Origin of the sequence: Desulfopila inferna (genome assembly GCF_016919005.1) — a bacterium.
Classification (GTDB): domain Bacteria; phylum Desulfobacterota; class Desulfobulbia; order Desulfobulbales; family Desulfocapsaceae; genus Desulfopila_A; species Desulfopila_A inferna.
Genome location: NZ_JAFFQE010000004.1, coordinates 115,343 through 173,013, shown reverse-complemented (window position 1 = coordinate 173,013; position 57,671 = coordinate 115,343). Strand labels below are relative to the sequence as shown.

Sequence of the window (57,671 nt, the reverse complement as noted above, 5' to 3'; positions counted from 1 at the left end):
GGCGCGGTGATGGGGGATAAGAACCTCAAGGGAATTATCATTCATGGCGACAGCGATTTCAACCAACCGGAGGACAGCAGGTATGCCAAGTTATATCAGGAGCTCTACGACCGCCTGACCGCAACCGATATGATGCATAAATACTTCGACCTCGGTACACCCGCCAATCTTGAACCGCTCAACGAACTGCAGTCGCTACCCTGGAAAAATTTACAGAAAACCTCCGACCCCGCTATCTCCAAAATAAGCGGAGAATCTTTTGCCGATGATGCACTGCTGCGCAATGGTGCCTGTTCAGGCTGCCCGGTAGGCTGCATCCATATCGGCTATTTTCGCGAAAAAAGCCTGCAGGCCAACAGATACCATTTTCACCAGGTGGCCTATGATTATGAACCCATTTTCGCGGCAGGCTCAATGCTGGGGGTTACCGAGAGCTTTGATATCCTGCGCATTCTCGACACCCTGGAGAAGGTCAGCCTGGATGCCATGTCCGGCGGTGTCGCCCTGGCCTGGGCAACTGAGGCAAGCGAGCGCGGTTTGATCTCCGAGAATGAAACCCTTGTTCCCCTGCGCTTCGGTGGCACTGAAAACTATATCAAGGCGGCCGCTTTCCTCGGCAAGGGCATCAATGATTTCTACAGAACTCTGGGCCAGGGGACACTTAAGGCTGCGCAACACTACGGCGGCACGGAGTTTGCCTGTGTCCTCGGTCAGGAAATGGCGGGTTACGCCACGGGAGAACTCTTTTTTGCCTCCCAGGCTCTGGGCTTCAGGCATTCCCACCTCGACACCGGCGCCTACTCCTGGGACCAGAAGCACACTGAAAAAGATGTTGATAAAGCCGTCTCTTTTCTGCTGGACGACGAGCCCGGCCGCGTCCTCCTCACCTCCATGGTGGCCTGTCTTTTCGCCCGTTCGGTGTACACCGGTGAAATTCTTGCCGATTGTCTTACGACTGCAGGGTACGGGGATCTGGCCTCCTCCCTGGAGCAAACTGCGGAAAATATCCGCAAACTCCGCTGGCAGGTCCGTTTCGCCACCGGTTTTCAGCCAGAGGAGATCACCATTCCTAAACGTTTCTATTCGGTAACCACCTGGAAAGGCAAGATTGACCGGGAATTTCTCGATGAGCTTAAAAGCGAATATGGCCGACGACTTCTGGAATTCGCCGAGCCTCTGAAAATTGATTAATCCCCCAACATCAAGGAAAAAAACATGAAGTCGCTGACACTTCAGCCCATCTCCCGAATAGAGGGGGTAATCGATCTTCCCGGCTCGAAATCCGTTTCCAACCGGGCTCTGCTGCTGGCCGCACTGGCCGAAGGAACAACCACCCTCACCAATCTTCTCGATGCCGATGATATTCGCCATATGCTGAACAGTCTCCGCGCCCTGGGGGTGGACTTCAGGCTGCAGGACAACGGCACCACCTGCATCGTCAGCGGTGAGGGGAAGCCATTTGCCCCTCAGAATCTGGAACTTTTTTTAGGCAATGCCGGTACAGCCATGCGGCCTTTGTGCGCCGCCCTCTGCCTGGGCCGGGGTACCTATACACTCCGCGGCGAACCGCGCATGGAAGAGCGTCCGATCGGCGATCTGGTCGATGCTTTGCGACAGGCCGGTGCGGATATCACTTATCTGCACAATGACGGTTACCCTCCACTGCGTATACAAGGTTCGGGACTACAGGGCGGCAACATATCGATCGACGGTTCCGTCTCCAGCCAGTTTCTCACAGCTTTTCTCATGGCCGCGCCTATGGCTCTGCACGATTCAGTCGTTAGTATAGCCGGAGAGCTGGTTTCCAAACCGTATATAGATATTACCCTGCTAATGATGCGGCGCTTCGGGATCGATGTGGAAAACCATGATTACCATAAATTCGTCATCGGCGGCGGTCGCAGATATCATAGTCCCGGAACCTTCCTTGTAGAAGGCGATGCCTCATCGGCTTCCTATTTTCTTGCCGCTGCGGCTGTGAAAGGAGGAAAAGTAAGAGTGAACGGAGTAGGTCGGGCCTCGATGCAGGGGGATATTCTCTTTGCCGAAGTGCTGGAAAAAATGGGAGCCGCCATTACCTGGGGCGATGATTTTATCGAGGCGGAAAAGGGCAGGCTCAGAGGTGTCGATCTTGACATGAACCATATTCCCGATGCTGCCATGACCATTGCTGTCACCGCCCTCTTTGCCGTAGGGCCGACAGTCATCCGTAATGTTTATAACTGGCGGGTCAAGGAAACGGACAGACTGGCCGCTATGGCCTGCGAGTTGAGAAAGGTGGGCGCGGAAGTGGAAGAGGGAGAGGATTTTATCCGGATTACGCCACCACGGAAGCTTCATCATGCGGCAATAGACACCTACAACGATCATCGCATGGCCATGTGTTTCTCTCTGGTCGCTCTGGGCGACACTCCGGTCACCATCAACGATCCGGGCTGTACCTCAAAGACATTTCCGGATTATTTTGAGCAGCTCGAAAAACTTGCTCAAAGATGAATATTGGAGATACCACATATTATTTTTATATACGATCAAGCACCACTTAAAAAAAAGGCATCGTGCCAACTTCGCATATCAAGCCCTGAGTGACGACGGAGGGAAATCAGCCGTTTTCACTGAGGCAATTGAAAAGGAAGTACGACGGTATGCGACTGGCCACTGTCAGGTTCAACCAGCTGCAGTCTCAGTTGCTTGGCCGACTGAGCCTCTCCCGGGAAAAAGATAATGCCGTGAGCCAGATTGCCCGGGCCGATGGCTTTATTTTCAAGTGATTTATCGCGCAAATCCCGGACGATGGCAGATCGGGCTTCACCGCCGGCACCTCCCTTAGCGCCTCCAAGTGCCGCACCGGCCGCGCCGCCTACCGCCGCTCCCTTGCCGATAGCGGTGCCGACATTATCTCCACTGACTATACCGATGGCAGCACCGATCAGAGAACCGGCCGCTGCTCCCAGAAATCCGCCGTAAGCGCCCTCCTTGAAAATCTGTTCGGTCTGGGCGTATTTGGTGGCGCGCTCATAAGCAAAACGATCGGACAGAATAGGCCACAGATTATCCTCATTGTCGACCAGATAGGTTTGCGAAGGATTGATTTCCAGCGTTTGGTTGCCCTGATTATCAAAAACCAGCTGCACCGGCAACATGCCGGCGCCACGAATATCAAAACCAAAGGCATTCTTTGCCTGCTCCGAATCGGCAAAGGCCTGGCCACCGATCCAGGTTTTACCGACCTGGACTGTGTTGTGATACGCCTCCGGGGTTTTAAAAGGCAGGGGTTTTGCCTTATAGGCGGTTGAACAGCCGGCAAAGGTAACGACCACAGCCATAGACAAGGATAAAAGCATCCGGTTCAACATGGCAACTTCCTCTTTTTGAAGGGATCTCGGAGCATTTGATACCGGGATTGATTGTCCCGGAGACACCATCAAGGATAATTTCGTAAAAAGCCATTGAAGTTGCCGAGATGGACACTGCGATAAGCACCCGTACAGGCATAAACTCCGACTTCAATAAAGCTCGATACACCAGGAGGAGTATTTGCTTTATCACGGAGTCCTCGATAAATTATACTATGCTTCAATTTGATATACAAGCAACCCAAAATTCCTGCAGTTCAGGTTTGTTTAAATCCGTCCTGTAAAAATGGACTTCAACCATTTCTGCTTAATGCAGTTCAAATTGACCTGACTTGGACCTTGCTATCACAATTCGTTTGCTCTAAAAAAAAGATGTAACGACGCTGAAATACACGCTTTGGCTTCTGCTTTGTCGACAGATCCGGAAAGGTGGTATGATCCTTGCTAATTACTCAGTAAGTTCAAAACATATTTACACACGAATAAGAGGAAAACCATTATGACTGAGATATCCGTAGCAGGAAAAAAAATTACTTTGGACGAGGAAGGTTTTCTGATCAACAAGGAAGATTGGAATCGTGATGTTGCCCATCAGATAGCCAAAAACGAGGGAATCGAAGAACTCGACGATGAGCAAATGGAAATCATCGAATTCATGAGATATTATTGGGGAAAATTCCATGCATTTCCAATACTGAATTATGTCTGCAAAAATATCGGCCATGAAAAAGAATGTGTTCAGCATGAATTTGTCAATCCCATGAAGGCCTGGAAAATCGCCGGTCTGCCGAAGCTTGATGATGTTCATTTTATCTCTTTTGATGGCAAGCACTTTCAAAAGGAAGATCCCCCCGGCTGATCCAGACACCGCAAAAAAGGAGGCGGATCAACAAGACGGGCCAACCTTCAGCAGGCAGGTTTTTGGTTTATTTCATTGCTTCTGTCAAGGTGCACGGTCCTCAATGAACCGCAGCGCCCGTCTCATCGCTTTCCATGAAACCAAAATACTTATATGCCCGTGGTTGAAGCGCTCGATCGGCGGCCGCTCCCAGATCTCCCAGAGTTCCTCGACCCGTGCCTGTGGTGCGAACACATCATGGCGGCCTTCCAGCAGCAGCAGATTACCTCGATCAGTTAAGGGTCGATGATCAACAAGGTTCAATCCATGGAATGGGATCTCACGCCCGGCCAGGCTGCGCCGGATCGGTACACAGAATTCGAGTTCCTCGATTGCCCGATCCATACGCACTATGGGAGACATCACGACCGCAAATTTTAGTCGCTCATCATTGCAGACCAGCAATCCGGCAAGCCAGGCGCCCAGAGAAATTCCCCAGACTCCGATGGGGCCGCAGCCTTCCTGCTTCAACCAGCCCAGCAGAGCGCGTGTATCGGCGATGGCCTGTCTGGTCGATTTGACCATGGCGGAAAGATCGGCCGAGATAAAATCACTGCCGGCTCCAGACGGTGCCCGGCGCCTGCCATGGCAGGGAAGTTCGAACATCAGCAGGTTGATTCCATGTCGGCAGCAATAACGGGCCAGCAAGGGAAATAATAATCGGTAGCAGTTCTCTCCGTTCCAGCCATGCAGCATAATCACCACCGGCCTCTTGCGCCAATTGTCACCGCATCGATAGAATTTGCCGTAAACTTGACTGCTTTGCGGGGCCACCCCCGCAACCGGTGAGTTGCAGGAAAAGTCGAACGATCCGAAAAATTTCATCTCATCGACCGGCTCGACTTGGTTACCGAAAAAGTCTTGTTCTTCAAGGAGTGCTTTGGCTTCCGCCAGGTGGCTGTTGCCATATACCCGTTTTTCCAGGTGAAGCCGAGCCATTCTGATGACGGCGCGGTCAATGAGCTTGACAAGCGGAGCAGCCATGTGTGGCACGATCTACTCTCCCTTGTCCGGGTTTTGCAGGAAGTTGATCACCTCCTTCCACCAGGATGCCTCCGGGTCGTAGTTAAGGGAATTATGCCCTCGACCCTCCTGGATCCAGATGGCTTTTGGGCCGGAATAGGCATCATATAATCTGCGGCCAAGAGAGACCGGGATAATCTCATCTGCGCCGGCAATGAGAACAGCTACCGGTCCACTGTAATCTTTCAGAGCCGTGAGATTATCGTAGCGCTCCCGCAGCAACGTTTCGATGGGCAGGATGGGGTAGTGCTTTTTGCCTACATCAGCCAGGCTGGTAAACGGGGTAATCAGCAGAAGACCATCGATGCGTTCGGGAAACCGTTGCGCCAGATGGCTGGCCACCCCGGTGCCGATAGATTCTCCCACCAGATACAGTCGGTCTTTATCACTGAAAAGATCCGTTACAGCTTCTTCAGCGGCTGCCTTGAAATTCTTCTCTGATGGTCGCCCCGGTCTGGCACCATACCCCGGATATTCAAAGATATAAACGATCCATGGAGCCGATCCCTTCACAGCGGAAAATCCTTCGACGAAATAGTCACGGTGCAAGGCGTAACCGGCATTTCCATGAAAAACCACGATTGAGTTGATATCGTCTTTGCTTTGGGGCAACGGGGATTTCCAGCCGATCAGATCGCCGTTCCCGTTGCGCCATGGTTCCATCCCTTTGGCCTGTGCCTCTTCAAGGAGGCGCTTTTCAGAACCATGACTCGGGAAATAGATCATCTTCCATTGACAGCCGGCCGCCATCAGGACAAGAACTCCATAGACCAGCAACAGGATGCCGAAGGTTTTGAGCAAGATCATAACGAATCCACGACATATTTAACTTTGCGGCTACCCGAATCACGCGTTCCAAAATCAAACAGCCACAGGTAACCGTGATATTGGAGATTTCACGTTACCCTCTTTTGATTATCACACGAATCTTCTTCCGAAACAAGCCAGCCGGCGGCAGAAAAAAACAACTGCATGAATTAACTGCAACAGGATAACTTTTGTTGCTGACGACGGTCCGATGCCATTGGTTAAAACGGTGATGAAGGCACGCCGCTCAGTTCAACAGACAGAGAAGAAGACAGTCATCGTCGTCCCCTTGCAATAGTTCCCCCATATTTCTTTTTAAAAAAGCATAGAAGTTGTGCTGAAGGTAAAATAGAGGATCTAGTATATGTCTAACAAAAAAAAATTCCCTCTCGAAAGCCTACTACTCCCAATCATTTGAATTAATGTAAAATATAGCTAATTCCTATCGTGAATAAGGTTCCTTCATATTCAGGAATACCTGATCAATTTTCGATGAGTTAGATTTTTTTATTGACACGGAAAAATAATAAAGTAAGTTTTTCGATAATCAAAGTGTCGACATTCGACATTTTTTGGGAACCAGATCTGGGCATATATAGCCATCAATTTTTTTAGGTGAACAACATGCAGCAAGAAAAGAAAGCTATCGAAACTAGTGACGCACCAAGTGCAATAGGCCCATATTCACAGGCAATTATGATTGGTGATTTGGTTTTTACATCCGGACAGTTACCTATTAATCCAGCAACGGGAAAAATTACAGAAGGATCAATTACAGGTCAAACACATCAAGCCTTGAAAAATCTCCGTGCAGTGGTTTCAGGCGCAGGTGGCACTTTAGATGATGTGGTTAAAACCACAGTCTATCTGCAGAATATCTCAGATTTTCAGGAAGTAAACTCTATATACGCTGAGTATTTCAAAAGTCCTTTTCCTGCTCGAAGTGCTTTCCAGGTTGCCGCACTTCCTTTAGGAGCGGGTATCGAGATCGAAGCGATCATATCCATACATAAATCTTAACAATAGAGGTATAAAAATGGATCTCACAAAATTTCCAAGAAGACACTACGTTCAAGAACCAACGCCTATTGAATCCTTACCTGCTTTTTCTAAAGCTCTCGGAAATAAAGTAAATATCTACATCAAGCGAGATGACTTACTTCCAGGCTGTGCTGGGGGAAACAAAACAAGAAAACTCGATTTTTGTATTGCAGATGCACTTGAGAAAGGTGCTGATACGATCATTACCTGTGGTGCTGTGCAATCTAACCATTGTCGCCTTACCCTTTCCTGGGCAGTTAAGGAAGGGATGGATTGCCATTTGGTTCTCGAAGAACGGGTGAAAGGAAGCTATAAAGCGGATGGTTCTGGTAATAACTTCTTGTTCAATATCATGGGAGTTACAAGCACTAGGGTTGTTCCGGGTGGCTCAGATATGATGGGCGAGATGGAGAAAGTTGCTGCAGGCTTAAAAGCTGAAGGGAAAAAGCCGTATATAATTCCGGGAGGAGCTTCAAACGCTATAGGAGCAATGGGCTATGTAGCCTGTGCGCAAGAGATAGTACAGCAACTTTTCAATTCCGGCCTGCATATAGACCATATGGTCGTTCCAAGTGGTAGTGCAGGAACACACGCGGGTACTGTTGTCGGTATGTGTGGAACAAACGCCGGTATCCCGGTATCAGGGGTCAATGTTAGTCGCCCTAAGGATGTACAAGAAGGTATTGTCTATAAATTAGCAGAGGAAACAGCTTCACTAGTGGATATGCGTGGTGAGCTTCCAAAAGAAGAAATCACATGTTTCGACCAATATGTTGGACCCGGTTATTCAATACCAACGGATTCTATGATCGAAGCGGTAAAACTTCTTGCCCAGACGGAGTCCATTCTACTTGACCCTGTCTATTCAGGAAAAGCAATGGCTGGCCTTATTGATCTTGTAAGAAATGATCATTTTCCACCAGGCGCCAATGTCCTTTTTCTCCATACTGGAGGCTCACCGGCTCTCTATGCGTATCTTGATACGTTTCAATAATTAATTCCATGGCACCGTTACCCTTGTTTCGGTGCCTTTTTTATATAATCTTGTTTAAGAAGGTTATGACTCCTGTCAAACCTACATCATTTTAATGGAGGGAAATTACGATGAAACTGTATCATAAAATTCTGATTGGCTTAGTTCTTGGAATAATAGCCGGTCTGATTCTTGGAGAAAAAGCTGAGTACTTAAAGCCTATCGGTGATATCTTTATTCGTTGTCTCCGTTTAATAGTTGTTCCCCTGATTCTTGCAACTCTCATTACTGGTGTTGTCAGTACTGGCAATATTAAAAATTTGGGTAAAACAGGAATCAGCACCCTAATTTATTTCATGGCGACAACCACCTTGGCTGTTTGCATAGGATTACTCATTGCAAATATCTTTCAACCTGGAACAGGACTTTCCCTTGGTGAAATTAAAACTTTCACAGCTCCCGATTCTGTTGGACCAGCACAGATGATAGTCAGCATGTTTCCAATGAACCCTATGGAAGCTCTTGCAGAAGGCAATGTTCTGCAGATCATAATCTTCTCATTGCTTTTTGGCGCAGGACTCTCCATGACCGGCGATAAGGGTAAACCCATTGCTGATTTTTTCAAGAGTCTCGCGGAAGTAATGTTCAAAGTTTCTGATATCGTCATTAGCTTTGCTCCTTATGGTGTCTTCGCTCTTATTGCGTGGACAACCGGAAAATTTGGGCTAGATATACTGATGCCAATGGGGGAACTCATTCTGGTTGCCCTCGTTGCCAGCCTTGCACATATTTTTGTCTCTTATTCTATCCTTGTAGCAACTGTCGCTCGCATTTCTCCTTTTGCTTTCCTGAAAAAGACGATGGAACCAGCGTTGGTAGGTTTGTCTACCTGTAGTGCTGCCGCCGCTTTTCCGTTTTCTATGCGAGCACAAAAACAATTGGGTGTCTCACCAAAAGTCTCAGGGTTTACACTGCCCATGGCGCTTACCATAAATATGGATGGAACAGCTCTGTATCAAGCTGTTGCAGCTATGTTTGTTGCCAACGCTTATGGAATTGATCTGTCATTCACCCAGCAGGGAACAATTGTAGCAACGGCAGTGCTAGCCTCGGTTGGAACTGCGAGCATTCCTGGAGGTGGATTAATAATGCTGACCATGGTACTCCAATCGGTTGGCCTGCCTCTTGAAGGGATTGCAATTGTAGCCGGTGTTGATCGTATTTTGGATATGTTCCGCACAACAACCAATATCTTCGGTGATAACTCCGCTGGTGTCGTAGTTGCCTCTTTAGTCGGTGAACTAGATCGTGAGGTAGCAACCACACCTCTCGATAAAATGGAACAAGCGGATGGCGTTCACATAGACAAAGACGGGCGTATTATTGACGAATTGGGATAAATTCACCACCTTTTCTCTCATGGAAAAGTTCTTAATCTAGCATCCTGCAAAGCCTCCTAATTTAGGAGGCTTTGCTTTTTGTTTTAGATTGCAATTAACAACACTTGCAAAGCAGCTAGAAAGTTATATAAGAAATAAACTGGAAAACATGTCCTGATCAAAAATCGTTGTAAATCCTTTGGCGTTCGGTGCCATGTATCGAGGAGTATTATCTTGGATTTCGAAAAGCACACTTACACTGATCGTGTTGTAACCTATGTCAAAGAGTGTATTTTAAACGGCACATATAAACCTGGTGACAAAGTAAAAGAGCTGACCATAGCAAATAAGCTGACAATCAGTCGCGCTCCTGTTCGGGAAGCGCTCCAGATTCTCATCCAGGAAGGGTTGATTGTCTGGAAACCTCAAAAAGGCAAATTCATAACTGAATTAAATTCAGAACAGATACAAAACAGTTATTTTTCAGGTGGAGTCTTAGAAGGTGCTGCCGTTGCTCAAGCCATTCATCTTTATACAGATCGGGATTGTCGGCGTTTAGAAGCAATCGTCGAACAAATGCGGAATATAGCTGAAAACAATAAACCCCTCGATACCATCGCAACCCTAGATGATCAGTTTCATGTGATCCTTTTTTCACGTATTGACAACGAATTACTTAAAGAATTTTGTCGAAGAGCATGCCAGGGACTTTCGAAATTTCTGCTTTTCAAATATTGGATCCAGCTTTTCACTCCAACTGAGGTCTATCTGCGGCATAAACAGATAGTTGAAGCCCTGAAAAAAGGAGACGCAGAGAGACTGGAAAAAGTTGTGCGTAAGCATTATTTCGATGCCGGTGAGAGAATGTCTATTGTGAAACAAGAAACTGAAACACATCGCCATACTGCAGATACCGAAACCGGTAAATGAACTTATCTACGATTATGCACCGGATTCAGCCGAACGAATGAGATTGGAGATCGGATTTTTTACGACGCAATCATATTTGATATCGGACTCTTACGCTTACCAAAAAAATTATAAATCCACTGTCCAAATATCCGCGCCCTCCCGAAAAAGCTGGAAAAAGCCATCCGAAAACGATAGGTTTGGTGCTGGAAACTTCGTGGCAGCTTTTACTGAATTATTATGATTTAATTACTCAAGCAGGAGCGTTGAGTTGATTTTTTTTCTCAGAAGGGTTTTTAAGGTAGCGCTGAAAAGGCAGGGGACTTCGCTTGCTATCATTTACGTACTCCTTTTACTGACTTCCAGTCTTCTGGTAATGCTGGCTGAACCGGCAGAATCGGCACTTACTTCCTTCACCGATGCTGTGTGGTGGGCCGTTGTGACCAGTACAACCGTGGGGTATGGAGATTTATATCCGATATCTACAGCAGGAAGAGTGGTTGCCGTTATCCTCCCTATTTTCTTGGGTGTCGGCGTAAGCGCCGCTTTTATTACCTATCTTGCTTCTATTATTTTTGAACGGAAAGGGAGAAAAATGACAGGTCAAATAGAATATACCGGCAGCGGTCATATCACGATAGTGGGCGCAACGGCGGAAACCTCTTTTCTTATCGAGCAGATTAAGCAAGACGATACCTTTAAAGATATTGATATCGTACTGGCCGCAGATCTTGACCGGCATCCAATGCCCGACACAGACAATGTGATTTTCATAAAGGGCAAACCGGACACTAAACCTACACTTCAGCGCGCCAGTATTGACAAGGCTCAAAGAGTCGTTATTCATACAGGCAGAGACGAAGAAAGTCTTTTCGCTTTAGTCAATGTTATGAAGCTGAAGAGTGAAGATTGTGAGGTAACGGTGCGATGTATTTCAAGCGACGCAGTTGAAACCTTTTCAAGTGTCCCCGGAAAGTTCGAGATTATTGTACAGATGACTGCGGAAATGCTGGTTCAGGCCATTCAGGATAAAACCCACATTCCACTGCAGACCTTACTGACCAATGATAAGGATGAAGAAATATATTATATAGTGGTGCCGCAACTGGATCGGGAATGGCTTTATTGGGATTTACACAACTACCTTAAGGAGAAGTATGATTTCTTGACCTTTGCCCTGCAAACCGATAGAGAAGAATTGGCCATAAATCCTGCCAGGGACATGCCGGTTAAAGAAAATTTCGGCATCTGGCTGATTGCCAGATCCCGTCCGTTGGGAATGGACTGGAAAGGGTGAAGGGAAGAACGCTCGCTGGAGCAGGACCCAGGCGAAGGCTTATTTTATGAAAAGTCATTGACGTCCGAACCCACTCCCACTACAACAAGGACTTGCCGGTCAATACACCGCGACGACGGAACCGAAATGAAAAACCTACGGCTATCATTCCGATCCACCATGATTGACCAATCCGCGGTGCTGGCTCTACAATTGTGTAAAGAGGCTTATGATACTTTCTGGGGTGTTCAGGCCGGTTTTTTTTAGGATCTCGATAAAGATCTACTTTGAAATCATTTGGAATCCTCATCTGATTTCTGAAGAATAAGATATACCGGATCATGCAACCGGCGTATCTTATGCTCCCCCTTGTTTCGTCTGAATAGGAGAAAAAGAATGGACGCATGTCTGGTTATGATCGACCTTCAGAATGACTATTTTCCTGGTGGCAGTATGGAGCTTGTCAATATTCAGCAGGCTGCGGAAAATGCCCAGCAGATATTGAGGAAGTTTCGAAGCAGGAATTGGCCGATAATCCATATCCAACATATATCAACTCGTCCGGGTGCTGTTTTCTTTCTGCCGGATACAACCGGCGCGGAGATAAATGAAACAGTATCTCCTGTAAAAGATGAAAAGATAGTGAAGAAAAACTACCCGAACAGCTTTCGCGAAACAGGACTTTTAGAACAGTTGAGAAAAACGGGGAAAGATACCGTTGTCATTTGCGGAGCTATGAGTCACATGTGTGTTGACGCCACTAGTCGCGCCGCCTTTGATTATGGTTTTAATTGCATTGTCGTTGAAGATGCCTGTGCAACGAGGGATTTAATATTCAAAAATAGAACCATAAAAGCAGCTGATGTCCACGCAGCATTTATGGCTGCTTTATCTGCGGTTTACGCACAAGTTCTTACTGCCGGCAAAACATTAAAAAACATGGCATGAACAAAGCTGCGGAGTGAGCACATGATGTGATTGCTTCGGCTCTGACAGGTTCTATTGGCATTGAACGGAACCGCGACGCCGTTCCTGATGCAGGTGTCATATTTAAGCTACCTGTTCTTATATTCCTTCATCAGCTTATAATTTATGCTGTCGACCATAGCCTGCCAGCTGGCTTCGATGATATTGATGGAAACTCCCACAGTCCCCCAGCTCGACTGTTTATCGGTACTTTCTATGAGAACCCGCACCTTGGCTTCCGTGCCCTTCTCGCCGGTGAGCACCCTCACCTTATAGTCGGAAAGCTCCATCTCTTCCAGGCAGGGATAGACGGGAATAAGAGCTTTTCTGATGGCTTGATCGAGAGCGTTGACCGGACCCTCACCCATGGCGGCGGTATGAACCTCATCGCCCCCTACGGATAAGCGGATGGTAGCTTCGGTCAGCGGCGGTTTGTCCATGCGGTATTTATTGCTCATCACCCGAAAGCCCTTGAATTCGTAGTATTTTCGCTGCACTCCCAGGTACTTGTGCATCAGCAATTCAAAACTTGCCTCGGCGCCCTCATATTGGTAACCAAGATTCTCAAGCTCCTTTAACTCCTCGATAATCGAGCTGAGGACAGGATCGTTGGCATCAATTTTCAGCCCCCACTTTTCCGCCTTATGGAGAATATTAGAACGGCCCGACTGGTCAGAGATCAGTATCCTCCTGATATTACCAACCTTATTTGGTTCAATGTGCTCATAAGTCAGTGGATTTCGCTCAACCGCACTAACATGGATCCCTCCCTTATGGGCGAATGCCGATTCACCGACGTAAGCCTGGAAGCGGTTGTGCTGCAGATTGGCCAGTTCATCAACCAGACGGGATACAGCATAGAGACTGTCGATATTTTTGCGGACCTCGCACTCCAACCCCATCTTGAAGGTCACGGCGGGAATGATGGAGGTCAGATTGGCATTACCGCAGCGCTCGCCATAGCCATTGATGGTGCCCTGAACATGATCCACGCCAAGAGTAAGCGCCAGCAAAGCATTGGCCACAGCCGTCTCGGAATCGTTGTGCGAGTGGATGCCGAGCTTCACCTTGGAGTCGATTGATCCGAGAAAATTCCTGACTTCCTCGATTATCGGCTGCAGCTCATGCGGCAGGGTTCCGCCATTGGTATCGCAGAGCACCAGTGTGTCAGCCCCTCCCTTCACCGCACTGGCCAGAGTGGCCAGGGCATATTCCCGGTTATTCTTGAATCCGTCGAAAAAATGCTCGGCATCATAGAAGAGATGCCTGACCCGACTCCTTAGATACGAGAGGGTATCTTCGATAATGAGGAGGTTATCCTCCAACCCGATGTTGAGAGCATCATGAACATGTATATCCCAGCTTTTTCCAAAAATGGTTACCACCGGAGTGCCGGCAGCAAGCAGGGCCTGAACATTGGCATCCTCCTCCACCTTCTTACGGAAATGCCTGGTTGAGCCAAAGGCTGCCAGCTGTGCATACTTCAGGGAAATGTCCTTCATTTTATTGAAGTAATCCACCGAAACCGGGTTCGAACCCGGCCAGCCTCCCTCGACGAAATCAATTCCCAGATCATCCAGGGCCAGTGTTATCCTCACCTTGTCATCCACCGACAGGTTGAAATCCTCAGACTGGGTGCCATCCCTCAGCGTTGTATCGTATATTTCAATTGACCTTCCCATCTATTCCTCTATATGTTCTGACTGTATAACTTTTTGTCATGATCAAGACTAAAACCCACTGAAAACAGTAATTACCCTAAAATCAGTACAACTTATTCACCACACTATATTTTTTAAATAATCTCTGAGAATGATATCTTATCTTTTTAGAAGGTTATCCGGGCACACCCCTGACTTTTTCCGACAGGAGTAGTCAGCACTCACCCTTTCTTCACTAAAACGTCGCTCTATTCCCTTGGTAATGGCATCCATCCGACTCAATAATAAAATTGACGGAGAAGAAGGTGATATGCAATCCAAATCGATTCCTTCACCTGCCGGCATATAGTAATCTAAATGGCGGCAGATAGCCATTTTTAGCTTAATCTTTTCTGTTTTTCGCACTTGGAGAATTTTTTTGAAAGACAGGCCAGAAAAAAGCGGAGATCAGCTCTTGAGTGATTTTTTGAGGATCTCGTAGGTCCGGAGAAGCTGGATAAACTTTTCCGCTTCTCCGCCTCTGTCCGGATGATGTTTCTTCGCCTTTGCCCTGAACAGTTTTGCCAACTCCATCTTGTTCATCTTTTTAAGGTCATCAATTCCACGGCCGAATACAGCCGTCGTTTCCTCTTCGGACAGAGTTTTCTCCCGCTGGGGCCATCTGAAGCTGCGGTGCGAAGCCCGAAAGCTTTCATAAAAGTCACGAGCGAAAGACGGACGTTCGAAATCATAATCAAAAAAGCGGATGAGATAATCCTCAAGATGGGGGTGCAGAAAACGGCGATCGCCATCTTCCTGCCAGAAACTAGAGTCTTCATTGAGTCGGCACAATTCCGCCACAAACGCTTCCTCCATCCTTTCAGAGTCAAGTGCTTCCGGCATGAAGACCGAATAATTCTCAGAAAATTCCTGTTGCAGGTTGAAGATCACGAAGATGTATTTTTTCAAATCCCTCGAAGGCAGAGACAGCTCCATCTGCTTAAAATAGTATTCCTTTTCATCCCTGCATTTAAAGAGCAACGGTCGATAAATCTTTTCATTGAGACGATAGACCCTGCTCTGGTCCACCGCTCCGTATCGAATGAAGAAAAGCCGCCTCCGATCAAAAATATGAATATACCGTTGCACCTCCTCCTGTTCGGCCGAACTCAACGGCGACAGCCTGCCCTCTGACTTCCTGCCAAATTCCCTGACAAGCCGACGTGCCTCAGCAGACAGAAAATTCCAGAGCAACTCCTCGAGTACAACGGTTGGATCGCCCTCATACACCTGCGCCACCGCACTCTCGAGCGATTCATCAAAATAGTGAATTCTGTCAGTGACATAGTGGATGAATACAGCGGGATCATCGCCTAGATCAAACACCAGACGATAGAGATAGCGGTTGCGGCTCTGATCGTAATAGGATTGTCTGAGCTCATATCTTAGATGGCCTTTGTCCCGTAATCCGGCAAGATACATATTTCATCCTCTTTTCACTTTACCGGAGTATGATGATGAACGTATACAGGCTCCGGCTCTTTAGCATCACGCCATGAAATGCTACTCAACCTCCTATTTTTAGGGTAAGAACGAAATAGGCAATCAACAATGGAAGCCAGTGAAAGAGGATCGGCTAAAAAGCCCAATCTACATCGATGTAGATCTGTATGTCGATTTTTTCCCAGGGTTCGCCCCGGTAACTTCGATGACTTTTAAAAAATTGACAAAGTGAGGAAATTGGAATGAAGCAAAAAAAAGGGCGCCTGAAATTCCAGACGCCCTCGTTCATCCAATCCCCCTGTAAGCAGAATACGATTTAATCCGCTTCCCAGAACTCCTCTTTAGCGGCGCCGCATTTTGGACAGACCCAGTCTTCCGGCACCTTTTCCCACGGTGTACCCGGCTCTACCCCATTTTCATGATCGCCTTCCTCCGGATCATAAATATAGCCGCAAGGACATTCCCATTTCTGCATCGCTACCTCCTTGATGTGGTTAAAATTATTCACCACCGTCCCTGAAAGATTAACCAGCATTCGGAACCTGATTCTGAATACAGTACTCCAACAACGTTGGCGATAATAGAGATGATCTCATAATTTAATCCGCGGAGTCAAGTACACCTCCGATCTAAATCTGAGTTGAAATTTAATAGGAATGATTTTTATTGTCAATAAACTTTATTGTTCTACCTGATTTGATTATCCCTAATCCTCAGCTCAAGGTCGGTGCTGCTGTTTTCACGGGTCTCTGCAGCCTGGACGGCTGCAGCGAAGCCCCCATGGACGGGTTTATGGCGTCCCGATGAAAAGAGCAGTCCCGGCCTGGGCCAGAAAATGCTGAGTTTCAGGGGTAACCAGATTGTTCTATTCATGAAACATGAGCGGCTCCACCGGAATTTTCAGACCGACCATTTGATCTACATGAACAGGACACTGTAAATATTCATCAAGGCTCTGCAGCACCTCAAGGCTGACACCGCAATCGACGGTAATCATGATATCATTATTCACTCTGGCGCTTTTGGTAACCCTGCCCTGCCAGATATTGGCAAGGTCTAAATCGTGATTATCAGTCAGCAGAGAGATTTTCCTTGGATCAATATTGACCATACACGACTTCTCGGGAAAGCCGACTGCACCATCTGCATAGAGTTTGTTTGCACCTCCGATCAAATACCTCCTCACCTTCCCGGACCTTTCGACAAACTCAGCGCGAAATACATTCTCCCGATTCATTGCCGACAGCCTGCCGTTCTGTAAAATGATCGTATGGTCGGCCAGACGACCCGCCTGGGAAAGATAATGGGTGGCAAAGATGAGAGAGACCTTCTTTTCCCGATTGCATCTCTCCAGGATGCTGAGGATTATCTCCTGATTTTCGCTGTCGACATTGGCAGTTGGTTCATCACAGAGCATTACCTCAGGCTCTATAGCCAGAGCACGAGCCAAAGCGACACGTTTGGTTTCGCCACCCGAGAGTTTGTGGGCATCGGCGTCAATAAAGGCCGACATCCCCACCATTTCCAGGACCTCCTTGACCATAACGGCCCGCTTTTTTGCTGGAATCTTGCGGATTTTCAGGCCGAACTCAATATTATTACGGACCGTACCGGTGAAAAGAATAGGATATTGATCCATCAGAGACACCTTTTGCCGGAGTTGGTGCAGTTTTCGCTCGTTGAACTGCACTGCCGCATCTCTGAAGGTGATTTTCCCCTCTGTCGGGTTCTCCAAAAAGGCGAGGATATTCAGCAGGGTGGTTTTCCCGGCGCCGTTTGGACCAATAAGTGTATATACCTTGCCGGCCGCGATATCCAGGGCATCGATATCGAGAATGATGGAATTTCCGTGAATCTTCCTGAGACTGCGGATCTTATAAAGCATCGTTTGCCGTCCTGCCCTGGAAAAAATGGAACAGCATATTTATGATAAAGGCAAAGGTCATCAGGATAATACCGAGGGCAACGGCCAGGACAAATTCTCCCTTATCGTATTCAAGCGCCATCGCCGTGGTCATCGTTCGGGTAAATCCCTTGGCGTTACCACCCAGCATCATCGAGATTCCGACTTCGGCAATGACCCTTCCGAAAGCGGCAATCAGTGCGGCGATGATGCCATAGCGCGCCTCTTTAAAAATTACCCGGGCCATCTGCAATTCATTCGCTCCAAGGGTCAGAGCCGTGGTCCTGTAGCGTCTGTCGATTCGGCTGATTGCCGCAATGGTCAGGGTCGCAATCACCGGAGTGATGAGAATCACCTGACCTATAATAATGGCTTTTTGGGTGTAGAGCAATTCCAGGGGCCCCAGGATGCCTCGCCTGGAAATAATCGAATAGACAACAAGTCCGATCACGACGGTGGGAAGAGCGAGAAGGGTGTTGAGGATGGTAATAACCAGGCGCTTTCCCGGAAACGTCTTAAAAGCCACCAAGAAACCGCAGGGCAAACCCAGAAGAGAGGAAAACAGCGTTGCAAAAAAACTGACGGTAAGTGAAACTCCCACTATCTCCAGAAGTTCACTGTCCAGCGAGATCATCAGCAGGAAAGCCGAATGCAGACTGTCTAACAGCATATGCTCTCCATGATACCCCGGTATGGCTGACATCGTTGTTTTGCTGCAGAAGCACCAGGCATTCTGCAGCAAAGCATCGCACTACTGCAATTCTTCCGAACTGATTGCATCAGGATAAAACAACTGTTTACCGACAAGACGATATTCATTGATAAGCTTTTGGCCCTTTGGCGATATTAGCCAGTTCGCGAACTTTTGGGCCTCATCAAATTTCACATGAGGGTGTTTCTCGGGATTGACGGGAATAACACCATACGGATTAGCCAGCGCCTCCTGCCCTTCAACGATAACCACAAGATCAATCGGCGGAGTTTTGCCATATTTATACTTTATGAATGTTCCCCTGTCTGTCAGAGTATATGCCTGTTTCTCGTCGGCAAATGTTAAGGTTTTACCCATTCCCTGACCGACGGAAATATACCATTTATCAGCCTCTGCCGGAACAATAAATGAAATTTCTTTCTTTTGACCATTTTTGACGAGAATCTGAGTCTTCTCGATAAGCTGCAAATCAGTCAACTTCCAGAGACTTTGTTCCTTTGTATGGGTCCCGCTGTCATCACCACGCGATATGAACAGGGCATTGGCCGTTGCTATTTTTTCCAGGGCCTCGGAGATATTCTCCATTCCCTTTAAGGCGGCGGGATCGGCAGGCGGTCCGATGACTACGAAATCATTGTGCATCACCGCATACCTTTTAGTACCATACCCCTCTTCGACAAATTTCTCTTCCCGGGCTTTGGCATGAACAAAGATAACATCGACATTGCCATCCATACCATCCCGGATTGCCGCGCCGGTTCCTTTGGCGATGACCTTTACCTCTATCCCAGTGTCTTTTTTAAAGGCGGGAAGCAGGATATCCAGCAATCCGGAAGATTGAGTACTTGTTGTGGTCGACATTGTCAGCACCTTCTCTTCTGCCGAAGCGCTACCGATAAGCAGCACCGAAACAGCAATATACAGCAAAATCATTTTTTTCATGGTTCATTCCTTTTGAGATTGTCGGGAAAGATCATCTTTCCGCTCTGTGATATATCGTATCCTAGATATCCACCGGCCAATTCCATAAATCTCTTCTCCTGGAGAATCCCTAAGAAATTCTGGATCCCCCGTTCAAAAAAGCGCTCGCGACTGACCAGCAGGTCAAAACGCTCCCAGCGCAAAGAGATAAAATCAAGATCAAGCATACCGGCCACGGCGCGAATAGCGGGGGCGGCATCGCAACGACCACTGAGAACTTCCAGGCCCGCATCGATGTGGCGGGAAACCTCTCTGGTATATCCCTTAATCTGTGCGGCGCTGATATCGGATCCGGCAATTTCATAATCGAGAAGAAGTCGGGTACCCGTACCCAGGGGGCGATTGACCATGATTATGTCATTCCGGCCAAGATCAGCAACATTCTGAATGTTTTTTGGATTGCCGCGCTGCACCAGCAGGCCCTGCTCCCGCCTGCTGAAATTGATAAATACCGGTGTTCTCTCCAGTTCCTGCTCGGCGAAGTCAAAGTTATATTCCTGATTATCGTCCTGAAGAAGATGACATACCCCGATATGACAGAGCCCTCGTCGTAAACTCTTCAGACCGCCCATACTGCCGACATTGGCGAAAAACGCCACCGTCTCGGAAAATTTTCTATGAAACAGAGTGAGGGTCTGCTGAAAAAGTGGATCATCACTCCCGGCCAGCAACAGGCGTCCCGTCTCGGACGACATCACGGCTGCCTGCACCGGCCCGTTAATCATATTAAGCTCAAGCCACTCCTCGACAAGTCTTCTGGGAAAAAGCCACTTGCCGGTAATCTTAGTTGCCGGCAGTCCCTTATCACTGACCAGGGCATAAACCATCTTTTCATTAACTTTCAGGAGATCGGCCACCTCTTTGGTGGTGATGAACTTATATTGCGGCAATGCTTCCATTTTCCCTCCGTGCAGCCAGTCGGCAATGTATATTATGGTTTCTTTATGTCAACAAACTTACAAAAAATTACCATAAAAGACCATAAATGACGGCAAAAAAATATTCCCGTAAGAGTTGCGCTTTCTCAAATAACTTCGTACTATCCTGACAGCAACAGGAGTTATGTCAATATATTATTAATCCCGGCCGGCTTCCTTCCGGCGGAGCAATACCATGCAATTAAGTGCGAGCCTTGAAGATTACATCGAGACCATCTACCATATAGTTGAAGAAAAACAGGTGGCTCGGGCAAAAAATATTGCCGAAGAGCTGTCCGTCAGTCGCGCCTCAGTAACCGAGGCCCTGAGGGCCTTATCAAGCAAAGGGTTGATCAACTACGCTCCCTATGAGGTCATTACCATGACTCCACTGGGCAAGGAGGTTGCCGAGGATGTGATTTTTCGTCACAACACCCTGAAAAATTTCTTTACCAGAATTTTGACAATCGAGCAGGATATAGCCGAAGACGGCGCCTGTAAGATAGAGCATTCCGCTCCACCCCAGGTGATCGACAGAATGATTGATTTTATGAAATTTGTAGATTCATGCCCGCAGGTGGAAAAGGGGCTGATAAATAAATTTAGGGATTTTATTCAATCAAAGGACAGTATGTAGCTGGTATAGCAGGCCTCTACTACAAGCCATTATGGGAAAAAATCTTTCAGCCTTTCTGCAGGCATATCACCGGCCATGGCAATAATCCTTTCTGAATAATACCCATCCTCGATCAGATTGTTTGTGACCAGACGGCATCGCCCCTCATCAATAATCGCCGCACCATATAGAATCCTTGGCAGAAGCAGACTGTTGGCAAAGGGAATATTCCCGGCCTTGCAATAGTTTGCCGCCTTTCTGTCATCAAGCAGCATAAAGTCGCCATAGCCCTCGTTGTAGAGATGGATGGAACAACTCTCGCCGGCACCCATTCCGGCCAACCTGTGTTTCGCTAATGGGTTTTTCACCACATCGTGGAGGAGGCCGACCAACTCTCCTGCTCCTTTTTTTTGCGGAACGTTCAGTTCTTCATAAACGGATCCGGCGATAATGACGGAATAACTTCTCAAAAAGGTATGAAAAAGCAGGGATTTCTGCAGCAGAATCAACGATGATGAATCAGCCACCACTCTTCTTTGACTTTTCAGCACCAGCCTGGCTCCTTAGAAATTTATGCTTTGTGTTGTATGAAGAGCCTTGTCTGCACATATTTTCCCAAGACCCGAACTGCCTGATCCGCCGACCGGAATACCGCCAAGCCGCTCTCTTCCAGACCATTGGCGATATGATCATATAGAGGACCGCTGTCGACAACCATAACCAACGGCTTGACGGTTTGAGCGTTGAGAGCGGCTATTCCGGCAACAAGACCTTTGCCGTGTGATGCCCCGTCATCGGCAATATGCTCATCCGGCAGCGTATGTAATATCGGCGTGAGAGGAACAATGGCGATTACCACAAGATCGATATTGGCATCATCGAGCAGGCTCTTGATAATTCCTGTATAGACATCCTCGGTGGCCATGGGTGTCACATCCATCGGATTGGCAATGGTGACCAGCTGCTGCAGTCCGGCATTATTAATCAGCATATCCATTTTTTTTACGGTATTCTCCTGGAACTGCACCATTTCCAGAGAGTAATCTTCTCCGAGAATATTATCGGCAATACCTACCGCCTCATAACCGGCATTGCTGACCGCCGCGAGCCTGTTTCCGTTTATCTCCCTGCCATGCAGCGCCCGCGACAGTCGCAGCAACCCCTCGAAATCGGAAAAGGTTTCGGCAACAAAGGCACCCGCCTGGCTGATGCATGACTCGCATACCATATAGTCCCCGGCAATGGAGGCAGTATGTCCGGTCATCGCTGTTTTCCCCTCGGCGGTACGCCCGGCCTTGTAAAAAATGATTTCCTTGCCGGCTGCAATAGATTCCCTTACCGCCTGAGAAAAGGCAAGGCCATCCAGATCAGCAAAACCTTCAACATAAAAGGCTATGGTTTCAAGTTCTTCTTTTTTATTGAAAAATCTGAGAAAGTCAGCAGCCGTCAAATCGATCTGATTACCGATGGAAACCGCATAGGCCGGATCAAGAAAGGAGAGCTTACTCATGCGGGTTATCATATAGGCGCCGCTCTGGCTGACCAATGCGCTTTTTCGCAGGTATCTTCCTCTGCTTTTCGGCAGCTTTGACTCGGGAATAAAAATACCGTCATATCCGCCGGGATGAGAAAGGATTCCCAGGCTGTTGCCTCCCAGAATTACCGGACCGCCGCTTTTTTCCCGGCGCATCTGCTCAATTCGCGCCAGCAGCTCATCCCTTTTATCATTGGCGGACGCATCATCTTCACCGAAGCCACCGGGAACCAGCACCACGCTGTGAGCACGGCCATGCTCCACCACCTGTTCCAGCAGTTCTGGAATTGCCGAACTGTTCACGGCAAGAATCAGGAGGTCGACTTTCTTCGGAATTGATAACAGTTCCGTCACCGTCCTTACACCGTCCAAATGCTGGAATGAAGGATGAACAAGGAAAAGATCTTCTCTGGGAAACCCCATTTTCAGTATATTTTCCAGTATTATTCTGCCGATATTCATTCCTTTTGCGGAAGCCCCGACAATGGCTATCGAGCCGGGATGAAGCAATTTATCAATATTGGCCGAGGGACGCCCGGCATGTTTCCCTTTGGGCGGCCTTGAGAAGCGACACAATCCATCGAGTGGAAGCATCAGGTAATTTGAAAAGGCAAAGGGATTGATTTCGAGCTCATCAATGACATATGGCGCTCCCGGATTCAGTGGGGAAAAGAAGCAGCCCAACTCGATTAACGCGGCGAAGCATTCCAGCAGCTGTTCGTCGGTGACGATACGTTTTCCGCCCCGGGTCAAGCCAGCTAGTTTCCTGTAGGAAATTGTACTCCGAAAAAGGTTGAAGAAATCTTCTCCGCTCACCATTTCGGTGGAGGCGGCAACTACCGCCTGTCCTTTCCTGAATCTTTTGGCATACAGCTCGGTATCCGTCCCTCCAAGACCGGCACTGAGAATCATGCCGAACTCTCGGGTACGCCGCAGACTGACCAGTAGCTCGTTACCAAACTCCCGCGAGTCCGGAACCATATACTGACAGATGATAACTCCCTCGATGGAGTCTGAGATGTGCCGCTTAAGCTCTTCTCCCGTGTTTTCCTGCAGCCCTTCGGCAAGATCGAGTTTTCCCAGACGCACCATCTCCGCAAAAGTCCCAGGTATGTCGGAGTACATACGTCGAAGAGCCGAGAGAATGTCCTCCAACGTCTTGTTGACGATCTGCACTCCGCCAACATCGCTCTTATGCAGAATCAAGGGGGAGACAATTTTAACGACTGCCTTTTCCCCGGGGACCGAGTCGAGATCCTCTTTCTTCAACCGCTCGTTTTTCGGCAAAAATCTATAGGCCGGAGGGGTTTCCGAGCCGGCGTTTTGAATCAGATCATAGACTTCATATTCAAAAAGAAAGCTTCTGCCGGCTCTTTCGGCTTTTTCAAACAGAGTGTTTATAAACGAAAAACTCACATGTGTTTCCATGTACCATCACGACAGTAATTTTTTTATTTATACAAGGTATATAGAGCCTGCGTCCCCATATTTTCGCCGCCTTCCTGAGCCAGTTTCTCATAAAGAGACCTGGCCAGAGTCAATCCGTGCGCGGTCAGTCCTATATTCTCAGCAGACTCCAGCGCTATCCCCATATCCTTGATAAAATGTTTGACAAAAAAACCGGGCTCAAAGTCTCCTGAAATCATGCGGGGGGCCAGATTAGAGAGAGACCAACTGCCGGCGGCGCCCGCTTCTATGGACTGCAGAACCGTCTGCGGATCAAGCCCGGCCTTTTCGGCATATCGTATAGATTCGCAAACACCCATCATGGTGGAGGCTATGGCGATCTGGTTGGCCATTTTACAGTGCTGACCGCTGCCGGCCTTGCCCTGATAGACTATGTTCTTCCCCATAACTTGAAAGAGAGGCAGCACATCGTCAAAAACCTTTTTCTCACCACCAACCATTATTGAAAGCGTTGCCTGCCGGGCACCGATATCGCCGCCGGATACCGGAGCGTCCAGGGCATCGATCCCAAGCTCCCCAGCCTCGGCGTAGATACGGACGGCAAGTTTGGGGCTGCTGGTCGTCATATCGATGAGGACGCTTCCTTTTTTACAGTTTTTTATCAGCCCGCTTTCCCCAAAATATACCTCCTCCACATCGTGTGGATAGCCGACCATGGTTACAATGATATCTGATTTTGCGGCTAGCTGAGCACATTCACACCAGACGGCTCCCTGCTGTAGCAGATCTTCGGCTTTTTCCCTGGTTCTGGTATAGATATTAACGGCATATCCGCTGTTCAGCAAATGCGAGACCATGCTTTTCCCCATCACCCCTGTACCGATAAAGCCGATTACCTTTGCTGTCATTGTCGTCATTCCTTTCTCCTTTGGTTCATATAGAATTGCGCGAATGCACACCGATCCCCTCTTAATTCTCTTATTCTACCTTAGATGCCTGCAGATTTCGAGTACTTGATAAATTGCTCCATTCCACGAAACCGTTGTGCGGTATTTTTTCGATATCAGCTGGTCTCTTTGCCGGGTATCCACAACCGAGCCTGACCATTTTTTACCGGCGTCTCACTAATCCCACCAAGTTTGGCTGGAAAGATAAATCCGGAAACCGCACAACACCACTGTGTAGTATTGTGCGTATTGTGCTTATAGCTGGACGCACAATTTGAGAAAATATTTTTCCTCTAGCCGGGCAGCAAATAAACATATACAAACAACAAGAATTTCCTCGAAGCTCCTTAGGCTATTTCTTTATTTTTATATTATCTTATTCCATAGTTAATGCATATTAGTTCAGCTTATACCGCTAAACAGCTCTTCTTATAGTATGTATTGAATTAATTTTCTCCGATAAGTGTCATCATATTTTCCTATTTGACAAAGATCCTGTTTTAAATATAGATGCCCAACATGAATAGTTTGAACAATTACATGTTGATTGAATATTTAGGTAGTCATTTGATAATGGGTATTCCTTGAAATGCCCGAAAGAGAACGGAGGAGAACATGGCAAAAGTTGGAGTGTATGTCTGTCATTGCGGCTCGAATATCGGTGGTGTCATCGATGTCGAAGCTGTCCGCAAGCATGCGGAAACTCTGCCCGATGTGACCGTATCCAGAGAAAACCTGTTTATGTGTTCAGATCCGGGTCAGGAAATTATACGCCGGGATATTCGAGACGGTTTGGTCGACAAGGTAGTTGTTGCCGCCTGCACACCCCGCACACATGAGCCCATTTTTCGTAAAGTTCTGGAGGGAGAGGGACTGAATAAGTTTTTCTTTGAAATGGCTAACATCCGGGATCAGGACAGCTGGGTACATGCCCACGACAAGGAAGGCGCCACGGCAAAAGCCAGGAAAATTGTGGACAGCGCCATTGCCAAGGCCAGGAATCTCATGCCGCTGGAAGATAAATACGTCGATGTTACCAAGGCTGCGCTGGTGATCGGCGGAGGAGTTGCAGGAATATTTGCAGCTCTCGATCTCGCCAACATGGGCAATAAAGTGTATCTGGTTGAAAAAGATCCATCTATCGGCGGCGTCATGGCCCAACTTGACAAAACCTTCCCAACCAACGACTGCTCTGCCTGTATCCTCACTCCGGTTATGGTCGATGCGGGAACACATCCGAATATTGAACTCCTTACCTATTCCGAGATAGATTCAGTTGAAGGATATATCGGTAATTTCGATGTTAAAATCAGAAGGAAGCAGGCCTATGTCGACTGGGCCAAATGCACCGGTTGCGGCGACTGCGCCGATGCCTGCCCGGTTCGTACTCCAAATGAATACAATGCCGGCCTCGACAACAGAAGTGCAGCATATATTCATTTTCCCCAGGCCGTACCGAAAAAGGCGGTGGTCGACATGAACGCCTGCATCAACTGCGGTGGCCGGAAGATCGGCAGCGAGACCAGGATCAGTAAAAAGACCGGCAAGCCTATCCTCGCACCCTGCGAGAGGGCCTGTCCCGCTGGAGCTATAGACAGAAGCAGGCCAGCCGATCCCAACGGAGAAATCCTTGATGTCAAAGTAGGCGCCATTGTAGTGGCCACCGGCTATAAGGTTATGGAAAAGGAAAATTTCCACAACCTCGCTCCCGACTCCCCCAACGTGCTCACCGCTCTGCAGCTGGAAAGACTGATCTCCGCAACCGGCCCGACCGGTGGCAAGTTTCTCAGACCCAGCGACCACGAGAAGCCCAAAACCATATCCTTCCTCTCCTGCATCGGTTCGCGTGATCACAACCATCACACCTACTGCTCCAGAGTATGCTGCATGTATATGATCAAACAGGCCAAACTGCTCAAGGAAAAATACCCGGATCTTAACATCTACATGCACTTCATGGATGTGCGTACACCGGGTAAGGATTTCGATGAATATTACACCTCTGCTGTCGACATGGGTATCCGTATAATCCGCGGCAGGGTCGGCGGTATCGACATGCTGCCTGGAGACAAGCTCAAAGTGATGGGCTATGACGGTGATCTCGCTCAAAACATTGAAATAGAAGCCGACATGGTGGTTATGGCGACAGCCATAGAATTGCAGGATGACATCAAACCGCTGGCTCAGAAAATGAGCCTCACCCTGGATGGTTCAGGATTTTTCAAGGAGCTCCATCCCAAGCTGAAACCGGTGGAAACCGCGGTTGAGGGTATTTTTCTTGCCGGCTGCTGCCAGGGACCAAAGGATATTCCGGATACCGTGGCTCAGGCCAAAGGTGCTGCCGCGGCTGCCGCCGTTCCGCTGGCCCAGGGCAGAGTCAAGATAGACCCGACAATATCTGAAATTGACCGTGTGAAGTGCAGCGGCTGCGGTATTTGCGAACCGCTCTGCCCCTACGGTGCCATCAGCATGGTAGCCGAAAACGGCAGCCACCCGCGTGCGCGCATAGAGATGACCCAGTGTAAAGGTTGCGGTGTATGTACCACCGCCTGTCCTTCGACTGCCATTGTACTCCATGGATATTCTGAAAATCAGATCATGGCGCAGATAGCGGCATTAACAGCATAGGAGGTAACCATGGCAGCTTTAAATCTAAGTAAAATGAATCAGGAAGAAGTTATTCAGGCGGTCATCGACAATGGTGGCGCAGGTATAACCAAATGTATCCAGTGCAATGCCTGTGCATCCGTATGTCCGGTTGCCAAAGCAGGATTTCCATTGTACGGACGGCTTCTCTTCAGGAAACTGCAGACAGGCCACTACGAGGAAATAATAGAAGATCCTTCGAGCTGGGCCTGCCAGGCCTGCAACCGCTGCACGGAGATTTGCCCCCGGGATGCCAGACCGTTCGACATCGTTTTTGCCTTCCGCAGAATGCAGGCAAATGAACTGGCCATTTCCACCTCAGCCTTTACTCCTCTGATGAACCTGCACGCCACCGGGCATGCCGTCTATTCCGAATCATCAAAAGAGCTGAGGGAACAGGTAGGCCTGCCGGCCTTACCGGTAACATCGATTTCTGACGAAAAGGCTCAAAAGGAAATCCAGACACTTCTGGATAGCGGCCCCATGGGCGAGCTTGGCATATTCTAGCAAGGAGATAACAATGGAAAAATGCGGTATGTATTTAGGGTGCAATATACCTTTCAAGGCACCGGATATAGAACAATCTTTTTACAAGGTCTTTCCCAGACTTGGTGTCGAAGTCATCGATATGGAAGGAGCCACATGCTGCCCCGCCTGGGGTACGGCCCCATCCTTCGACCTCAATACCTGGCTCGCTGTTTCAGGACGCAATATCAACATTGCCGAAGAGAAGCAAGTCGACATCATGACCGGCTGCAACTCCTGTTTTGGGGTGATGAGCGAAGCCAAACACATGATTGAACATGATGCTGCAAAACGGAAAAAGCTCAATGAAAACATGGCATTGATAGATCGCCGTTTTAAGGGTACTTCCGATATCTATCATGTTTCCCATGTATTGCATAACAAAATCGGTCTGGAGAAAATCAAAGCGAGTCTGAAATACACCCTCAAAGAGCTGAAAATCGCAGTTCAGCCGGGGTGTCACATTCTCTGGCCCACCGAGGCCATGCTGATCAAGGAGAAAAATTCGTTCTTCCCCACAATTCTCAAGGAATTATGCGAGATACTCGACGCCGAGGTTCCTCATTACACCACCCTCAACAGCTGCTGCGGTATGGGTGCCATGCGTTCCACGGATCAGGACAAATCCATAGGCCTGCTCAAAACCAAGCTGATCAACATGAAGGAGGAGATCAATCCCGACATGGTGGTCACCACCTGCTCGTCCTGCTTCCTCCAGTTTGACGGAGCACAGAAGATTCTGCGGGATAAAGGTGAGATCGATTTTGAAATCCCGGTTTTCTACTACACTCAGCTGCTCGCATTATGTATGGGTTTCGAGCCGAAAAACGTTGCGGCAATCAGCGAAACTCCACGTGACCGGATAATACAAAAGATTCAGAGCGAGGCCCGCCTGATTAACTAGTGTTTGTCCAGGAATGAGCAATTTCGGAGTCTGCGCTTACCTGTTTTAAATCCAGACGCTCGATCAATTTAACCGGAGGCATATACTTAATATTCCGAGGATTAAATTTTGAGAGCAACGACGAATTAGAGCAAAAAGCGCCATTTATGGACAAACACAAACTAGGAGAATGATAATGGAATTTATACCCAATATAATCGGATTTGCCTGCCAGTGGTGCACCTATGCCGGTGCAGACCTTGCCGGCAATCTCCGTTGTAAATATCCACCGACAGTCAAGCTGATCAAGGTGCCCTGCTCGGGCAGAGTCAAACCAGAATATGTGCTTCAAGCCTTTGCACAAGGGGCCGACGGTGTACTTGTCGGCGGCTGCCACTTCGGTGACTGTCACTACAAAGACGGCAATCATAAAACCAAAAACCGGATGGATATGCTTAAACAACTGATCGAGGAATTCGGTTTCGATTCGCGAAGATTCAGGCGGGAATGGATTTCCGGCGCCGAAGGCAAGAAATTTGCCGATGTCATCACCGAGTTCACCGAGGAGTTGAAGGAACTCGGCCCCAACAAGATCCTGGAGGTGGAAAACAATGGCTGAGAAAATTAAAACCGGATTTTTGCTTCTCGGAGGATGCGCGGGCTGCGAGATGGCCGTAGTCGATCTTTCCGAAAAGCTGGTGGATGCTCTGGAGCATGTAGAAATAGCTTTCTGGGCCCCGACGGTGGCCGACGTCAAATATGACGATTTGGCAAAGATGGAAGATAATGCCATTGATGTTGCCTTTATCGACGGCATGATTCGCCTCGATGAACATATCCATATGGCGAAGATCATGAGAAAAAAGGCCAAGACTCTGATTGCCTTCGGCGTCTGTGCCGCCCTTGGCGGTACTGCCGGCATGGGCAGCCTGCACACCAAGGAAGAACTTTTTGCCAAGGCCTTCAACAATACGCCGACAACTGACAATCCGGATGGGATTTATCCCCAGGCGGAATGTCTGGTGGACGGCAAATACAATCTGACCTTACCGGTGTATGAAGATAAGGTCCGGACCCTCAACCAAATTGTCGAGGTAGACTACTACATAGGCGGCTGTCCTCCACATCCCTCACATGTCGGCGTAGCCATCAATGCCATTGTCGCCGGACAGTTGCCCCCCAAAGGATCCTGGATAACAAACGGCAAAGCGGTCTGCGATATCTGCGATCGCAATCCCTCGAGCATGGAAAACGGTGCCCGTATCATGGTTGACAAAGTTCTGAGAACCGTGGACGGTGTTCCCGACAAAGACATCTGCCTGCTGCAGCAGGGCTACATCTGTTTCGGCCCCATTACCCAGGGAGATTGCGGCGGTTCCTGTCTTAACGTCAACGTTCCCTGCCGTGGCTGTGGCGGCCCCATCCCCGGTGCGGAAGACTATGGCGCTCAGGCGCTCTCCACAATCGGCTCATTGCTCAAAGACGAAAATGCCACCAGCCAGCTGATGGAGAAGTATCCCAACCTGGCCAAGTTTTTCTATAGATATGCTCTTCCGTCAGGAATTCTGCCGAGAAAAATGTAGAGTGATACAAGACACTAAGGAGTAATACCGTGAAAAAGATAGAAATCAATCCAATGACTCGTCTGGAAGGTCATGGAAAAATAGCAATATTTCTCGACGATGCAGGTAATGTCGATGAAGCGTTCTTTCAGGTTGTTGAGTTCCGCGGCTTCGAAAAATTCCTTGTGGGATTACCGATCGAAGAAGTGCCCCGCACAGTTTCCACCATCTGCGGGGTCTGCCGCGGTGTCCATTTTACCGCGGCCATGAAAGCCTCTGACCAGGTCTACGGAGTTCAGCCGACAGCAGTCGCCAGAAAACTGCGCGAGCTATTTTTTAATGCCCATTATGTTGAAGATCATGCTGTAGTCCTATATGCCCTGGGTTTTCCCGATTTTGTTGTCGGGCCGGGGGCTCCTGCTGCAGAGAGAAATGTGGTAGGTCTGATAAATGCGGTGGGCGCCGAACTCGGCCGCAAGGTGCTGCAGAAACGTGGCTATGCCGTGAAAATCTTTGAAATGCTGGGCGGCAAACCGAATCATCCGGTATCGGCTATCCCCGGTGGCTGGTCTAAGACCCTCAACGAAGTGGAAAGGGAACAGATCGAGGGATGGGCTCATGAGCTGGTTGATCTTTCCAAGCTGACCCTCCAGATTTTCAGCGATGTGGTGCTCAGCAATCCCGGGTATATGGAACTGGTCACCGGGGATATGTACAAGGTTCCCGTCAACTACATGGGCTCCGTGGACGAAAACGGCCACATGGCTCTTTATGACGGCACCCAGAAGGTTGTCGACGTCAACGGTAATGAGCTCTATTCTTTTAAAGGAATGGAGTACATCGATCACATTTCAGAACGGGTGTTGCCCTGGACCTATCTAAAAATGCCCTACCAGAAAAAAATCGGCTGGAAAGGCATCGTCGACGGGGAAGGTACCAGCCTCTACAGTGTCGGTCCTCTGGCCAGATTCAATGTAGCTAATGGCCTGAGTACACCTCTGGCCAATGAAGAGTTTCAAAAATTCTTTACGACCTTCGGCGGCAAACCGGTCCATAACATCATGGGATATCACTGGGCGCGGGCAATTGAGATGCTGCACTGCTCCGAGAGGATACTGGAGCTTGCCCGTGATCCGGAAATTACCAGTGACGACGCCCGGGCACCTTTGGGAGAAGTCACCGGTGAAGGAGTCGGTATCATCGAGGCGCCGCGTGGTACGCTTATTCATCATTACAATACCGATGAAAACGGAATCGTCACCGATGCCAATATCGTAGTGGCCACCACCCACAACAAGGGCCCGATAAATCTGGCAGTGCGCAAGGCGGCAAAACATTTCATCAAGGATGGCAATGTCGATGAGGGCATCCTCAACCATGTAGAAATGGCATACCGCCCTTATGATCTCTGCCTGGGCTGCGCCACCCATGCGGTAAAGCCCGGCTCTTCACCAATCGAGATCAAAATCTATGACAGCAATAAAGAGCTGAGCAGATCTCTCAAAAACTTTTAGCACCCTGCCCCGGACCTGAATATCCCGATTCCGGTCCGGGGAAAGTATAGCGACTATGAAAAAAAAATTTCTTGTCTGTGGTATCGGCAACCCGATGTTGAAAGATGATCGTGCAGGCATCGAAGTGGCGGAACGTATTGAAGCCTCTGACCTCGATGTGGATACCGAAATTATCTACGGGGTCGGTTTCGAAGTAAACGATAAGGTCATGGGCTACGACGATGTCATCGTCATCGATGCCGCCAAAATCGGCAAGCCTCCCGGCACCATAACCCAGGTAAGCGTGGAAGATATCTTTGCAGATCACAAGCTGGTTTCTTCCCATGCGGTCACACTCGGCTCAACACTGAAAGTCGGATATGAACTTTTTCCGGAGCAGATGCCGGGTCGTTTGCAGATCATACTTATCGAGGCGGAAGATTACTTTGAATTTACCCGGGAATGCTCAGCCCCTGTGAACACGGCAATTGCAGAAGTATTTGATTTAATAACCGAATATTATTCCGATATATTAAGCTAACTTCCACCCAGCGGAAGCTGGAGTCCTTACAATACCACTAAGGGGTATCAGTGCCTTGCTATAGAGGCAGATTCACGGACTTTAATATATTTTTCGTTTTCTTGTTTTTTTTGCACCCCTCAAGGGGGTACTGAACTGAGTGGCAGTTTTTCAGGGATAAGGCACTAATAATCGGCCATGCCGGATGCGGACATGGCAAAAAATAGTGAGGGAGGTCATTTTGAAAACTTTTTTTGATCTGAAGCAGGAAGTCATTGCCAGGGGACTTTGCCATGGATGCGGCGGCTGTGTAACATTCTGCACCGCAATTAACTACGGAGCCCTGAAGATGGAAGAGGATCATGTTCCGCGATATCGAAGTGTGGAAAAATGCATCGATTGCGGCCTCTGCTATCTTATCTGCCCGGCTGTTGGTGAATTGGATGAGCAGGTCAACCGCAATGTCGGATGGAGCGCCCCCATGGGGAGGATCCTGCAGGTGTCCGTAGCAAGAGCAACTGATAAAAACATCAGGGACAGGGCAACCGATGGCGGTGCGGTTACCTCTCTGCTCCTCCACCTTTTCGACTCAGGACGCATCGACGGTGCCATCGTTTCCAAACAGACCCATGAAGGCCGTCAGCCCTGGCTGGCCACAAGCCGCGACGACATCATCGCCGCAGCCGGTTCGCATTTTGATGCCATGCAGGGAGTCCTCCAGCTGGGAGAGAAATATTCAACCTATTCACCATCGGCACAGGCACTTGGCTCCCTGATGAGCCAGGGTTTGAGGAAGATTGCTTTTGTCGGTACCCCATGCCAGATCAAGTCGGTGCGAAAAATGCAGGCCCTGAAGCTGGTGCCTTCCAATGCCATCAAATTCTATTTCGGCCTCTTCTGCACTTCAAATTTTGATCTTGACGACGACAAGACACACACTCTGGAAGAGATGGCGGGCTGCACCATGGCCGATGTCGAAAAGATCAATATCAAGGAAGACTTCATGCTCAACCTGAAGGATGGCCGCCAGATAACTATACCTCTTCAGGATCTTGATTTTGCAAGAAGAGATGCCTGTCGCTTCTGTGATGATTTTTCAGCAGAATATGCGGATCTCAGCTTTGGCGGTCTGGGGGCGGATCACGGTTGGACTGCAGTTGTAGTCAGATCAGCTCTCGGCAGGGCGGCATTTGCCGACGCCAGGGAGAAATCTCTTGAAATCCAAAGCATCGATGATCATCCGGGCATTGATGCCGGCCTTATTACCGCCATTATGCAGAGCTCGAAAAACAAGAAAAAAAATGCAGGGAACATGACAAAATAGAACAAATACATGTCACCAACCTTCGACTGATCGGGGGGAGAGGGAATTCTCCCTTCTCGATGCTTTTCTCGCCGCATCTTCTCTCCCCCTGATCGGTTGATTGCAAAACCGAGTTGAGCAGTCTATATGCAAATCCTTACCTTTCAATCCTCTTCTACAATTCCTCCGTCAAAACCACACTTCAGCATTACTCTTTTTATAATGTCCGATAATTCGACCGTGATCAACCTGTCATATCGAGACATGTAAATAATGTTTTCGAAGAAGGAGAACCGGAGAGGAAAAGCAATATACAAAAAATGCATATCACAAATTCCAATAAGCCTGTGGCCTTCTTCAACGATGTCATCACCTCCATAGGTTATCGCGTAAAATAAAAGCGCGACACCCTATTCCCCGTCTGGGCCGCCAGGGTACTCAAGGGACATCTCGCCAGAGGATTCACAGCCAACCAGCAGCGCCTTGCCCGGTTGAGATATGCAATGTACAGTGAAGACGATCTGTTTATGATATCCGCCCTGCAGCATTTTCTCTTCTGTCCGAGGCAGTGTGCATTGATCCATGTCGAGCAGCAGTCGACGCCAAACATTTTTACCGCGGAGGGACGTGTTTTGCATGAACGGGTGCATACGGCGGCCCGGGAGTCTCGGCGGAAAGTCCGGGTGGAGTCTGACATGAACAACCAGCGAGGTGAAGTCGGTTGATAATTTGACAATGCCGAAAAATATTGCTTTAAATAAAGCAACGGCACAAAACTCTGCAAGGGGGCGTTGCGCATGAAAAGCCATGTTTGGCGACCGCTTTTTGTTGTTATCGGACTCGTTGCGGTTTTTCTTGTAACGAGGCTGTTCCTGGTTCCGGAAGATTTCGGCACCCACCAACGTGGATATATGTATGGTTATTACCGGCTGAGCAACGAACAGGAATGGCAGAATTTTCCGCTCAAATACCAACCATTATCGCCCGATTTTTCCTGTAGTGATTGTCATGAAGAGCAGTTTGCGTCGATAGAAAGTGCCCGGCACAAGATCATTCCCTGTCAAAATTGTCATGGCGCGGCGCTCAGCCACCCGGAACAACCTGAAAAACTGATCATCGATCGCAGCCGCGATCTTTGTATCAGGTGTCACGCCTTACTCTTTACCCCTTCCAGCGAGCGCAGTGGTATCCCCGGCATCGACCCCGACGCGCATAACGCGGAGATGGAGTGCAGCGAATGCCATAATCCACACAATCCGGACCTGGAGGGGATGTAGTCATGAAAAGACGTGATTTCCTGAAAGAATCCCTTGTCTTCATCGCCGGGGCCGGCATTTCCCTCTCGGCCCTGGAATGGCTCGATCCGCAAGAGTTGCTCGCCTCACGTCCGGCTGTGCGTTGGGCCTTCCTGGTGGACACCCGTAAATGTGTCGGCTGCGGCTTTTGCGTCAAGGCCTGCAAGATCGAAAACGATATCCCACTCGATGCCGACGTCACCCGCACCTGGGTTGAGCGCTACGTGATCAGAAAGAATGGAGAAGTGGTAATGGACTCACCCAAGGGTGCCCTCCACGGCTTTACCACTAACGGGATCGATCAGAATAAATCAGGCATCCTGCAGGTACCCAACGAGGAAATCGCCAAAGCTTTTTTCGTCCCGAAGCTGTGCAACCAGTGCGAAAACCCACCCTGCGTCCAGGTCTGTCCGGTGGGCGCCACCTACCAGGCCGCCGACGGCGTCGTGCTGGTTGACCGCACCTGGTGCATCGGTTGCGGTTACTGCATCATGGCCTGCCCTTACGGTGTCCGGTTCTTTAATCCGAAGCTGAAGGTCGCCGAAAAATGCAACTTTTGCTACCACCGCATCACCAAGGATATGGAACCTGCCTGCGTTCAGGCCTGTCCCTTCGAGGCCCGTCTGATCGGCAATCTAAAGGATCCGCACGATCCTGTCGCCGAGTCCATTCTCAAGCGGCGGGTCGGCGTGCTGCGTGACGAGTACGGCACCAAGCCACATGCCTTCTACATCGATCTTTCCAAGGAGGTGCGCTAGCCATGATTGAGCATCTGGCCGAATTGTCCGTTCACGGAGAGGCCTGGACGGTAAAAGATCTATTTGTCCTGCCCAACGAATACATCTACTGGTCGATTCAGATCGTCCTTTACCCCTACATGACCGGTCTGATAGCCGGAGCCTTTGTCCTTTCCTCTCTATATCATGTCTTCGGGGTGGAGAAACTTAAAGATATTGCCCGCTTTGCCCTGGTCTTCTCCTTCGCTCTTCTGCCCGGGGCGCTGCTGCCGCTGCTGCTCCATCTGCAGCAACCGCAACGCGGTATCTATGTAATGCTGACGCCCCACTTTACCTCGGCGATTTCAGCCTTCGGTATCGTCTTTACCATTTATTCCTGTATCGTCGGGGCGGAAATCTGGTTTGTCTACCGCAAATTCATCGTTGAATCGATACAGCGTCTGGAGAGAAAGAGCGACCGCGACGGCAAGGATGCCCTGCTGTTGATGATTTACCGGGTTCTCTCCCTCGGTGCCCGTGATCTCGACGAAAAGGCGCTGCACACTGATCACCAGGCCATCAGATTCCTGGCGGGACTCGGTATCCCCGTTGCCTGTTTCCTGCACGGCTATGCCGGATTTATTTTCGGTTCGGTCAAGGCCAATGCCTTGTGGATGACCCCTTTAATGCCGGTTATCTTCATCTGTTCGGCCATCGTCTCGGGCATTGCCCTCTGTCTCATAACTTATGCTTTTTTTATGAACATCCGTCAGTGGGCTGCGGTCCGCAATAAAAAATTCCTGCTGCCGGACTGGCTGATGGGCAGCCCGGATCTTCGGGTCATGCCCCTGCGTAACGTCCAGGACGACGAAATCAGGATAACCGTCAGGTACCTGTTGATCTTCATGACCCTGGCCATTACCCTCGAACTCCTCGATATTATTTTTCGCGGATACACGGCGGTTAAATCGTGGGACATCCTGCGCGATGTCATCTATGAGCACGATTACGTAAAAATCTTCGTGCTGCAGTACGGCATCGGCAATTTTCTCCCCTTCCTGATGCTGCTTGTACCGGGCCTGACCACCCGACGCGCCTGTGTTGCCTGCCTGCTGGTCCTGTTCGGGGTGTTTATGATGCGCTGGAACGTTGTCATCGGCGGCCAGGCTTTCTCGCTTACCTTCGCAGGCTTCATGAGCTACCACCTGCCGATTGTCCCTCACGACATGGAGACTTTCAAAGAGGGTGTCGCCGGCAGTCTGCTCGTCTTAGGGACACCGTTTGTCATCTTCTACTTTCTCAACATGATCATCCCGGCTTTCTGGGAAGACAGCACCCACTGATCTCAACCATTTGTCACTCTTGAGAAAGTTTATCAAGGTAAAGAGAGATTAGGCCGGGAAGAAAATTATGGCTACCTGTTGAACGGCTGAATATTGCTGATAGCGGCAGGAAGCAAAACGGTAAAAACAGTTCCGCTTCTTTTTTCCGATCTGACACTTATGCTGCCTTGATTTTTTCTGACAATGGAGTGTACGATAGCCAGCCCCAAGCCGATACCCTTGCTGCTGTCTCTGTTTTTCGTGGTAAAATATGGATCGAAAATCTTCTCGAGTATAGCCTCGTCAATGCCGCCACCGGTATCGGCAACAACTATTTCAACATATTTACCACGGGATAAGCCTGGTATATCCTCATCAACCACCTCGACATTATGGCCGGTTACAGTGATTTTTCCTCCCTCAGGCGTACAACTTTCAGCATTAAGAAGCAAATTCTGCAAAATTACCTTGAGGTGATCCGGCATCACTTTTATGGGAAAAAGCCCATGCTGAAAATCGACCATAAGGTCAACTTCATTTCTGAACAATTTTTCAAAACGGAGTTCCTTAAAGAGGTCCTGCAATCTGACGCTTCCCAGTGCAGGGCTATCCCGCCGGGTGAAGAGTAACAGTTTGGCGGTTAGATCTTTGGCCCTGTTGGCTGCCTCCATAGCCGAACTCAGAAATTCCTGCACTTTATGCTGCGGGTCGAGAATACGCTGGGAGATCCCCAGATTTCCCAGAATGGCAGAAAGAATATTGTTATAGTCGTGGCCTATACCGCCGGCAAGAATACCTATTGATTCGAGTTTTCTGGCCTGCAGGATTTCCTCCTCCATTTCTCTTCTTCTGGTGATGTCATCGATCTGCCAGACAAAACCTTTCTGCACATCGGGGGGAGACGACTGATCGACCGCCCTTCCTGAAAGCCCACAGAGAAAAGGACTGCCGTCTTTCTTTCTCATGGTATATTCTATCTGTATAATCTTTCCGGCAACCAGATTGTCATAGCATCTCTGGCCGAACTCATGATACTTCTCATCGGATAGATGAAGCTTCCGCACACTGACGTTTTCAAGATGCCGGGCAGAGTCATATCCGAAGATTTCGGCGAGCTTCTCATTACACCTGACCAGATGACGTTCCTTTTTCAGAAGCATTACACCGGTTGTGATTGTGGTGAAGATTGACTCGAATTCGTCGGTGAGTTTGCGGGTTTTTTCCTTTTCGAGCAGAAGTTCCCTGATCTTTGCCTCTCTTTTCTGTTCGGAGCTGTAGAGAGAGGTTATCAGCATGGCATTGTTAAATGCCACAGCCGCCTGATTGGCCAGCGCCTGATACACCAGCTTTTCTTCTTCCGTGAAAATGCGCCTTTCCCGGATATGACCGACCAGAACACCGAAAACCTGATTGGAAAGCATCATCGGAACAGCTATGGCCGAGCGGATATTATATTCTTCTACCAGGGGAGGAGTTTCAAAGCGGTTCTCCAGATGAAAATCCGTCACCGACTCAATCCGGCAGGTTTTCAATGCCAGCCCGGTAACCCCCTGCCCTTTTTCGAGAACAAAGGAATTCATCACTTGTGCGGGAAATCCTTTGGTGGCAGCAATCGTCAGGTTTTCGCGGTCATTGTTAAGGAGCAGGAGTGTTGAGTAATCCAGTCGGAAAATATTTTTGGTAAAGGAGAGACAATAGTCGTGCAATATTTTCAAATCGGTTGTGGAGGCCAGATTCGCTGAAAAAATCTCAATATGCCGCAGTGCAGTGGACGTGGTCAGGCCGGTAATCATTCGGTTTCCTACACTCATGAACCAAGCGGACCCTGTGTATAGTAGTTATACCGCTCCGTCCTGCATGCATGAAACCGATGTCCCACCGATTTCATCCCCCTCTTCACATGCGTCAGCTGCCAGGCAGCAGCCGGGACACCAATACTCAAAAATGCTGAATAGTTAAAAGAGTGTACTACATCAAACCGTTTCCTCCAAGTACAAAAACGCAACAAATGCCTATCTAATAGATTTCACTAAGAAACTATTTGAATTTCCATAGCCTGCAAAAGACTGACGGCTTACTTGCGATGACGATGAGCATCATTTTTATATCAAATACATGCAGCCGAGAAGGTTAAGCTTTCACCAAATTTAAAAGATAGGCACAACTGCTTAACCCAGCTGAGCTGGATAAGAACCTTTCGACACATTATTTTCCTGCAAAAAAAACAAGAAAATAATGTGTAAGGTACTAAACCGGATTTCTCGGCGTAATTTTAAATCCTCCGCCGCCGCAGCCGCCTCCTTCCTGCAAGACATACTCAACTTCGATATTTTCGCAATACTCCAGCAGAGCTTTATCAATAATCACCTCAAGGCCATCAAAGGAGAAGGTCTTGTCGCTGTCGGTCTTTTCATCGACAATTACTCCGAGTGAGGCTCCGCTCTTGTTTCCAGAAAGAATACCAAGACGTACAGAAGAGTCAGGCCCCCTCCTCTCCCGGAATTCCTTAAGCTGCTGTGCAGCCTCTTTGGTTATATTCAGCATAGTCCTCCAGCATAATGCAAAAAAAAAAGACGGCGTCGTAAAAAATCCGATTCCCCGCCTGCAGGTTTCGATTATCGAAGCTTTTATATTGCAGCCAGAAAGGTGCTTTAAAAGTTGCGACGAAGCTCTCCGATGGCAGATAAAAAGTTCGATGCACAAAGCGCGGTTTTGTCAGGACCGTGACTATACAAGTAGTATGTAGCAGGCTCCGGTCGGTCATTTTTACAACGCCATCAAAGTTCATCAATTAGCATAACAGGCAGGATGTCTACAAGAGTTTTCTGCGGCAATCCATTTCGCACGGCTATTGGCTCCGGCTTTCTTTCTGTGATGATCCCATAAAGAGTCATCGAAGTAGCCGGAAGGGCTCTGGCTGAAAAGTTACCCTTTCTGTTACAAGCAGGTCCCGTGGACTTCCTTACAGACGGGCTTTCTGCAAAAGTTTGGCGTTAATTGCCACAATTACAGTACTGGCCGACATCAGAATCGCACCGGCGGCCGGAGCCAGCAGGATGCCCGCCCATGCCAGCACCCCTGCGGCCAATGGAATGGCTACGATATTATAACCCGCCGCCCACCAGAGATTCTGCACCATCTTCCTGTGGCTCAGCTTGCTGAGGTTGATGATCCGGGGAACATCGCGCGGATCCGAGCGGACCAGCACCACGTCTCCGGCTTCCACGGCAACATCGGTACCTGTTCCGATGGCTATGCCTATATCTGCCTTCACCAGTGCCGGGGCATCGTTGACCCCGTCTCCAACCATGGCAACACGTTTGCCCTGATTTTGCAGTTCCTCGATTTTATTGGCTTTATCCTCCGGAAGCACCTGAGCGAAGACGGTATCGATGTTCAGCTCCCTGGCCACGGCATCCGCCACACCTTGTGAATCACCTGTCAATATAGCTACCTCGATATCGGCATCATGAAGGCTCTGAACCGCCTCTTTGGACTCTGGGCGGACCGCATCGGCAATGGCGAATACCGCCAGCGCCCGTGTGTCCTCTACCAGATATACTGCAGCCTGTCCGTTCGAGCTATAGCGCTCCGCCGCTTCTCTGAGCCGGGATTCGCTCTCTACTCCGAATTTGTGCAACAATGCCGGACCACCGACACGTAATTGACGCCCCTCCACCGTGGCCTCTACACCATGACCGGCAATTGCCTGAAAGTCGGTAGCACCGGGAACATCAAGATCCTGCTCCTCGGCACTGTGCTGCAGGGCGCGGGCAATGGGGTGTTCCGAGTCGTGCTCCACCGCCGCCGCCAGCCGCAACGAGGTGCCGTTTTCGGACTCCTCAAGCGCCACGGTCTCGACAACCCGGTGTTCTCCAAGGGTCAGGGTACCGGTTTTATCAAATACGACAGTATCCACATATTGGGCTTCCTCCAACCCCCTCCGATCACGAACCAGCAAACCATTCCGCGCCCCAAGTGTGGTCGAAATGGCGATGACCAGCGGTACCGCAAGACCAAGGGCGTGCGGGCAGGCGATTACCAGTACCGTCACCGTACGGGTGATGGAGAAATCCAGCGATGCCCCTGCTATCATCCAGGCGGACAACGTAAGGAAACCGGCACCTATAGCAACATATGTCAGATAAGAAGCGGCCCGGTCAGCCAGCCCCTGCGACTGCGAACGAGAAGACTGTGCCTCTTCAACCATACGCATGATGCCGGCCAGGGCGGTTTTGTCTCCGGTTTCGGTAACTTCGACTCTTAGCGATCCCTGGTCATTGACTGTTCCGGCAATGACTTTGTCCCCTTCATGCTTCTCAACAGGTTTCGACTCACCTGTGATCATGGATTCATTAACGGAACTCTTGCCGCTTTTAATGATGCCGTCGGCAGGTATGTTCGACCCCGGGCGGATAAGCAGCAGATCTCCCTGCCCAAGCTCACTGACGGGCACCTCTTCTGTCTGGTCACCCTCTTTCAGTCTCAAGGCCGTATCGGGGAGCAGCTTGGCCAGCTCTTTGAGCGCTCCCTGAGCCTGAAAAATCGAGCGCATCTCAATCCAGTGTCCCAACAGCATGATCGTCACCAGAGTGGCAAGCTCCCACCATAATTGTTTCCCTTCATAGCCGAGGGTCACGGCGGCACTGTAAATGAAGGCAACCAGTATAGCTAGTGAAATCAGGGTCATCATTCCCGGCTGTCGCTCGGATAGCTCCCTATAGGCGCCCTGCAGGAATACCCAACCCCCATAGAAGAATACGATGGTAGAAAATATGGCGGGAATATAGGACGAGCCGGGGAATTTGGGTGCCGTATAATTAAACCACCCCTGCAACATCGGCTCCCAGATCAGCGCGGGAATCGTCAGCGCCAGGCAGATCCAGAACTTATCGCGGAACATGGCGACACTATGCCCGGCATGACGACCCTCCTGCTGTTTATGATCGCGGTGCTCAGAGTGCTCATGCTTTTTGGATGCACTATTATTGCCTTTTCCGGGTTTCTCTTGATGGCCGGTTTTTTTATACTCCATTTGTCCTCCGTTTTATACTCCTCTCCGGTACACCTGCTCAGGGGGTCCATCGGATGCTGGAGCGGACTCTCTTCTTCAGAAGAAGGCAGGTGACGGGATGAATTTTACCTTCTGCCTATACTATCAAAATGCAATCATCATGCCGTTCCGGAACAGAAATACATCGAACACGTCGCACGATAGCCGCGGAAATTAAGATGAGATCCCTTTTCCAGCATGGTGTGCCGTGTATTTCTTCCTGCCTTGCCGGACTATCCTGTCCGGCACTACAAAACCACACCTGGAGGAAAGGCTGGCGAATCTAGGAATCTTAGAGGAGAAACTATTTTTGCAATGGTGGGATATGACGCGGCATCCCGCATTTCCAACAATGGGTAAACTGTTCTTCCAGCTCCTCCCCGCAGGATAAACAGGTCCAGGTTTCCTTAGTGGCGGATTGTTCTCTTATTGACTTTTCATACTGCCAGACAATGAGGCGCGCCTCTTTATACCTGTCCTCTTCAATTATCCAGACGGTGGGAGCCGTTTCAGGAGTTATGGGAAGTTCCCCTCGACTGCCGAACAGAGTTTCGCCCTGCACTATGCAGGCAATTCCCTGTGCCTCCAATATTCCTTTGACCATATGGGCTTCAGTGGGATGCGCTGCTGAATAAACTTGTATCATTTTCTATTGTGAATAGAATTTAAAAGAGTGAATTACCGCTGTCGTAGGCTTATGTGGCCTCTTAAAGAGACAATAAGTGTAAGAAGCGATAAACCAAGAGGATGATATGAACAGTCTCGGCATCAGATGCATTTTTCATGGTAATCTCGCCGAACTTCTGCCGAAGAAATACAGGGATAATGAGGATATTTATCCTCTGAACCGACGAGCGGCTATAAAGGACATTATCGAATCCCTGAGTATCCCTCATACCGAGGTGGGAAAAATTGAAAAAGATGGAGAGCAGACCACCTTTCACCATATTGGTGTTGCAGGTGAAATGTTCCATATCTATCCCTTTTCTTCCGATACACCGGTTCTGCAGCCCACCATTCTTCGCCCGCAACCCTTCTCCTCCATCTCTTTTATGGCAGATGATACCGTCCGCAAGCTGCGCCGCAACATGCGCATGGCCGGTCTGAACACCGCTGCAGCTCCCCACAAGCAACTGACGGAAATCGCCATCTCGGCAACAAGGAAGCAACGGATTCTGGTAAGCAGAAACCGCGATCTTCTTAAATGTAAAGATGTCGTCTTTGGTCAACTTGTCAGATCAGGAGATCATGTCCTCCAGCTCAGGGAGGTATTCTGCCGCTATACCTTCGCAGAGCGGCCGACTCCCTTCAGTCGCTGCCTGGAATGCAACAATGTTTTGCAGGATGTGAAAAAGGAGGAGATTCTCGATCAGCTCCAACCCCTGACCCGGAAATACTATTTCACCTTCAAAAAATGCCCGGGCTGCGCAAAGATCTATTGGCACGGATCACATCTGGAGAAGATGCAGAGGATATTGGATTCGGCCGTGTCGTAGAAGCCCCCTGCAGCCTGATACTGCAGCTCAATCAGTTATTATAGTGCCCGCTATCGTAAACTCGCCCTCATTGCTTACGCTGACAACCACAATCTCACCTGACTGTGGAAAGACGCCTGCAAAAGCGGTTATATTGACCTGATGGGTCACCAGCACAATTGGTTTGTCATTGAATTTCTGGTGTCTAAGCCAATTACGAAGCTTGTCTGTCTGCTCATTTCTTTGTTCATGTTGCCTGAAAAAGGAATTCAGTAAGGGCAATTGCTTAACCGGTCCAAGCCCCAGCAGGACGGCCGTTTCCAGACAGCGGCACCATTGGCTGGAATACACCCGCGCGGTATCGATGCCGTAATAGCGGAAACGGTTGCCGATTTCCTCTGCCTGTCTGCGTCCCTTCTGCGAGAGATTGCGCTGTGTGCGGCAGTCATTCAGAGAAAACCGTGGAGGATCTCCTGTCCCAGGCGCGACAGCGTGACGGATAAGAGCAAAATGTCCACCTGATTTCAAAGCCTTCCACAATTCAGCATCATTCACCGCTCCGGCCGCTGAATATTTGACGGTAAAAATGAGCAGTAGCAGAAAAATTACTCCACCAGTCGTTTCGGCAATAATTGGGATTTTCATCAGCAGCCTCATTTCTGGGATTTGCCTGGATAAGAGTTCACTGTAAGGCTATTTCAGGTGGACATCAGCAAGCTGAACTTGATTCAATCGCATGTGGGTCAACGTTGACTGATCGACCAGCGCGAAGTGATCCTGCAGAAAAACCTCGGCTAAACCATTGTGGTCCCTGAGCAGCACCTCAACCGTCCAGATGCCGTAGGGATCCCCCAGTTCCGCCGAAAAATCGATCACTACATAGGCAAGCCGGATGTTCTGCGGATCTCCAACAATTTCCCCATCACCGCACAGGAGCTCCTCCTGTTCATAGGAAATCCTCTCATCCGGCCTGATAATCTTGATATCACAGGTGATACTGATATGATTGTCTTCATCTGCCCCGGGATTGAGATAGAAGGTCAGTATAGTGATATTTTCTCCCAGCCGGACACTCTTTGCCTCCACGAATCTCGGGATTACTTCACTGGGTGTATCCCATTTTTCCTTCCAGTCCCGATCGGAGGTTATCAGCAGCCAGCCGCGGAATTCCCTGTCTGAACCTCCAGGTTCTTCCTGCTGTTCAGCTCCGGCGCCGGTTTTAGCCAGGCCCAGGGAGAAAAGGACAAGGCCGAGGAAAATTATTGCCGTTTTCATGGCATCTCCTATAGTCTGGTGTACCCTTTTACACATAAGAAAGTGACAGGGAAGAGTGAATCTTCTAAAATAGGTTGTGCTGCATGATAAAAACAGATAATGCTCATAGGAGCAATTGTGCACTCTTTTAGTACCTTACCCCCAAAAACTGACACTTAGTTCAGTACCCCCTCGAGGGGTATAAAAAACATGAAAACGGAAACTGTCTTTAAAGCCGACAACTTATACTTACTGCCAAGGTACTTATCCCGGCCGGTTTACCGGCTTTTCGGGGTCAGAATTTATTATCCGGTAAACCATGCTTCATGATCCTAATCTTCTTGTAGTCGGCGGCACCGGCAGGAATGTCGGCAAAACCGAATTTGTCTGCAGGCTGATCGAAAAAATCTCCCGGACTGGGGTTGTCTATGCCCTGAAGGTCTCCGCCATCTTTCCGGACGAGGAAATCTACCATGGAAATCATGACGGCAAAGAGTCTGCGCACCATCTGTTTGAAGAAACCCGGAGGGAGACCGGCAAGGATACATCCAGGATGCTGCGGGCTGGCGCTTCACGTGTCTTTTACCTCCGTGGCGACGATAGCACTATCCTCTCGGCCTATGCCGCTTTTCGCAGGCTTGTTCCCGCGAAAGCTGCGATAATCTGCGAATCAAACAGTTTGGCCGAGAGCGTCCAGCCGGCCCTGCAGATCATGATCAGACAGAAAGATGGGATAATCAAAAGTCGCGCCCTGCCGCGACTGCAGCTTGCTGATATGGTGGTTACATCCGACGGTAATTCCGGTTTCCCCGAGCTTCGGAAAATCCATTACGACCCGCAGAACTCCTGGTCTCTTTCCGAGAAATCAGACAGCACCCGGTGATAAAGGCCCGGAAGGTGTCATGCTCCGCACCAGTCGGGTATCTGTCCGCTCTCTTATGCCATCCTGAATACCCTTAATCCTCAGCTCAAGGCCGAAAAAATCTGGGTATCAGGGGTAATCAGATATGCAATTATAATCCAGGTTCTGTTCAGGCTTTTTATAAAGATAAGACGTCAGCACTTCCAGACAAGAGGGGCAAACTGCACCGGTCGAATGAGTGATCATGCTTTCCAGGCGCCGTTCCTCGATGATCTGGCATTTCCCGCCGGCGCCTTATTTTGAAATTTTTATCTGCTTTTCATCCCGAATCCGGGAATGGCCAGTCGTTTTTCGAATTTTTCCAGGAGATAGGTAGCTACCGTGACCAGAAACAGATAATAGCAGGCCACGACCATGAAGGATTCGGTGAAGCGGAAGGTCTGGGCCGCGACGGCCCGCGCCTCCCCTGTCAGTTCGATGCAGCTGACGATATAGGCCAGCGAGGAGTACTTGATCAGATAGATGATTTCATTGCCGCAGCCGGGCAGGGCGTTGCGGAAGGCCTGAGGAATGATGATCCAGACGAGCGCCTGTATTTTGCTCATGCCCAGCGCCGATGCCGCACGCATCTGTCCGGATTTGATCGAGAGCAGGGCACCGCGGATGTATTCGGAATGATAGGCCGAACTGCACAGAATAAATCCAACCACCGCAGCCGTATAGGCCTCGAAGTAGATACCGATGTTGGGCAGTCCGTAATAGAGAATGAACAGCTGCACCATCAGCGGCACCCCGCGGAAGACCGAGGTGTAACCGTTGAGCAGCCGTTGCGCCGCCGGAGGTCCGTAAACCCGTACCGTGCCGACAATGACACCGCCGATCAAGCCGAAAAGAACGGAAGGCACGATAAGCATTGTGCTCATCACCAGGCCTCTGTTCAGGGCCGGGATGAGTTCCTGGGTATAAAACGGATCCATGGTCAACTGCCCCCGATGCCGTCCAGACGGGCACAGAAGTCCCGCGTCCTGCTGCCGGCTGTCGCGCTGAGCAGTTCCGCCGGGCTGCCCTGCTCGATGACGCTGCCCTGCTGCATGAAGAGTATTTCATCGGCAAGGGCCTGGGCGAAGTCCATTTGATGCGTGGCCATCAACATGGTCAGTCCTTCCCTGGTAAGGTCGCGAATGACTGAAAGAACCTCCCCAACCAACTCCGGATCTAACGCAGAGGTCGGCTCATCCAGGAGCAGTACCTTCGGATCCATGGCCAGCGCCCGGGCGATGGCGACACGCTGCTTCTGGCCGCCGGAGAGTTCGGCCGGAAAAAGCATCTTTTTATCCTGCAATCCGACCCTGGCAAGTTCTTCGGCGGCACGCTCATTGGCGGCGGCCTTTTTCATTCCCTTCACCTTGCGCAGGGCGATTGCTACATTGTCCAGAGCGTTAAGGTGATCGAAGAGATTGAAATCCTGGAAGATCATGCCGACCTGCTGACGATAGGCGTACAGTTCTTTTGTGTTGGTGAAATCAACTGTTCTGCCGTCCAGTTCGATACTGCCGCTGTCATGCGGGATGAGATGATTGAGAGTCTGCAGGAATGTCGATTTTCCTCCACCTGAGGGGCCGATCAATACCTTCAGCGAGCCCGCCGGCAGGGTGATGGAGACGTTGCTGAGGATCTTTTTGCCGCCGAGGGTGACGCAGATGTTTCGAGCCGATAATGCGGGTGTCGTCATAATGCAGCCTTTCAGGAGGTATATCCGGGGATGCGCAGCTTCTTTTCCAGTCGAGCCAGGAGCCGCAGCCCAAAGATGGTGATGACAAGATAGATGCAGCCGACGAAGACGAACAGGGTGAGGTGCTCATATGTCCTCGAGGCGACGAAATGGGTGCGGGTGAACATGTCCATGGCCCCGACCACATATGCCAGCGCTGAATCCTTAAGGATGATCGAATATTCATTCGACCATGCCGGGATGGAGATGCGCAGGGTCTGGGGCAGAATAATCGAGGCAATCGCCTGTCTGCGGTTCATACCCAACGCCAGAGCTGCCTTGAGCTGCCCCTGGGGGAGGGACTGAATCGAACCGCGGAAGATCTGTGACTGGTATGCCGCACTGGTCATGCCAAGCACGAGAGCGGTGGTGGCAAAGGCGGAGAGATTAAGATGAAGAAGCTCGAATATGCCGAAATAAAAAAGAAACATCAAAATGAGAATGGGAACCCCCCGGAAAAACCAGACATACAAGCCGATGATTCTCTTCAGCACCGGGTGGCCGTATACCTGGATGAGCGCCAGGGGCAACCCCATGACCAGGCCGAGGAACAGAGCCCCGATGACGATGACCAGGGTTATTCCGGCACCCTGCAGGATATAGGGCAAGGCATCCAGTATGACGAGCACCTTTTGGTAGAGCACGAGTTCTCCAGGTTGGCAAAGAGTAAACTGGAGCTGCCCGCATCATGCGGAAAAAACAGCTCCAGCGGCTGCAAAGATTACTTCTTATCTTTGATATGTTTGGCCTTGAGCTCCTCCCAATAGGGATCTGCCATCAATTTCCGCAGGCCGTCGTTGATAAGTTTTTCAAGCTCCTTTTCCTCATAGCGCATGGCCACGCCGAAATCCTCACGGATGCCGAAGGTACCGGCGATCTTCACCGGCTTTTTCTTGTCGATGGCATCCTGGGCCGGGCTCATATTCATGCCGCCGGCTATAATGCGTCCGTTGATTATCTCGGTGACAATCTGCGGTGCGGAATCATATTGACGCAGCTCGAGACCCCAGCCTTCCTTTTCGTTGGCTTCGGCCAGCCACTTGCCGTCGCTGGTGCCTGCCTGATAACCCACTCTTCCCTTTGAAGCCATGATCTGCTCTGCGGTCAGATCGCTGTCTTCTCTGACAACGAAGACGTTCTCGACTGTCCAGTAGGGAATGGAGAAGTTGACCTGCTTCTTGCGCTCGTCGGTGATGGTCATGCCGGACATGACCGTATCGATTTTTCTAGCGACAACGGACTGGACTATCGTTGACCACTCCATGGGTTTATGCTCTACCTCAAAGCCCATTTCCTCAGCGATCCAGTTCATTGCATCGACGTCAAATCCAGCGGGATTGCCGTTTTTATCAACATAGGCAAAGGGAGGATAGTTTGCATCGATCCCGTTGACCACGGTGCGGGCAAATACGGTCGGAGCGCAAAAAACGCTCAGGATTGTCATCAGTGTCAATACTCTTTTCAACATTGTCTCTCCTTTTCAGTGAATATCAATAATCTCTCGGTTCAGCGCCTGCAGTTTTCGGCAGGTCTTTTTTACAAGACTTGCACTCATAGCAAAAGTTGCCTCGTTTGGCAACAAAAGGAGTGAGTGAATCGCCTGCTGCCTCCAGACTATTGCAATTATGGCAGACCAATGAAGGCTTGGCAGAAGGAAGTCAGCGGTCCGGGAATGAAATTGAATTCTGCGAAAGCAGGTCATCGTAAATCCATGTCACCTTGTCGGTGCCGGTGAAGTGGCGCTACTCCGAATTCAAGAGAGGCAGCGCTCGATGGCCGCCAGAATGTTTTCCGGATCGACTGGTTTGGTCAAATAATCATCCATGCCGGCCTCAAGACAGAGCCGGCGGTCTTCCGTCATGGCATAGGCCGTCAAAGCGATGATCGGCGTCCCGGCATTGGGGCCCTTTCCGGCGCGCACGATGCGCGTGGCCTCCAGGCCGTCCATCTCTGGCATCTGCACATCCATGAACACCAGATCGTACAGCTTGTCCTCCATGGCCCGCAAGGCCTCGGCGCCGCTGGCTGCCATATCGATATTGGTAAAGCCATACTTGTGCAGAATGCCGACCATGATCAACCGGTTGGTGGCATTGTCCTCTGCCAGCAGGATAGAGGCGTCGCCATATTGGGGCAAGGCAGCAGGCAGCGGCCCTTCGATGGCGATTTCGTTCTGCGCCGAATCCTGGGTCATGAAAACCTCCGCCAGATGCCGGCACAGATCGGCATGGCGCAACGGCTTGATCAGGACCTTGCCGATATCCTCGAACTCCTGGTCATAGAGGTTGCGGTGCTGTTCCAGCGAGGCCATGAGCAGCAGTTGCGGCCGGGTCAGAATTTCGGACTCGGCAAGCCGGCGCACCACAGTTTCGCCGCTCGACATACCGAGATCGATGAAGGCCGCGGTAAACGGCCGGCCCTGTGCCTGCGCCTCCCTGAGCAGCGGCAGCACCTTTTCGCCGTCGGCGGTTTCCACGACATTGACTTGCCAGAACCGCAACAGTCGTGCCAGCAGCCGGCGGTTGGCAGTGCTTCCGTCCGCCACCAGAACAGTACAGCCGATCAGTTTCTCTCGCCAGGGCGGCTCATTTTCCGGGATTTCCGCAAAAGAAAGGATAAAAGAAAACCGCGATCCGCCGCCGACCTCGCTGACCAGATCAATATCGCCGCCCATAAGTCTGACCAGCTGCCTGGAGATCGACAGCCCAAGGCCGGTTCCGCCGTATCTGCGCGAGGTCGAGGCGTCGGCCTGGGTAAAGCTGCTGAAGACGCTCTCCCGCTTTTCCATGCTGATGCCAATGCCGGTATCTTCGATGACGAACTGAAGAAAGACCCTATCCTCTTCCCGGCGATGCAACTCGACACCCACCTCGACCCGGCCGGTCGTGGTGAATTTCACGGCATTGGCGGCCAGATTGACCAGAACCTGACGCAGGCGACCGGGATCGCCACCCAGCCGAAGGGGAACTTCCGGCGCAACGGCGCAGATGAATTCCAGCCCCTTCTGCTCCGCCGGCACGCCCATGGTATGCGCCAGATCATCAAGCAGACCGCGCGGGTTGAATTCTATCTCCTCGAGTTCGACCATGCCGGCCTCGATCTTGGAAAAGTCGAGAATGTCGTTGATGATTGCCAGCAGGGCCTTTGCATTGATCTGCACCGTCTGAGCGTAATGACGCTGCTTGTCGTCCAGCTCGGTGTCGAGCAGCAGGCCGATCATGCCGATGACCCCATTCATCGGTGTACGGATTTCGTGACTCATGATGGCCAGGAAGCGGCTTTTGGCCAGGTTGGCCGTCTCTGCTTCCTCCTTGGCCCTTTTGAGGTCCTGCTCGGCGCATTTGCGCTCGGTAATGTCGCGGCACACGCAGAACACCAGCTTGCGGTCGCCGCAGACGGCGCCGTTGGTGCTGATTTCGACATCCAGGCAGGAGCCGTCCCTGCGGCGATGACGGGTCTCGAAAAAGTCTCCGGCATCATCGACCTCCTGCAGCATGCCGAGAAGTTGCTCTCGATCCCAGCACGTATCCCAGTCCCAGACATGCAGTTCGCGCACCTCCTCAAGGGAATAACCGAGCATTTCGGCGAAGCGCTGATTGGCCTCATGCACCTCGCCCTGCTGGTTGAGAATGACGATACCGTCGCGTGACTGCTCCACCAGGATGCGTCGGGTAGTGCTTTCCTGCAGCAGCGCTTCTTCAGCCCTCTGCAACTTTTCGATCGAGGTGGTCTTGTGGCGCAGATTTTCCAGCATCTGATTGAAAGCAATGGCCAGTTCGCCGATCTCGTCCCGCGATCCGGTACGCACCGGATGATCGAGATCGCCCGCAGCGATCTGTCTGGCCGAAAGAGTGAGATCCTGGATCGGGCGGATGATATAGGCGATCAGCAGCGAGGAAACACCGACGAAGAGGAGCAGGATGATGCCGTCAATGAAGCTCAGCAGCCAGGCAGAGTTCTTTATCCCCTGCATCGTCTCGCTCACCGGAATGCCCACGGCAACATAGCCGAGCAGCTCGCCGTCGAAGACCAGGGGCCGCAGCACTGTGTCGTATGCCTTGCCGTTGCCGTCGGTCACGATGTCGTGCTGCGTGGCAGGCGGGACTGGCCCCGCCAGCTCTGACAGCGCCATGCTGCCGCCGACCGGACGTCCTCCCCTATCGAACAATGCAAAGCCGAGGCCGATCTCTTCGGTGAAGGACCGGCTCAACTCCGCCAGATTCTGTTGCATGACCAGATGGCCAAGATGAGCACCTGCCGGCACATCGCTTGCATGCAATGGCGAGCGATATTCCAGGCTGAGGACCAGGCTCGTCCCCACTGCACCATCTTTTTCCAGACGCAGGCGCTCGCCCGGGACCAGACGTACGGGATAGCCGGGATGGCCATTTATCGCTATTTCGCTGTAGCCGTGCCGGTGCGGATGAAAAAGCGTGCCTCGGCCATCCTCCTCGATCCTGACCAGGCCGCCTTTAGGCTCACTGTAGAAATATCGGAGGCCCTCACCGCCATCCTCCTGCAAACAGTAGAGGCCGAAGTTTTTTGCCCCGGCGCCCCAGGCAAAGCCGTAGAGCCCATCGATGAGGACACGGTCGCCCGGGCTGCCGGACGGGTCGCAGTCGCGTCTGACCAGCGCGGGAATTTGGGAGTCTTGCGAAAAATAGCGGAAATGCTGCAGCGATTCGCGGATGATGTCGCTGATCCTTCTCTGGAAATTGATCGAGGCGCCGTTCAGGCGGGCATAATTCTCCCGGGTGGTCTCGATGTAGTCAAGATACATCGCCCCTCCCATGGTTGCGACTGTCGTCAGCAGAACGAGAGTAAAGGTATACAACAGCAGCTTAAAACGTATTCTCATGCGCTCCTTCCGATAAATTCGCGGCAGTTCGGCACTCTGCTTCAGGCTCTTGATCGCCAGACTTCTCGGTCTTTTCTCAAAAAACCTGCGTTGGTCAGAAGTGCTTAAGTGAGAGAAGATTTCAGGCCCGGTGCAGCAACATCTCACGGCGCCCAGGGCCGTATGCTTTGATCATAATATATCTACGCAGCTTCGGCTCGTTGAAAAAAAGATCCTTTTCTGCGGCAATAGTTCATCCGAAAAGCGAGGCCACACGCTTTTCAATGGCCAAGAGTTTTTCCTGGTGGACCTGCTCTGTGTCCAGCACATGAATCAGCACCCGATTTTCCTCGAAAGAGATACTGGCGGTGCCGGGCAGGAGGCTGATGATCCAGACAAGGAATATTTTCGCTGATTGCCGGGACAACCCCGGCGTATAGGAAATGAGACCGGTTTCAAGGGGCAGCCTTGGGTGAAATGCCCTGAAGGCAACCTCCAGTCCAGCCAGAAAAGTCTGTATTAAAAAAAAGACTATAAACTCCGGTACAGCCAGCAGGCGGATGGTCCATTTACCCGGTGGTACGCTGAACATGCTGACGCCTGCCGCCATTATAACAAACAGAGCAGGAGGCAGAAGATAGGGAATCCTCCCCTCACTCAGCCCCCACCAGATAATGGAGAACAGGATCAGGCGGAACAATAGGGCCCTGAGCCAGAGAGATTTCAGCTTCATGATTGCCCCTGTAAAAGAGTTAAAAGGATAAATACCACCAGTAGGGTGACAAACATCAGCCCTGCGGTGTTCCAGTGCATGAAACGATCTTCAATCCATTTGAAAACAGGATAAGAATCCTTGCCCCTGTCGAAAAGTGCAGCATATTGAGTCCAGAAAAACCGGGTCAACCTTCTTTTCCGCTGAGCCAAACGGATCATGCCCCAGAGATTGAGACGGAAGAACGGCCGTGCCAATTGCCCGGCCCGTTTCCCGGATTGAAATTCCGGCAGGGCACATCTGGCGCAGAAAACTCGAAAAGGCAGCGCCAGAAGCAGACCGACCAGCACCGGCCAGGCGGTGGACCACGAATCATAATGGGTCATCTTTTCGATATCAGTTTCCATTCCCATAAAATGCGGGGCGATGATCATCACCACGACAAGCACGAACAGCAAGGCTGCCAGTGGCAACCACATGTAAAAATGCAGCCGTTGCTCCTTAGAATTCTTCTTTTCCTGCAACCTGATGAGAAAATGACCGAGAAGCAGTGCGGTGGCCACACCACTTAATGTCAAAAGCAGGGAAGGTTCGACCGGCCAGGCAACGGAGCTTGCAGAGGCGGCACCCTTGAGTCCGTATTTTACAGCTGCTCCGGCAGTCCAGGGGAAACCCGCCAGAGCCAGAACGGGAAAAAACAAGGCCGTCGAAAAGAGTATTGCCGATATCCTGCTTTTACCAACGGATCCTGCAGCGCCCGTCATCAAAAAAAGAAGCCCCTTGCTCAGGGAATGGTTGAGGATCAGCACTAGCAGAACCGGCCTCACAACCGGCCAGAGGTCGGCATCATACAATCCCACCCCAAGGGTGAATGTCATCAACCCCATCTGGCTGATGCTGGAGTAGGCAAGGATGGTTTTAGGATTGAATTGCAGCAGACCGACGACCACCCCGTAAAAAAGAGCGGATCCCCCAAAGCAGAGGAAGACAATCCCCCAGAAATGAAAGTCCATGGAACCTGGGGGAAAGAAATGGAGCCAGCCGAGCAGTCCTGCCTTGATCATGCTTCCGCTCAAAACCGCACTGGCGGGACTCGGCGCCGCCGGATGAGCGAGAGGCAGCCAGAAATGCAGCAAAAACGCACCCGCTTTTACTCCGAAACCGATAAAGGCTGCGGTGAGGATGATACTTCTCCAGGGAGAAATCTGCAGCGCCGGTAAGATATCCTCCACTCCGATTCCTGGAGCTGAACTTACCGCCAGGAATATGGCTGTAATTATCGCGGCTTCACCGCAGAGTGCCATGATCAGATATATTTTGCCGGCGAATAATGATTCGGGGCGGCGATCATGCACCACAAGACCGTAGGCCGCGTAGGTCATGAGCGCGAAAAAGGTGTAAAAGGAGGGAATATCGCGTGCCAGAATGAGCCCGAAGTTACCGCTCATGGTCAAAGAAAAGAAAAAAACAAAGGAGGTGACTCTCGGCTTCCCTGCCATATAGCCAAGGGTGAACAGCGACGAAGCCAGCCAGACCAGGGCGGAGGCAGCAAGAAATGTACGTCCGTAAATACCCATGCCGAAACGCAGGCCCAGAATCAATGACGGAACTTCAACCTCGGCTGTTATGCCGAAAATAGCCGTTAAAAGAGCAGGAAGAGCGGCCAGAGGAAGGAGCAGGCGCATCGCCATGTTTCTGCTTGCAGGCAGGAGCACCAGAAAACCTGCGGCAAGTGGCAGGAGGATGCTGAAAATGCACATCATGGCAATATCCCCATGCCCTGAGCGATTTTTTCGGCAACTCCCAGTGGACTCCATTGCCACCCGGCCCATAATCCGGCGCCCAGGCTGAAAAAGGCCGTGATAACGGTTGGCAGGAGAAGCGTCCATCTGGTTTCCAGTAAACCCTGAAAGTTTTCAGAAGGCCCGCCGGCTTCAGGCACCCTGAACCAGACGATATAGATAATGGGCAGGAAATAAGCGGCGTTAAGCAGAGTGCTGATCACCAGGACTGCAACCACCCATAATTGCCCGTCCTGCAGTCCGCCCAGGGCCAGGTACCATTTGCTGATGAACCCGGCTACCGGAGGAATTCCTATCATGCCGAAGGCGGCGATGGTAAAGGTGCCCATGGTAAGCGGCATCCGTCGGCCGACACCACTGAGTTCATCGATTCTATGGAAACCCAGGGTTTCCGCTACATTTCCGGCGCAAAAGAAAAGAGTGATTTTCATAATGCCCTGATGAATGAGATGAACCAGTCCGCCAACCACTGCCAGCGGACTCAGCAGAGTCATCCCCAGGACAATATAAGAGACCTGGCTTACCGTGGAATAGGCCAGCCGTTTTTTCAAATCTTTGTGATGCATGGCCTGCAGCGATCCATAAAGGATGGTAACGGCTGCCGCCAATGACAGGGGGAAGAGCACTCCCAGAGCAGCAGCATAATCCTTGCCGTATACATAGTATATCACGCGCAATATTCCGAAAGCTCCGGCTTTTACCACGGCTACCGCATGAAGGAGGGCACTGACAGGGGCCGGGGCAACCATGGCCACCGGAAGCCAGCCGTGAAGCGGCACCATGGCCGTTTTGACTCCCAGCCCGAGCACCAGCAGGAAGAAGATAAACTGCAGGAGGTTTCTCTTTTCATCGCCCGCTATTTCCGCCAGCACCCCCCCGGCTGTAAAATCAAACGAGCCTGCCAGGGTGGTGAGATAGACGACCGCGACAAAAAGGACAGCGCCACCGCTGACGTTGTACCACAAGTATACACGTCCCGCCCTGATCGCTTTTTCGGTACCTCGATGTACCACCAGAGGATAGGTAACCAGAGTCAGGAATTCATAAAAGATAAAAAAGGTAATGAGGTTGCCGGCCAGGGCTATGCCTGTACTGGCGGTAACGCAGAGGCTGAAGAATCCGAAAAAACGACTGCGGTTCGGCGATCCTTCCAGATATCCAATAGCATAGATGGTGGTCAAAAACCAGAGATTGGCGGACAGGGAGAGAAAAACCAGAGAGAGGAAGTCGACCCGCAGAAGAAAATCAAAGCCAAGAGCCAGAGTGAACCGCATCTGGTAGTCCACATCATGCACCAGGAATCCCCAGGACATGACCGCAACGGCAATCACCTTGACACTTGCCCCGAACATGTTCAAAAGGGAGCGCAGAGTGGAATGTTTCTCCGAGAGAAAGAAGATCACTATTCCGGTGCCCAGGGAGCTGGCCAATGTGATCAGAGGCAGCAAATCTTGCCAGTTCACCATGGCATCCTCCAGGATACTGCATCCGGTATAGGCACAGCGTGAAATTCCATACGCAGCAGATCTATGATTCCAGAAGTGGTAAAGCCGATGAAGACAGCGCCCAGGGCCAAGGTGAAGGCGCAGATCTCCAGGGTGCGCGGCACTGACTGAAGCGCAACGTTCCTACGGGATGGAGCGAAGGTATGGCCAAGCATGAGAAAGACATATCCCGCGGTGAGGAGACTTCCCAGGACAATGACCGGAATCCACCACCATTGGCCACTGGAGATTACCGCGTTGAGCAGCATCCATTTGGCCACGAACCCGCCGCTGGGAGGCAACCCCATGAGACTGACTCCGGCGATGCCTATGGTGAACACGGTCAGGGGCAGCCTCCCCTTTATATCACGCAGGCTGATCAGCCTGTCCGTACCAAGCGCATGGATGATATTCCCCACGGCCAGAAACAGAGCGGCTTTGGCGGAGGCATGAGAGACGGCCTGACAGATTCCCCCGGTCCAGGCCTGCATATTCCAGGAAACATCCTGTTCTCCGGAGACCTGAGCAATGGTCAGAGGAAAAAGCAGAAAGAGATAGCCTATCTGGCTTACCGTGGAGTGGGCTACCAGGAGCTTGAGCCGTTTCTGCCGCACCGCCTGAAAGGATCCCCAGAGAATGGCAAGGGCTCCCAGTCCCCCCAGGAACTGGGCGGCTGAATACGTTGTGACAGAGGGAAAAATCTGAAACCAAATGCGCAGCGTCATGAAGTAGGAACCCTTGACCACCAAGGCTGAGAGAATGGCGCTGACCGGAGCGGGAGCGTTGCCATGAGCGGCCGGCAGCCAGAAATGAAAAGGCAGCAGAGCCGTCTTGATGAGCATGCCGAAGACCATCAGGCCAAAGGCCGTGATCGTAGAAGGATTGGTTTCAAGGAGCAATCCCAGGCCGCCGATATCGAGGATGCCGTATTCGGCATAGAGGAAGGCCACTCCCAGCAGGAAAACCAGGGACCCCATCATGGCGGCCATAAGATAGCGCAGGGCGGCGATGAGCGCCTCGGCCCGGCCTGTCAACGTGGTCAGGGCCACGGCAGCCAGACTGATTAATTCCAGCAGTATATACATATTGAATATATCCGCCGAAATATACAGAGAATTCAACCCTCCCAGGAGGAGCAGCCACAAAGGCCAGAAATGCCAGTCGTCGGTCTTTTCCTCCTGGGGAGAGTTAAAGTAGGGGCCGGCATACAGCGTGACCAGCAGGCCGGTCACGGCAGTCAGTAGAAGAAAGATGATGCTCAACCCGTCGACGTGCAGTCGTATTCCCAGCGGACTGGCCCATCCTCCGAGGGAGTGGTGGAATTCCACGGCACCACCGGGTATAAAGGCAAGCAGCATGACAATCAGA

Annotated in this window: 53 protein-coding genes (2 of these 53 running past the window's edge); 24 read left to right on the top strand and 29 right to left on the bottom strand. The window is 50.4% G+C overall.

Translation table 11 applies throughout. The features are described 5' to 3' along the window. A protein-coding gene (locus JWG88_RS11720; RefSeq protein ID WP_205233953.1) for an aldehyde ferredoxin oxidoreductase N-terminal domain-containing protein crosses the window boundary here: on the top strand, nucleotides 1-1,191 show its 3' portion. Its footprint begins 564 nt before the window's first position; only the last 1,191 of its 1,755 coding nucleotides appear in the window; the start codon falls outside the window, past its left edge; its stop codon occupies nucleotides 1,189-1,191. Between the two features lie 24 nt (nucleotides 1,192-1,215). Beyond that, entirely contained in the window at nucleotides 1,216-2,496 is a 1,281-nt protein-coding gene (aroA, locus tag JWG88_RS11715) for a 3-phosphoshikimate 1-carboxyvinyltransferase (RefSeq protein WP_205233951.1), read from the top strand. A 116-nt stretch (nucleotides 2,497-2,612) separates the two neighbouring features. On the opposite strand, the gene JWG88_RS11710 is transcribed toward aroA, so the two are convergent. Beyond that, nucleotides 2,613-3,356: a hypothetical protein gene (locus tag JWG88_RS11710; RefSeq protein WP_205233949.1), complete on the bottom strand. Its 744-nt coding sequence runs from the start codon at nucleotides 3,354-3,356 to the stop codon at nucleotides 2,613-2,615. A gap of 499 nt (nucleotides 3,357-3,855) precedes the next feature. On the opposite strand from JWG88_RS11710, the gene JWG88_RS11705 reads away from it, so the two are divergent. Further along, nucleotides 3,856-4,215 carry a TusE/DsrC/DsvC family sulfur relay protein gene (locus JWG88_RS11705; RefSeq protein ID WP_205233947.1) on the top strand — a complete coding sequence of 120 codons (360 nt, stop codon included), beginning with the start codon at nucleotides 3,856-3,858 and terminating at the stop codon, nucleotides 4,213-4,215. Nucleotides 4,216-4,299: 84 nt separating this feature from the next. On the opposite strand, the gene JWG88_RS11700 is transcribed toward JWG88_RS11705, so the two are convergent. Both JWG88_RS11700 and JWG88_RS11695 read right to left on the bottom strand, forming a co-directional pair. After that, nucleotides 4,300-5,238, bottom strand: a complete 939-nt coding sequence (locus JWG88_RS11700; RefSeq protein WP_240194436.1) for an alpha/beta hydrolase — start codon at nucleotides 5,236-5,238, stop codon at nucleotides 4,300-4,302. A 12-nt stretch (nucleotides 5,239-5,250) separates the two neighbouring features. After that, the gene (locus JWG88_RS11695; protein WP_205233944.1) at nucleotides 5,251-6,084 is read right to left on the bottom strand and encodes an alpha/beta hydrolase; all 834 of its coding nucleotides are present in this window, start codon (nucleotides 6,082-6,084) and stop codon (nucleotides 5,251-5,253) included. A 624-nt stretch (nucleotides 6,085-6,708) separates the two neighbouring features. Between JWG88_RS11695 and JWG88_RS11690 the strand changes: the two genes are divergently transcribed. From JWG88_RS11690 to JWG88_RS11665, 6 genes are all read left to right on the top strand, one after another. Beyond that, nucleotides 6,709-7,104 carry a RidA family protein gene (locus JWG88_RS11690; protein WP_205233942.1) on the top strand — a complete coding sequence of 132 codons (396 nt, stop codon included), beginning with the start codon at nucleotides 6,709-6,711 and terminating at the stop codon, nucleotides 7,102-7,104. Nucleotides 7,105-7,120: 16 nt separating this feature from the next. Next, a complete protein-coding gene (gene cuyA / locus JWG88_RS11685; RefSeq protein ID WP_205233940.1) occupies nucleotides 7,121-8,119 on the top strand; it encodes a D-cysteate sulfo-lyase in 999 nt (332 codons plus the stop codon). 110 nt (nucleotides 8,120-8,229) lie between these two features. Beyond that, the gene (locus tag JWG88_RS11680; RefSeq protein ID WP_205233938.1) at nucleotides 8,230-9,498 is read left to right on the top strand and encodes a dicarboxylate/amino acid:cation symporter; all 1,269 of its coding nucleotides are present in this window, start codon (nucleotides 8,230-8,232) and stop codon (nucleotides 9,496-9,498) included. A 213-nt stretch (nucleotides 9,499-9,711) separates the two neighbouring features. Beyond that, on the top strand, nucleotides 9,712-10,407 hold the full coding sequence (locus JWG88_RS11675; RefSeq protein ID WP_240194412.1) for a GntR family transcriptional regulator: 696 nt from the start codon (nucleotides 9,712-9,714) through the stop codon (nucleotides 10,405-10,407). 250 nt (nucleotides 10,408-10,657) lie between these two features. Then, entirely contained in the window at nucleotides 10,658-11,683 is a 1,026-nt protein-coding gene (locus tag JWG88_RS11670) for a potassium channel family protein (protein ID WP_205233936.1), read from the top strand. A gap of 375 nt (nucleotides 11,684-12,058) precedes the next feature. After that, nucleotides 12,059-12,610 carry a cysteine hydrolase family protein gene (locus JWG88_RS11665; protein ID WP_205233934.1) on the top strand — a complete coding sequence of 184 codons (552 nt, stop codon included), beginning with the start codon at nucleotides 12,059-12,061 and terminating at the stop codon, nucleotides 12,608-12,610. A 107-nt stretch (nucleotides 12,611-12,717) separates the two neighbouring features. On the opposite strand, the gene cimA is transcribed toward JWG88_RS11665, so the two are convergent. The 8 genes from cimA to JWG88_RS11625 form a co-directional block, all read right to left on the bottom strand. After that, complete coding sequence (cimA, locus tag JWG88_RS11660) at nucleotides 12,718-14,310, bottom strand: citramalate synthase (RefSeq protein WP_205233933.1); 1,593 nt, start codon at nucleotides 14,308-14,310, stop codon at nucleotides 12,718-12,720. A gap of 426 nt (nucleotides 14,311-14,736) precedes the next feature. Then, nucleotides 14,737-15,750, bottom strand: coding sequence for a hypothetical protein (locus JWG88_RS11655; protein WP_205233932.1), 1,014 nt, complete (start codon nucleotides 15,748-15,750; stop codon nucleotides 14,737-14,739). A gap of 337 nt (nucleotides 15,751-16,087) precedes the next feature. After that, nucleotides 16,088-16,246 (bottom strand): rubredoxin, encoded by a 159-nt coding sequence (locus JWG88_RS11650; protein ID WP_205233931.1) that lies wholly within the window; start codon nucleotides 16,244-16,246, stop codon nucleotides 16,088-16,090. A gap of 212 nt (nucleotides 16,247-16,458) precedes the next feature. Then, a complete protein-coding gene (locus tag JWG88_RS11645) occupies nucleotides 16,459-16,644 on the bottom strand; it encodes a hypothetical protein (protein WP_205233930.1) in 186 nt (61 codons plus the stop codon). Then, entirely contained in the window at nucleotides 16,637-17,656 is a 1,020-nt protein-coding gene (locus tag JWG88_RS11640; RefSeq protein ID WP_205233929.1) for an energy-coupling factor ABC transporter ATP-binding protein, read from the bottom strand. The genes JWG88_RS11645 and JWG88_RS11640 overlap by 8 nt, the downstream gene beginning before the upstream one ends. Next, the gene (locus JWG88_RS11635; RefSeq protein ID WP_205233928.1) at nucleotides 17,646-18,344 is read right to left on the bottom strand and encodes an ABC transporter permease; all 699 of its coding nucleotides are present in this window, start codon (nucleotides 18,342-18,344) and stop codon (nucleotides 17,646-17,648) included. The genes JWG88_RS11640 and JWG88_RS11635 overlap by 11 nt, the downstream gene beginning before the upstream one ends. Before the next feature lie 81 nt (nucleotides 18,345-18,425). Further along, on the bottom strand, nucleotides 18,426-19,328 hold the full coding sequence (locus tag JWG88_RS11630; RefSeq protein WP_205233927.1) for an ABC transporter substrate-binding protein: 903 nt from the start codon (nucleotides 19,326-19,328) through the stop codon (nucleotides 18,426-18,428). Further along, nucleotides 19,325-20,266: a substrate-binding domain-containing protein gene (locus JWG88_RS11625; RefSeq protein ID WP_205233926.1), complete on the bottom strand. Its 942-nt coding sequence runs from the start codon at nucleotides 20,264-20,266 to the stop codon at nucleotides 19,325-19,327. Before JWG88_RS11625 ends, JWG88_RS11630 begins: the two co-directional genes overlap by 4 nt. Nucleotides 20,267-20,480: 214 nt before the next feature. Here JWG88_RS11625 and JWG88_RS11620 point away from each other — a divergent pair, with 214 nt between their 5' ends. After that, nucleotides 20,481-20,921, top strand: a complete 441-nt coding sequence (locus tag JWG88_RS11620) for a metal-dependent transcriptional regulator (RefSeq protein WP_205233925.1) — start codon at nucleotides 20,481-20,483, stop codon at nucleotides 20,919-20,921. 29 nt (nucleotides 20,922-20,950) lie between these two features. On the opposite strand, the gene JWG88_RS11615 is transcribed toward JWG88_RS11620, so the two are convergent. From JWG88_RS11615 to JWG88_RS22070, 3 genes are read right to left on the bottom strand one after another with little or no spacing between them, the layout of a single operon-like run. Beyond that, complete coding sequence (locus JWG88_RS11615; RefSeq protein WP_205233924.1) at nucleotides 20,951-21,451, bottom strand: PIN domain-containing protein; 501 nt, start codon at nucleotides 21,449-21,451, stop codon at nucleotides 20,951-20,953. A gap of 20 nt (nucleotides 21,452-21,471) precedes the next feature. Continuing rightward, nucleotides 21,472-23,850 carry an acetate--CoA ligase family protein gene (locus tag JWG88_RS11610; RefSeq protein WP_337833123.1) on the bottom strand — a complete coding sequence of 793 codons (2,379 nt, stop codon included), beginning with the start codon at nucleotides 23,848-23,850 and terminating at the stop codon, nucleotides 21,472-21,474. A 35-nt stretch (nucleotides 23,851-23,885) separates the two neighbouring features. After that, a complete protein-coding gene (locus JWG88_RS22070) occupies nucleotides 23,886-24,785 on the bottom strand; it encodes an NAD(P)-dependent oxidoreductase (RefSeq protein ID WP_353740678.1) in 900 nt (299 codons plus the stop codon). 618 nt (nucleotides 24,786-25,403) lie between these two features. Between JWG88_RS22070 and JWG88_RS11600 the strand changes: the two genes are divergently transcribed. From JWG88_RS11600 to nrfD, 12 genes are all read left to right on the top strand, one after another. Continuing rightward, nucleotides 25,404-27,416, top strand: coding sequence for a CoB--CoM heterodisulfide reductase iron-sulfur subunit A family protein (locus tag JWG88_RS11600; protein ID WP_205233921.1), 2,013 nt, complete (start codon nucleotides 25,404-25,406; stop codon nucleotides 27,414-27,416). A gap of 9 nt (nucleotides 27,417-27,425) precedes the next feature. Then, on the top strand, nucleotides 27,426-27,941 hold the full coding sequence (locus tag JWG88_RS11595; RefSeq protein ID WP_240194411.1) for a 4Fe-4S dicluster domain-containing protein: 516 nt from the start codon (nucleotides 27,426-27,428) through the stop codon (nucleotides 27,939-27,941). A gap of 13 nt (nucleotides 27,942-27,954) precedes the next feature. After that, nucleotides 27,955-28,863 carry a CoB--CoM heterodisulfide reductase iron-sulfur subunit B family protein gene (locus JWG88_RS11590; protein WP_205233920.1) on the top strand — a complete coding sequence of 303 codons (909 nt, stop codon included), beginning with the start codon at nucleotides 27,955-27,957 and terminating at the stop codon, nucleotides 28,861-28,863. A gap of 175 nt (nucleotides 28,864-29,038) precedes the next feature. Continuing rightward, nucleotides 29,039-29,461 carry a hydrogenase iron-sulfur subunit gene (locus tag JWG88_RS11585; protein ID WP_205233919.1) on the top strand — a complete coding sequence of 141 codons (423 nt, stop codon included), beginning with the start codon at nucleotides 29,039-29,041 and terminating at the stop codon, nucleotides 29,459-29,461. Next, on the top strand, nucleotides 29,454-30,425 hold the full coding sequence (locus tag JWG88_RS11580; protein ID WP_205233918.1) for an NADH-quinone oxidoreductase subunit B family protein: 972 nt from the start codon (nucleotides 29,454-29,456) through the stop codon (nucleotides 30,423-30,425). The genes JWG88_RS11585 and JWG88_RS11580 overlap by 8 nt, the downstream gene beginning before the upstream one ends. A 29-nt stretch (nucleotides 30,426-30,454) precedes the next feature. After that, complete coding sequence (locus tag JWG88_RS11575; RefSeq protein ID WP_205233917.1) at nucleotides 30,455-31,918, top strand: Ni/Fe hydrogenase subunit alpha; 1,464 nt, start codon at nucleotides 30,455-30,457, stop codon at nucleotides 31,916-31,918. Nucleotides 31,919-31,973: 55 nt separating this feature from the next. After that, nucleotides 31,974-32,438: a hydrogenase maturation protease gene (locus JWG88_RS11570; RefSeq protein WP_205233916.1), complete on the top strand. Its 465-nt coding sequence runs from the start codon at nucleotides 31,974-31,976 to the stop codon at nucleotides 32,436-32,438. A 220-nt stretch (nucleotides 32,439-32,658) separates the two neighbouring features. Next, nucleotides 32,659-33,741, top strand: coding sequence for a Coenzyme F420 hydrogenase/dehydrogenase, beta subunit C-terminal domain (locus JWG88_RS11565; RefSeq protein ID WP_205233915.1), 1,083 nt, complete (start codon nucleotides 32,659-32,661; stop codon nucleotides 33,739-33,741). A 482-nt stretch (nucleotides 33,742-34,223) separates the two neighbouring features. Then, complete coding sequence (locus JWG88_RS11560; RefSeq protein ID WP_205233914.1) at nucleotides 34,224-34,445, top strand: CRISPR-associated protein Cas4; 222 nt, start codon at nucleotides 34,224-34,226, stop codon at nucleotides 34,443-34,445. A gap of 72 nt (nucleotides 34,446-34,517) precedes the next feature. Beyond that, nucleotides 34,518-34,997, top strand: coding sequence for a hypothetical protein (locus JWG88_RS11555; RefSeq protein WP_205233913.1), 480 nt, complete (start codon nucleotides 34,518-34,520; stop codon nucleotides 34,995-34,997). Nucleotides 34,998-34,999: 2 nt separating this feature from the next. After that, entirely contained in the window at nucleotides 35,000-35,773 is a 774-nt protein-coding gene (locus JWG88_RS21935; protein ID WP_306793097.1) for a 4Fe-4S dicluster domain-containing protein, read from the top strand. A gap of 2 nt (nucleotides 35,774-35,775) precedes the next feature. Continuing rightward, nucleotides 35,776-37,074 (top strand): NrfD/PsrC family molybdoenzyme membrane anchor subunit, encoded by a 1,299-nt coding sequence (gene nrfD, locus JWG88_RS11545; protein ID WP_205233912.1) that lies wholly within the window; start codon nucleotides 35,776-35,778, stop codon nucleotides 37,072-37,074. Between the two features lie 71 nt (nucleotides 37,075-37,145). Here nrfD and JWG88_RS11540 read toward each other — a convergent pair whose 3' ends face one another. The 4 genes from JWG88_RS11540 to JWG88_RS11525 form a co-directional block, all read right to left on the bottom strand. Beyond that, nucleotides 37,146-38,846 (bottom strand): ATP-binding protein, encoded by a 1,701-nt coding sequence (locus tag JWG88_RS11540; RefSeq protein WP_205233911.1) that lies wholly within the window; start codon nucleotides 38,844-38,846, stop codon nucleotides 37,146-37,148. 454 nt (nucleotides 38,847-39,300) lie between these two features. Beyond that, nucleotides 39,301-39,597, bottom strand: a complete 297-nt coding sequence (locus tag JWG88_RS11535) for an iron-sulfur cluster biosynthesis family protein (protein WP_205233910.1) — start codon at nucleotides 39,595-39,597, stop codon at nucleotides 39,301-39,303. A 418-nt stretch (nucleotides 39,598-40,015) separates the two neighbouring features. Continuing rightward, nucleotides 40,016-42,088: a heavy metal translocating P-type ATPase gene (locus JWG88_RS11530; RefSeq protein WP_205233909.1), complete on the bottom strand. Its 2,073-nt coding sequence runs from the start codon at nucleotides 42,086-42,088 to the stop codon at nucleotides 40,016-40,018. A 322-nt stretch (nucleotides 42,089-42,410) separates the two neighbouring features. Beyond that, nucleotides 42,411-42,752: a putative signal transducing protein gene (locus JWG88_RS11525; protein ID WP_205233908.1), complete on the bottom strand. Its 342-nt coding sequence runs from the start codon at nucleotides 42,750-42,752 to the stop codon at nucleotides 42,411-42,413. Between the two features lie 106 nt (nucleotides 42,753-42,858). Between JWG88_RS11525 and JWG88_RS11520 the strand changes: the two genes are divergently transcribed. Then, nucleotides 42,859-43,602, top strand: a complete 744-nt coding sequence (locus tag JWG88_RS11520; protein ID WP_205233906.1) for a Mut7-C RNAse domain-containing protein — start codon at nucleotides 42,859-42,861, stop codon at nucleotides 43,600-43,602. A gap of 27 nt (nucleotides 43,603-43,629) precedes the next feature. On the opposite strand, the gene JWG88_RS11515 is transcribed toward JWG88_RS11520, so the two are convergent. Then, entirely contained in the window at nucleotides 43,630-44,226 is a 597-nt protein-coding gene (locus tag JWG88_RS11515) for a histidine phosphatase family protein (protein ID WP_205233905.1), read from the bottom strand. Between the two features lie 48 nt (nucleotides 44,227-44,274). Then, nucleotides 44,275-44,856 carry a hypothetical protein gene (locus JWG88_RS11510; protein ID WP_205233904.1) on the bottom strand — a complete coding sequence of 194 codons (582 nt, stop codon included), beginning with the start codon at nucleotides 44,854-44,856 and terminating at the stop codon, nucleotides 44,275-44,277. Between the two features lie 298 nt (nucleotides 44,857-45,154). On the opposite strand from JWG88_RS11510, the gene JWG88_RS11505 reads away from it, so the two are divergent. Continuing rightward, complete coding sequence (locus JWG88_RS11505) at nucleotides 45,155-45,718, top strand: P-loop NTPase family protein (protein WP_205233903.1); 564 nt, start codon at nucleotides 45,155-45,157, stop codon at nucleotides 45,716-45,718. 287 nt (nucleotides 45,719-46,005) lie between these two features. Here JWG88_RS11505 and JWG88_RS11500 read toward each other — a convergent pair whose 3' ends face one another. The 9 genes from JWG88_RS11500 to JWG88_RS11460 form a co-directional block, all read right to left on the bottom strand. After that, complete coding sequence (locus JWG88_RS11500) at nucleotides 46,006-46,674, bottom strand: amino acid ABC transporter permease (protein ID WP_205233902.1); 669 nt, start codon at nucleotides 46,672-46,674, stop codon at nucleotides 46,006-46,008. A 2-nt stretch (nucleotides 46,675-46,676) separates the two neighbouring features. Continuing rightward, nucleotides 46,677-47,429, bottom strand: a complete 753-nt coding sequence (locus JWG88_RS11495) for an amino acid ABC transporter ATP-binding protein (protein WP_205233901.1) — start codon at nucleotides 47,427-47,429, stop codon at nucleotides 46,677-46,679. Nucleotides 47,430-47,440: 11 nt separating this feature from the next. Next, nucleotides 47,441-48,112, bottom strand: a complete 672-nt coding sequence (locus JWG88_RS11490) for an ABC transporter permease subunit (RefSeq protein ID WP_205233900.1) — start codon at nucleotides 48,110-48,112, stop codon at nucleotides 47,441-47,443. A gap of 77 nt (nucleotides 48,113-48,189) precedes the next feature. Continuing rightward, the gene (locus tag JWG88_RS11485) at nucleotides 48,190-48,936 is read right to left on the bottom strand and encodes an ABC transporter substrate-binding protein (protein ID WP_205233899.1); all 747 of its coding nucleotides are present in this window, start codon (nucleotides 48,934-48,936) and stop codon (nucleotides 48,190-48,192) included. Between the two features lie 285 nt (nucleotides 48,937-49,221). Continuing rightward, complete coding sequence (locus JWG88_RS11480) at nucleotides 49,222-52,326, bottom strand: response regulator (protein WP_205233898.1); 3,105 nt, start codon at nucleotides 52,324-52,326, stop codon at nucleotides 49,222-49,224. A gap of 232 nt (nucleotides 52,327-52,558) precedes the next feature. Then, nucleotides 52,559-53,038 carry a Na+/H+ antiporter subunit E gene (locus JWG88_RS11475; RefSeq protein ID WP_205233897.1) on the bottom strand — a complete coding sequence of 160 codons (480 nt, stop codon included), beginning with the start codon at nucleotides 53,036-53,038 and terminating at the stop codon, nucleotides 52,559-52,561. Next, nucleotides 53,035-54,780, bottom strand: a complete 1,746-nt coding sequence (locus JWG88_RS11470; RefSeq protein ID WP_205233896.1) for a complex I subunit 5 family protein — start codon at nucleotides 54,778-54,780, stop codon at nucleotides 53,035-53,037. The genes JWG88_RS11475 and JWG88_RS11470 overlap by 4 nt, the downstream gene beginning before the upstream one ends. Then, the gene (locus JWG88_RS11465) at nucleotides 54,777-56,285 is read right to left on the bottom strand and encodes a proton-conducting transporter transmembrane domain-containing protein (RefSeq protein ID WP_205233895.1); all 1,509 of its coding nucleotides are present in this window, start codon (nucleotides 56,283-56,285) and stop codon (nucleotides 54,777-54,779) included. Before JWG88_RS11465 ends, JWG88_RS11470 begins: the two co-directional genes overlap by 4 nt. Beyond that, nucleotides 56,279-57,671, bottom strand: partial view of a complex I subunit 5 family protein gene (locus JWG88_RS11460; RefSeq protein WP_205233894.1) — the 3' portion only. It continues 107 nt past the right edge of the window; only the last 1,393 of its 1,500 coding nucleotides appear in the window; the start codon falls outside the window, past its right edge; the stop codon is at nucleotides 56,279-56,281. The genes JWG88_RS11465 and JWG88_RS11460 overlap by 7 nt, the downstream gene beginning before the upstream one ends.

Coding starts and splice junctions, on each gene's coding strand:
- JWG88_RS21935 (WP_306793097.1), top strand. CDS start 35,000: ATGAAAAGACGTGATTTCCTGAAAGAATCCCTTGTCTTCATCGCCGGG.
- JWG88_RS11525 (WP_205233908.1), bottom strand. CDS start 42,752: ATGATACAAGTTTATTCAGCAGCGCATCCCACTGAAGCCCATATGGTC.
- JWG88_RS11495 (WP_205233901.1), bottom strand. CDS start 47,429: ATGACGACACCCGCATTATCGGCTCGAAACATCTGCGTCACCCTCGGC.
- JWG88_RS11665 (WP_205233934.1), top strand. CDS start 12,059: ATGGACGCATGTCTGGTTATGATCGACCTTCAGAATGACTATTTTCCT.
- JWG88_RS11585 (WP_205233919.1), top strand. CDS start 29,039: ATGGAATTTATACCCAATATAATCGGATTTGCCTGCCAGTGGTGCACC.
- JWG88_RS11635 (WP_205233928.1), bottom strand. CDS start 18,344: ATGCTGTTAGACAGTCTGCATTCGGCTTTCCTGCTGATGATCTCGCTG.
- JWG88_RS11590 (WP_205233920.1), top strand. CDS start 27,955: ATGGAAAAATGCGGTATGTATTTAGGGTGCAATATACCTTTCAAGGCA.
- JWG88_RS11680 (WP_205233938.1), top strand. CDS start 8,230: ATGAAACTGTATCATAAAATTCTGATTGGCTTAGTTCTTGGAATAATA.
- JWG88_RS11540 (WP_205233911.1), bottom strand. CDS start 38,846: ATGATTACCGGCCTGACCACGTCCACTGCACTGCGGCATATTGAGATT.
- JWG88_RS11620 (WP_205233925.1), top strand. CDS start 20,481: ATGCAATTAAGTGCGAGCCTTGAAGATTACATCGAGACCATCTACCAT.
- JWG88_RS11485 (WP_205233899.1), bottom strand. CDS start 48,936: ATGTTGAAAAGAGTATTGACACTGATGACAATCCTGAGCGTTTTTTGC.
- JWG88_RS11600 (WP_205233921.1), top strand. CDS start 25,404: ATGGCAAAAGTTGGAGTGTATGTCTGTCATTGCGGCTCGAATATCGGT.
- JWG88_RS11500 (WP_205233902.1), bottom strand. CDS start 46,674: ATGGATCCGTTTTATACCCAGGAACTCATCCCGGCCCTGAACAGAGGC.
- JWG88_RS11535 (WP_205233910.1), bottom strand. CDS start 39,597: ATGCTGAATATAACCAAAGAGGCTGCACAGCAGCTTAAGGAATTCCGG.
- JWG88_RS11560 (WP_205233914.1), top strand. CDS start 34,224: ATGTACAGTGAAGACGATCTGTTTATGATATCCGCCCTGCAGCATTTT.
- JWG88_RS11470 (WP_205233896.1), bottom strand. CDS start 54,780: ATGATGTGCATTTTCAGCATCCTCCTGCCACTTGCCGCAGGTTTTCTG.
- JWG88_RS11510 (WP_205233904.1), bottom strand. CDS start 44,856: ATGAAAACGGCAATAATTTTCCTCGGCCTTGTCCTTTTCTCCCTGGGC.
- JWG88_RS11475 (WP_205233897.1), bottom strand. CDS start 53,038: ATGAAGCTGAAATCTCTCTGGCTCAGGGCCCTATTGTTCCGCCTGATC.
- JWG88_RS11645 (WP_205233930.1), bottom strand. CDS start 16,644: ATGAATAGAACAATCTGGTTACCCCTGAAACTCAGCATTTTCTGGCCC.
- JWG88_RS11695 (WP_205233944.1), bottom strand. CDS start 6,084: ATGATCTTGCTCAAAACCTTCGGCATCCTGTTGCTGGTCTATGGAGTT.
- cuyA (WP_205233940.1), top strand. CDS start 7,121: ATGGATCTCACAAAATTTCCAAGAAGACACTACGTTCAAGAACCAACG.
- JWG88_RS11520 (WP_205233906.1), top strand. CDS start 42,859: ATGAACAGTCTCGGCATCAGATGCATTTTTCATGGTAATCTCGCCGAA.
- nrfD (WP_205233912.1), top strand. CDS start 35,776: ATGATTGAGCATCTGGCCGAATTGTCCGTTCACGGAGAGGCCTGGACG.
- JWG88_RS11480 (WP_205233898.1), bottom strand. CDS start 52,326: ATGAGAATACGTTTTAAGCTGCTGTTGTATACCTTTACTCTCGTTCTG.
- JWG88_RS11580 (WP_205233918.1), top strand. CDS start 29,454: ATGGCTGAGAAAATTAAAACCGGATTTTTGCTTCTCGGAGGATGCGCG.
- JWG88_RS11570 (WP_205233916.1), top strand. CDS start 31,974: ATGAAAAAAAAATTTCTTGTCTGTGGTATCGGCAACCCGATGTTGAAA.
- JWG88_RS11655 (WP_205233932.1), bottom strand. CDS start 15,750: ATGTATCTTGCCGGATTACGGGACAAAGGCCATCTAAGATATGAGCTC.
- JWG88_RS11690 (WP_205233942.1), top strand. CDS start 6,709: ATGCAGCAAGAAAAGAAAGCTATCGAAACTAGTGACGCACCAAGTGCA.
- JWG88_RS11625 (WP_205233926.1), bottom strand. CDS start 20,266: ATGGAAGCATTGCCGCAATATAAGTTCATCACCACCAAAGAGGTGGCC.
- JWG88_RS11705 (WP_205233947.1), top strand. CDS start 3,856: ATGACTGAGATATCCGTAGCAGGAAAAAAAATTACTTTGGACGAGGAA.
- cimA (WP_205233933.1), bottom strand. CDS start 14,310: ATGGGAAGGTCAATTGAAATATACGATACAACGCTGAGGGATGGCACC.
- JWG88_RS11700 (WP_240194436.1), bottom strand. CDS start 5,238: ATGGCTGCTCCGCTTGTCAAGCTCATTGACCGCGCCGTCATCAGAATG.
- JWG88_RS11465 (WP_205233895.1), bottom strand. CDS start 56,285: ATGGTGAACTGGCAAGATTTGCTGCCTCTGATCACATTGGCCAGCTCC.
- JWG88_RS11650 (WP_205233931.1), bottom strand. CDS start 16,246: ATGCAGAAATGGGAATGTCCTTGCGGCTATATTTATGATCCGGAGGAA.
- JWG88_RS11630 (WP_205233927.1), bottom strand. CDS start 19,328: ATGAAAAAAATGATTTTGCTGTATATTGCTGTTTCGGTGCTGCTTATC.
- JWG88_RS11515 (WP_205233905.1), bottom strand. CDS start 44,226: ATGAAAATCCCAATTATTGCCGAAACGACTGGTGGAGTAATTTTTCTG.
- JWG88_RS11505 (WP_205233903.1), top strand. CDS start 45,155: ATGCTTCATGATCCTAATCTTCTTGTAGTCGGCGGCACCGGCAGGAAT.
- aroA (WP_205233951.1), top strand. CDS start 1,216: ATGAAGTCGCTGACACTTCAGCCCATCTCCCGAATAGAGGGGGTAATC.
- JWG88_RS11530 (WP_205233909.1), bottom strand. CDS start 42,088: ATGGAGTATAAAAAAACCGGCCATCAAGAGAAACCCGGAAAAGGCAAT.
- JWG88_RS11595 (WP_240194411.1), top strand. CDS start 27,426: ATGGCAGCTTTAAATCTAAGTAAAATGAATCAGGAAGAAGTTATTCAG.
- JWG88_RS11555 (WP_205233913.1), top strand. CDS start 34,518: ATGAAAAGCCATGTTTGGCGACCGCTTTTTGTTGTTATCGGACTCGTT.
- JWG88_RS11710 (WP_205233949.1), bottom strand. CDS start 3,356: ATGTTGAACCGGATGCTTTTATCCTTGTCTATGGCTGTGGTCGTTACC.
- JWG88_RS11640 (WP_205233929.1), bottom strand. CDS start 17,656: ATGCTTTATAAGATCCGCAGTCTCAGGAAGATTCACGGAAATTCCATC.